This window comes from Glutamicibacter protophormiae, assembly GCF_014647495.1.
GTDB classification, from domain to species: Bacteria; Actinomycetota; Actinomycetes; order Actinomycetales; family Micrococcaceae; genus Glutamicibacter; species Glutamicibacter protophormiae.
The window spans coordinates 1-56904 of record NZ_BMPH01000010.1 but is presented as its reverse complement, the minus strand read 5'-3'; the positions used below and the strand labels follow the sequence as shown (position 1 = coordinate 56904).

The following is a 56904-nucleotide window of genomic DNA, read 5'->3' as shown; positions in this document are numbered from 1 at the left end:
CGCCTCGGTTTGGGTTTTCAGTTGCACACCCGTGGGCGCGCACGCCGTCAGAACCAGGCATGCCCCTGCCATGAGGCCTGCAGCCATTTGTCGGTGACTGAACATTTCACTTTCCTCGTCTAACGCGGATGCTCGACAAGAAATCTACTGGTCAGCATCGTTGCGGAGAATCTTACGTGACCGCTTGCCAAGCGCTCTAACCGTGAACAGCCGAATGAGTCCTGTGGTGGCAGCTATTGCATCGCATCGTCAATATCCAATCTGAACCTGCGCTCGGCGTTGTGCACCGTGAGGGGCGCCACGTGGCTGTGGCAGGACTTCCAGATTCGAAGGACTAGTAATAGGTTGTGCCAGCTCGGTGGGTTGCTTAATGTCACATTTGCGTCATATTCGAACTTTCCGAGATTTCTTTGAGCGTTCTTGGTGAGGCCTTCAGTCGAGCGCGGGCAACGATTCATTGGGCTCACTCAATCGATCAGGCAATTTTGGAAATCCCGTGAGGCTTAGGTTTCCTGATTCAACGCGACCTGAGGAGTGATAAAGACTAATCCTTCTCTGCGCTTAGAAATCATTCCACGGAATATCCGCCTTTGAGGTTTAGTGTGCTGGAGCCACGCTCCCATTTTGGTGGGCAGGCGTTCGTTGGGAACCCCGGCCACGAGTTTTACTGTCAGTAAATTGGCGAGTGTTCCACATCGCATCCGAGGGGTTTCGTAGTGTTGTATGTCACCTGTGATGAAACTAAGGCAGACAACTACACGCCAGCCGACGGCGCAACGAGGCCCCGTCCCTGCTGCGGAATCAACGCCAAGCGATGCAACGGTACACAAGCTCAAGCGACAGCTCAGCAGCCGGCATCTGCAGATGATCGCCATTGGCGGTTCCATCGGCACTGGGTTGTTCGTGGCCTCCGGCGGCACTATCGCCCAAGCGGGACCGGGTGGAGCGCTCGTTGCCTATGCTGCAGTGGGACTCATGGTGTACCTGCTCATGCAGTCGCTGGGGGAGATGACCGCAAAGATCCCGGTGGCCGGTTCCTTCCAGACCTATGCCACTCGTTTTGTCTCGCCCTCCTTCGGGTTCGCCATCGGCTGGAACTACTGGTTCAACTGGGCCATCACCGTGGCGGCCGAGTTGGTGGCCGCCGGTATCGTCATGAGCTTTTGGCTCCCTGATGTTCCTGGCTGGGTCTGGGCCGGCGGTTTCCTCTTCGTGCTGACCGCACTGAACGCCCTGTCCGCCAAGGCTTTCGGTGAAGGCGAGTTCTGGCTCGCGCTGATCAAGGTCGTCACTGTCATCGCTTTTCTCGTGGCTGGCGTCTTGATGATCTTCGGCATCCTGGGCGACCACACCGATCCGCTGGCCAACTGGCGGGAAGGCCAGGATGTCTTCCATGGGGGATGGATCTCGATCATGGCCGTCTTTATGATCGCCGGGTTCTCCTTCCAAGGCACCGAACTGGTCGGAGTGGCCGCTGGAGAAGCCAAGGATCCGCGCCGTGAAATCCCCAAAGCCATCCGCAACGTCTTCTGGCGCATCATGCTTTTCTACATTGGCGCCATCTTCATCATCGGCTGCCTGATCCCGTTCGCGGACCCCAGCCTGCTCTCCAGCGGCGAAGCCGACGTGGCATCCTCGCCGTTCACCATGGTCTTCGAGCGCGCCGGCATCGCCTTCGCCGCGGCCGCGATGAACGCCGTCATCCTCACCGCAATCCTCTCCGCTGGCAACTCCGGCCTCTACGCCTCGACCCGCATGCTTTATGCCATGGCCCATGACGGCAAGGCCCCGAAGATCTTCGGCCGCACCAACTCCCGCGGTGTGCCCATGGCTGCATTGTTCGCCACCGCAGGCGTGGGGCTCTTCGGATTCCTTACCGCGCTGGTCGGTCAGGGCGCAGCCTATGCCTGGCTGCTCAACGTCTCGGGTCTGTGCGGATTCATTGTCTGGGTGGGCATCGCGGTATCCCATTACCGTTTCCGCCGCGGCTATCTGGCGCAGGGGTACGCCGTGTCGGACCTGCCGTACCGTGCCCCGTTCTTCCCGCTGGGTCCGTTGCTTGCCTTCGTCATGCTGATTGCGGTCATTGCGGGGCAGAACTATGAAGCAGTGCTCGCCGGCCGCGGGCTTGAAGTGCTCTCCGCCTACATCGGCTTGCCGCTCTTCCTGGGGCTTTGGCTCATCCACAGGCTCGTGACCAAATCACGGGTCGTCCCATTGATGGAGATGGATCTGTCCGCTCCGGAAGACATCGAGGAATCAGCCAAGGTGCGCTCTGCGCGAACCAGGGCGGGGAACTCGGCGATTCGTTAGCACTCGCCTTGACCGAGTGCTAATAATCGTCCTAAAGTCATGTGTGGGTGGCATGCCAGCGGCACGCCACACCGCCTGACTGGATACCACCAACTGGCACCGCGACGACGGTTGGTCCAATGCCAGTAGGGCGCACCCCTACACCATTGGTTCATACACGAAAAGGAGAGACCATGTCTGTCTCCATCAAGCCGCTCGAAGACCGCATTGTCATCAAGCAGGTCGAAGCCGTCACCACCACCGCTTCGGGCCTGGTAATTCCGGACTCCGCCAAGGAAAAGCCGCAGGAAGGCACCGTTGTCGCAGTAGGCCCAGGCCGCATCGACGACAACGGCAACCGCATCCCGCTGGACGTAGCCGAAGGCGACGTAGTCCTGTACTCGAAGTACGGCGGAACCGAGGTCAAGGTCGGCAACGAGGAGTACCTGGTGCTCTCGGCTCGCGACGTTCTGGCAGTCGTCGTAAAGTAACGCCAACCTCGCGGCATCCGCTAGCTTTCCACCGCCCACGGCGCTCGCCGGACGCGGGGGAGAGGTCTGTGGATGCAGCCGAACTTTCAGGAGTCAATGCATGGCTAAGCAGCTAGCATTCAACGAGGAAGCACGCCGTGCCCTCGAAGCGGGCATCGATAAGCTCGCAAACACCGTGAAGGTCACCCTCGGCCCCCTCGGCCGCAACGTGGTGCTCGCCAAGACCTGGGGCGCCCCGACCATCACCAACGACGGTGTCACCATTGCCCGTGACATCGATCTGGAAGATCCGTACGAGAACCTCGGCGCACAGCTGGCCAAGGAAGTCGCCACCAAGACCAACGACGTGGCCGGCGATGGCACCACCACCGCCACCGTCCTGGCCCAGGCACTGGTCAAGGAAGGCCTGAAGAACGTGGCCGCCGGCGCCGCCCCTGGCGATATCCGCAAGGGCATCGAGCTGGCCACCGAGATCGTCTCCGAGCGCCTGGCCGCCAACGCCGTGGCCGTGGAGGACAAGGTTGCCAACGTGGCCGCCATCTCCGCGCAGTCGGACGAGATCGGCGACCTGCTGGCCGAGGCCTTCAAGACCGTGGGCACCGACGGTGTCATCACGATCGAGGAATCCTCCACCACCGCCACCGAGCTGGTCCTCACCGAGGGCATGCAGTTCGACAAGGGCTACCTGTCCCCGCAGTTCATCACCGATGCAGAGCGCCAGGAAGTTGTCCTGGAAGACGCCCTGATCCTGATCAACCCGGGCAAGATCTCCACCGTGGCGGAGTTCCTGCCGCTGCTGGAAAAGGTCCTGGAGGCCAAGAAACCGCTGCTGATCATCGCCGAGGACGTCGAGGGCGAAGCCCTGTCCACGCTGGTGGTCAACAAGCTGCGCGGCCTGCTGAACGTGGTAGCCGTCAAGGCTCCGGGCTTCGGCGACCGCCGCAAGGCCATGATGCAGGATCTGGCGATCCTCACCGGCGCCCAGGTGGTTTCCCCTGAGCTGGGTCTGTCGCTGGACCAGGTCGGCACCGAGGTGCTCGGCTCGGCCCGCCGCGTGACCATCACCAAGGATTCGACCACCATCGTGGATGGCGCCGGAACCGAGGAAGACGTGCAGGACCGTGTGGCCCAGTTGAAGGCCGAGCTGTCCCGCACCGATTCGGAGTGGGACCGCGAGAAGCTTTCCGAGCGCCTGGCCAAGCTGGCCGGTGGCATCGGCGTCATCAAGGTCGGCGCGTCGACCGAGGTGGAGCTGAAGGAACGCAAGCACCGCATCGAGGACGCCGTGTCCTCCACCCGTGCAGCGCTGGAAGAGGGCATCGTGGCCGGCGGCGGTACCGCCCTGGTCGATGCCCTGTCCGCACTGGATGAGGATGCCCGCGCCACCTCCGCAGAGGGCGACATCGCCGCAGGCGTGGCCATCGTCCGCCGCGCACTGGTGCAGCCGCTGTTCTGGATCGCGACCAACGCCGGCTACGACGGCTCCGTGGTGGCTTCCAAGGTGGCAGAATCCGGCGCCAACGAGGGCTTCAACGCCAAGACCGGCGTCTACGAGAACCTGCTGTCCGCAGGCGTCATCGACCCGGTCAAGGTCACCCGCTCGGCGCTGCGCAACGCGGCCTCGATCGCGGCCCTGGTGCTGACCACCGAAACTCTCGTGGCTGACAAGCCAGCCGAGGATCCGGAAGCAGCACACAGCCACTAGGCCTTAGCCTGGCAGCAAACGACGCCGCCGGATCGAGCTTGCGCTCGATTCGGCGGCGTCGTGCTTTAACCTTGTGTACATTTCAACGACCCTTGACTTGGCGTGTTAATGAGGGGGTTCATCGACGGTGGACCGGGAAAGAACGGACAATGAACAGAGCTTGGAACGGTGCGCGCCCGGCACCGCGCCGCAAGGTTCCGTGGTGGAATCTGCGGCGCTACCCACGCCGGGGCACACGAATCATCATGGTCCTTGTCATGGTGCTTTCCACCTTTGCCATCTCAATGGGAATCATCTGGGCGGCCGAAGACGAATCGGAACGCATCGCTGTCTTCACCGCCGTGGAGCGGCCATTTACGGCCACAGTCCTGTCGCAGGACTTCGAGATCTGTTCGGTGACGGTCCAACCCACTGGCTCTCGCAGTGCGGAAGGGCCTATTGAAGCGCAAACGGTGTGCACCCCTAGCTTTGTGCTGCCATCTGGTAGTTCCGTCAACATCGTGGAAGATCCCGACGAATGGTCCGCAGGTTTCTACTATGTTGTCGGAGGGGACCAGGACTGGCAGGCCGACGCCGAGGCCCAGATAAAGGCCGGGGGACTTGAGAGCGTGCTGCTGTCCCTGGTGTTCACCCTGCTCGCGTGGCTCCTTGGTTATCAGCTGCTGCTCAAGCACGACCGTCCATCCCACGTTCTTCGCGAACGCGGTGTCAAACCCGAGGCCGGTCGCTTTGAACAGTTGGTGCTTTCGGCCCAGCACGCCTCGCCTGCCGTGCGCTACACGGTGATCTGCTTCAGTCTGGTGATATCCGTCGGATTCGGCTGGACGATCATCGCAGACGACAAGGCGTCGTTTGCCCACGACAGCATGCTGGTTCAAACCTATCCGCATCAGGAAGCGACCTTGGCGGCGCACGAAATCACTGGCCGCTCGGGCGAGCCTGCCAAGGTTGACGTCGATGGCCGACGTCTCAGCCTGTGGCGCGACATCCCAAGGCTGAAGTCCATGAATCTGGGTGACACAATCAGCGTGGTCGTCGATCCTCTGGCCCCGGAGATTGCTGTGCCCGTGGATTTTGCCAACGGCCCCAATAACTCTTCGGCATCCCACATCGGGACTTATCTGTTGGCTGCGGTGCCGGGCACGGTGTTGATGGGACTGGTGTTCCGCGTATTCGCCTCCCGACTCCCGCTGTCCATGTTCGAACCCAAGAGCCGCGAAGAGTAGGAATCCCGATCCAGCAAACTGCCGATGGTCCAGGCGCGGGCGCTGGCCCGGGAGCGCAAAGCTCTCCGGCCTCACCGCCTTGTACGGGCACTTGGGCAGCCGCTGCTTCCGCAAAGGTCCGTAGGCCGGCAATCAGTTCAAATGGAATACAAATTCCTGCTTGCTAGGATCGGATGATGTCTGGAATGGGCTAAGGCCCCGGACGTGTTCTGTCCCCGAGGAAAGCACCTGTTCGTGTCGTTGACGATCACCCCCGCCAGGAAAGCCGAATCCAAACCCGGATTCAGGACCGACCTGCAGGGACTGCGCGCCCTGGCGGTGCTGCTGGTGATGGTCTACCACATCTGGTTCTCCCGGGTCTCCGGGGGAGTGGACATCTTCCTGATGCTCTCCGCCTTCTTCCTCACCGCCTCCGTGGCCAAGCGCGTCAGCCGCGGCGAACGCCCCCGGGTTCTGGGCCAATGGGCGCACCGCTTCTCCCGGCTGGTGCCGCAGGCCGCAGTGGTGGTCCTCGCGGTGGTGATCGGTTCATGGGTGCTGCTGCCCAGCAATCGCTGGCCGCAGCTGATCGACCAGTCCTTCGCTTCCCTGTTCTACAAGCAGAACTGGTACCTGGCCGAGAACCAGGTCGACTACTACGCCTTCGACACCGCTGCCTCCTCGCCGCTGCAGCACTTCTGGTCGCTATCCGTCCAGGGGCAGATTTTCATCCTGTGGCCGCTGATCCTCGCGGCGTGCGCGCTTCTCTGGAAGCTGTTTTTCTCCCGGCACAGCTTCGCCTGGGTGGCCGGCACCGCCTTCGGGCTCATTTTCGCCGGATCACTGGCCTTCTCCATCCAGCTGACCGCCGCCAACCAGCAGGTCGCCTACTTCCACACCGGCGCCCGGCTGTGGGAATTCGCGCTGGGCTCCCTGCTGGCGCTCGCGCTGCCCTGGTTGTCCACGCTGCCCGAGCGGCTGCGCCGGATCGGCGGCTGGGCGGGCCTTGCAACGATCATCTCCTGCGGCGCGCTGCTGGACGTGCAGGGCCAATTCCCCGGCTACATCGCGCTGGTCCCGACCCTGGGTGCCGCGCTGGTCATCATGGCGCCGTCCGCCCGCAGCTGGGCCAACCCTTCCGGCCTGCTGTCGCTGGCGCCGCTGCGCAGGCTGGGGGACCTGTCCTACGGCATGTACCTGTGGCACTGGCCGCTGCTGGTGTTCTACCTGACCTTGAGCGGCTCCAGCCGCGCCGGGATCCTTCCCGGGGCGCTGCTGATCCTGGTATCCATCACCCTGTCCTGGTGCACCACTCGCTGGGTGGAGAAGCCACTGGCCTCCTGGCAGGCCACCGTGGACTTCGGCGCAATGCTCCAAGGACGCCAGGCTCAGCTGGCTTCCGGAGTGCTGGTCGCGGTGATCGGGGTGGGAATCGTCAGCGTCCCGGTGCTCGCTTGGGAGGGCAACGTCGAATACCGCCGCACGGTGGCCGCGGCGCAGGCCCCCGAGGAGACACCCGGGGCCACCGCGAGCGTGGACTGGGACCCCTCGCCGGCCGCGCTGACCCTGCCGCTGGCTACGGACCTGGACGGCGAATGGCAGAACCCGGGGCAGGATTGTTCCGGGGCGCAGGATCCCGATGACCCGCGCATCACCTTCTGCCGGCAGGGCGGGGACTTCACCGCCGGGGAACCGGTGCTGGTGATGCTGGGCGACTCGCACATGCAGCACTGGTCCGAGGCAGGGGCGCGGATGATGGAGGATTCCGGCGGCAGCTGGATCCTGCTGCACCACCCGGGCTGCCGCTACGGCTCCGACGCGGCGCGCTCCGAACCGGCCTGCGCCGACTTCCAGGACGCCGCGCAGGAGTACGTGACCGCGCTGGCCCCCACCTGGGTGATGGCCAACGCCAGCATGACCGTGCAGGGCTACGATGCGGAGCTGCGCACCCCGGGGGAGCAGGAAGCACTGGTCGACGGGTTCGACCAGGCGATCTTCCCGTTCCTGGCCGCCGGCAGCAAGGTCGTTGCGGTGCGCGACACCCCGCGCTACGAATACCTCATTCCCGAATGCGTGGACTCCGCCAAGTCCGACCCCTCGCGCTGCGACGGGCTGGCCTCCGAGCTGCTCAACGAAACCAACCCGGTGGACACCTGGCTGGAATCCGCCGATTACGGCGCCACGGTGATCTCCCTGGACCTGACCCCGGTGCTCTGCCCTCAGGGGGTGTGCAAGGCGGTCATCGGCAACGTGCTGACCTATCTGGACAACTCGCACCTGTCCAAGATGTTCGTGGACAGCGCCGCGGACGAGTTCGCCGCCGCCTTCCGCGCGGCCACCGGCTTCACGAACTAGCCCGGTTGCGGCGTCCTTGCCGTATTCGCCGTTGATCTGCGCGTATGACGGCACCGGGACATGAAGTTGGACACAGTGGCCCGACTGGGAATCACGGATCAGCCAAAAGGGCTCTAACATATAAGCAACCTCCGCTTTCGCCCCGAAAGGTTCCTACGTGACTGAGTTCAACCCCTTTGCCTTTGAAGGACTCACCTACGACGACGTGCTGCTGCTGCCCGGCCCAACGGATGTGATCCCGTCCAACGCCGACACCACCACCCGCTTCACCAAGCGCATCAACATCCAGGTGCCGATCAGCTCGGCCGCCATGGACACCGTCACCGAGGCTCCGATGGCAATCGCGTTGGCCCGCCAGGGCGGCATCGGCGTGATCCACCGCAACCTGTCCATCTCGGACCAGGCCAAGCAGGTCGACCAGGTCAAGCGCTCCGAGTCGGGCATGATCACCGACCCGGTCACCGTGCACCCGGGCGCCACCCTGGCCGATTGGGATGACCTGTGCGCGCAGTACCGCGTCTCCGGCCTGCCGGTGGTTGACGAGAACAACAAGCTGCTGGGCATCATCACCAACCGCGACACCCGCTTCGTGCCGCGCGAGCAGTACCTGACCACCAAGGTCTACGAGGTGATGACCGGCATGCCGCTGATCACCGCCAAGGACGGCGTCTCCCGCGAGACCGTCATCGAGCTGCTCTCCAAGAACCGCATCGAGAAGCTCCCGCTGGTCGACGACGAGGGCAAGCTGACCGGCCTGATCACCGTCAAGGACTTCGACAAGGCCGAGCAGTACCCGCTGGCCACCAAGGACGAGGACGGCCGCCTGCGCGTGGCCGCCGCCGTGGGCTTCTTCGGCGAAGGCTACGAGCGCGCCATGACCCTGATCGACGCCGGCGTCGACGCGCTGGTCGTGGACACCGCCAACGGCCACTCCAAGGGCGTGCTGGAAATGATCGCCCGCCTGAAGAAGGACCCCGCCGCGGCCCACGTTGACGTCATCGGCGGCCAGGCCGCCACCTTCGAGGGCGCCAAGGCCCTGATCGACGCCGGCGCCGACGCCATCAAGGTCGGCGTGGGCCCGGGTTCCATCTGCACCACCCGCATCGTCGCAGGCGTGGGCGTCCCGCAGGTCACCGCCATCTACGAGGCAGCCAAAGCGGCCATCCCGGCCGGCGTGCCGCTGATCGCCGACGGCGGCCTGCAGCACTCGGGCGACATCGGCAAGGCCCTGGTGGCCGGCGCCGACTCGGTCATGCTCGGCTCCCTGCTGGCAGGCACCGCCGAGTCCCCGGGCGACCTGGTCTTCATGGGCGGCAAGCAGTTCAAGGCCTACCGCGGCATGGGCTCCCTGGGCGCCATGGAAACCCGCGGCAAGAACACCTCCTACTCCAAGGACCGCTACTTCCAGTCGGACGTGCCGTCCAACGAGAAGCTGATCCCGGAAGGCATCGAAGGCCAGGTCCCGTACCGCGGCCCGCTGTCCGCCGTGGTGCACCAGCTGGTCGGCGGCCTGCGCCAGACCATGTTCTACGTGGGCGGCCCGACCATCGAAGAGCTGAAGGCGCGCGGCAAGTTCGTCCGCATCACCGCCGCCGGCCTGAAGGAATCGCACCCGCACGACATCATGATGACGGTCGAAGCCCCGAACTACCGTTCGCGCTAAAGACTCCAGGCCAAACCCCGTCCCAGCCCGCCCATCCGGCGCGCAGGGGCGGGGTTTTCCCGTGCCCGGGCGCTGCCGGAGGATTCGCTGCACATGCATGGGTCCGCGCGCCGCTCACGGACTTATCATGGGATGCACGACGCCCTGGCCTACTGCCGGTTTCGCCCCGAAACCCCGACCCCGGCCCGCAGAACATGGAGGGTGCGCCATGAGCGACACCGAGGAAACCATCGTCCACTACGCCTCCGGCAACGTGCGCGAGTCCCTGTTCGCCGCGCTGCGCGCCGCCGGACACGACCCGGCCCGGCTGCGGGCCGAGGATACCAATGAAGCCGACCACCTGCACCTGGGCGGGAAGCACACCACCGTCTGGATCGCCGACACCCTGGCGCTCGACGACGGCGCCCGCCTGCTGGATGTCGGCAGCGGCATGGGCGGGCCGGCCCGCTACTTCGCCGGCCGCGGCGCGAAAGTCACCGGGGTGGACGTCACCGCGGAGTTCGTCGACCTGGCCACCGAATTGAACCGCGCCTGCGGGCTCGACGGCGCCGTCACCATGCTCAACCGGCCCGGCCAGGACACCGGGCTGCCTGAGGGCTCCTTCGACGCGGCGCTGATGCTGCACGTGGGCATGAACATCGCCGACAAGGCCGCGGTGTTCGCCGAGGTCTTCCGGCTGCTGCGCCCCGGCGGCGTCTTCGGCGTCTACGACCTGATGGGCACCAACGAGCTGACCTTCCCGATGCCCTGGTCCATCACCAGGGAATCCTCCCATGTGGAATCCGAAGCCGCCTACCGCGGCTACCTGGAAGGCGCAGGGTTCGACGTGCAGCGCAGCCTGGAGCACCGCGACGAGGTGCTCGCCCGGGCAGCGCTGATGCTGCAGCAGGGCGGCGCCCCGCTGTCCGGAGCCTTGATCCTGGGCGAGGACGTGGTGCTGCGCCGGCAGCACTCCATCGAGGCGGTCCGCGACCGGCAGGTCACCCCGACGCTGCTCATCTCACGCAAGCCCGAATAGCGCGCTCAGTGCGGCCGCCCGTCCCGGGGGAGCGGCGCTGCGTCCCCGGTGCGGACGCGCCCGCGGCTCAGCGTGCGGCGCCCTGCCTCGCGCGATGGCGCAGCCAGCCGCGGCACAGCACGAAAACCAGCACACCCAGCACCGTGCCGAGGGTATTGGCCACCAGGTCCCTGGCCGAGGGCACCCGGTCCGGGAGCAGGAGCAGCTGCCCGGTTTCGATCATCACGGAAACCGCCAGCCCGCACAGCACGGCCAGCCACGGCCTGCGCAGCCACCACGAAGCCAGCAGGCCCAGCGGCATGAAGTACACGATGTTCGCGCCGAATTCGATCTCGCCGTAGCCGAACCACTGCGGCACGCCGATCCGGTGCAGCTGGTCGATGAACGCGAACAGCCACGGCCCCGCCTCGGCGTCCACGGGTATCGGCCAGAACGCCACCAGCACCAGCGCGATGGCATACAACGCCGCCGCAACCAACGCCCACCGGGCTGATCCGTTCTTCACTCCAACTACCCCCAAGAAGTTGCGCAAACACATACATCCACAATTTTAGTCTGGTTCAAGATCGCAAGACCCGCAGGACCGGCACGCGTGTATCGCCAGTGACTACCTGTGTTTCACGGCGACCAACGCCCCCTGAACCATGGTGCCGCGTGGCATCCCAGGCACCCGCAATAAATCTTTTCAGGTACTTCTCCACAATCCGCACCCCACCCACTACCACACCAAGCTCCCCGGCGTTCACTGGAGCCATGAACACCACCGCACTGGCCCAAGGCCTCACCAGCCTGCACCACGTACTCACCCAGGTACGTCCCACGCCCGGTGCCGCCCTGCACGAACTCACCGGCACCCAGCTGCGGGACCTGTGCACCAGCCTGCTGGACACCTTCGCCGCGCTGCGCGAAACCCTCGCCGACACCACCGACTCGCGCCTGGCGTTGGAGCTAGCAGCCACCGCCCAGCAACTCGGGTTCGAGGCGACCCGCATGGATTTGGTCGCCGCCGAACGCGCCACCGCCGCCCACACCCTGGCCCAAAGCGAGCTGGACGCCCTGCGCGAGCACCCTGCCGACGCCACCAGCACCCCGGCCCGGGCCTCCGGCCGGGCCTGTTACCGCAACCCCGACGAACTGTTGGCTTCGTGGACCCGCACCCCCTACTGGCACACCCACCCCCTACTGGCACCCCCACCGCCTAGTGCTGGATCCATGGACTTGGTGGGGCAAGGACTTCACCGGGGCCCGGGTTGCCCCGCGCTTCGAGCACCTGGCCGCCCTGCTCTTCGAGTTCGGGGTGGATCCGACGGTGGTGCGACAGGCCAGCCGGAAACTGGCCAAGGTCGAACCGGAGGACCGCACCTTCTAAGGCACCGCCACCAGCCCGAGCCTGAAGCATGCCGACGGGCGCACCGTGGAGGAACACACAGCCCAAGTCCTGGCCGAGGAATTCATTCCGTTCGCGGCGGTGAAGAAGATCGCGTCCCTGATTTGGAGGCGATCAACCGGTCCGGGCCGGTCCCGCCGGCGTCCTTGCGCCGTGGGGTGTTTCCGTTGCCGATCCGCAGTCCGCACTTCCGCGAGTTTTTGGTGCGGACCTCCACGGCGGAGGGTTCGTGGGTGGATGCGTTGATCGCGGCGGCGAACAAGGCCAGCACGCAGGCCGGGCAAGCCGCGCGGATGAACCCTGCCGCGGCGAACCCGAACCAAGGACCGGGGTCGGGGCCGGTGGCTGGGGCGTCGTTTTTCAAGGACCCCGCTGACAACCCCAATCAGCCTTCGGGGCAGTCCCAAGAACCGCAGACAGGCCCCGGGACCGAAGCCGGCACCGGAGCAACCGTCAGTACTGGTGCCTCGCACTCCTCTGATACCGACTCCACCACCGGCAGCACCAGCGCCGCAACCGCCGGCAGCGAGGATGCTGCGGACGCCAGCGCCGCACCGGCCGGGGCCGAAGCTACCTGCACCGGTCCCGACGGGGAAGGCGGATGGTCCACATCCAGGACCTGCTGCCCGAAGGCTCCGAGAAGCTACGCTGGGACGATGACGAGCTGTTCATGCCCGCAGCGACCCCGCCCGAACGTGCGTTGAACGCCTTGCTGGAGATCCTGCTGGACTCCACCGGCGACGACCCGCCCGGAACCACCGGGGACGGGGATCAGGGCCGAGGGTCCCCCTTCGATGCCGACAACGCCGAAGTCGGCGGTTGGCCCGAGGACGGAGAGGCACGTTCCGGTAGCGAGCCTGACGAGTCCCCGCCGCGGCGCGGGCGCAAGCGGTTGCGCCCGGTGGTTATCGCCCACCTGCAGCTGAACGACCTGCAACATCTGGCGTCCTCGACGCCGCAGACCGCGCACGGGGTGGACCTGCCGCCGGCCGCGCTGCGGCAGCTGCTGTGCCAGGCGGATCTGATTCCGGCGGTGTTCAACAGCGACGGGGTGCTACTGGACTTCGGATCACACACAGCTTCGTTCCCGGTCCAACTGGGTGGATTGCAGAAGGCTTCGTTGATTGTGGCGTCAAAAATACTCAATGTTTCGGAATGTGTATTCAGCGGGCGTAATACATGCAGCATCTTGAGAAATCAGCAGTTAGACTCTAGCGTTATGACATGTAGTGAATTCGTATCTCAAATGAAGTAAGGCTGGTTGGTATGACCTTAGATCGTCGCAATGTACTTTTTAACCTAGCGCCAGTGGTCCTTGTTGGATTGCTTGCTCCTAGCACCCTAAATGACGTGACTAAGTCTGAGGTAGCGCAAAATCCAAAATCGGGGACCAACTGTAACTCGTGTGAATCGAACAATAAAGACCTGCAAGATGTTGAAGATATTGAACTTGCATTTGAGAAGTTTGGGCAGCTGACGGATGCCGAAGTCGCCCAAATAGCAAAAACCCAGAAGAAAATTAGGGACATGGGCATGGCTGTTCCTGCTGGGCTTCCTCTTCCTGGGCCAGCAGCTATTGTGAGCTGTGCGTTAACGGCGATATGGGTGTTCCGGAAAGGTATCTCCAAAAATCAAGTAATTATGCAAGTGACAGAGGTTATTGTCGGTTGCGTTGGTATTCCTGCCACATCATGGGTCCTCATTCGAGTAGCCCGTCTAGTGTGGAAGTACCGAAAAAAGATTGCCGCGGCACTTGCTGCTGCAGGCCTGACCGCATCGCAACTTGCGCCACTTCGGAACGCTCCCTACCCCGGGTAGGCATGGTCTTTGTTAGGAACGATCAAAGTTGAAATGGCTACAAAAAACTGTCGCGCGACGGGTAATGACTTATCTCGCGGTTTCCATCTTGGGACTAGCAGTACTGACTGTCGTCTACTGTGCAGTTTCTGGACGGTCGATACTTGCAGTATTTGAGAATCTTTGGATTGCGTTTGTCTTTGCGCTGGTTACTGCAGTTGTAGCCGCGGTTCGGGATCAGAGAGCTGAAGAGGATTAAGCAACTTATCCAGGGCCTAGTGTGTAGCAATTCTCTGAGGTGGAAGGCGGTGGCTTAGCTGCAACCGTAGGTAATTTTCTTCCATAACAAGTGCTGGCCTCTCGTAGAGATCCTAGAAAAGGTTAAGTAAGCATTCCCGCGATTTCACGGATTTCGCGATTGAAGAATGCCCCGAACATTTCGAAGGAAGAGTTCGGGGCCTTTCAGCGTTGATCTACAAGTCCAGCGATACGACACTGAATTGCGGAATCGGTTCAGAAATTACGCCGAGAAGGGCTTGTTCCGTCGCCGGCCTTCAGCGACTGTCGCCTTACACGAGCATGTGAGCACTTAGTATTCCGTTTTAATTATTCGTTCGGGCTTCAATAAGCGGATCGCCGCTCTTCGCCTTGCGCATCATCCCGCCCAGCGGGTAAGTAGCGGTCTTCGACCACTTGAATTGTTTTGCATCTTGCTTATACCTTTCGAAATGCCGAACCAAGGTAGCCTCCAACTCGGCTAGTAAAGTGAAACTCGACCGCTTCAAACACAGGCAGGTAATGATGCCAGAGGAGAACGCCAACTTGTTCAACAGGGAACTGCTGGTCGGGGCGAAGTGCATGTCCACCCACGGATTCACTACTTGCCAGTTCTTCAAATACTCATGATTATGGGTGCTGTAGTTATCGCATATGACACGCAACTCCACGTCTGAATGGGCATCGGCGACCTGCTGGACGAGCGCCACGAACTCCACATCCGAGTACTTCGGGTGGAACTTGCTGGCACTGACCCCTCCCGTCACAACATCCAAGGCGCGAACAGCTTAGTGGTGCCAATGCGCTTGTATTCATGGGTTTGCTGCATTGGTTGGGTCGGCACCAACGGCTTCAATGGTTGCGTGCGCGACAAGGCCGGGATCTGCGTATTCTCATCAATTCTGCTAATGACCCGTTCTCCGGCGGAGACAGATGGAGCTCAATCAAGTAGCGCAGCTAGGGATCCAGTTGGGAATCGGTGGAGAACTTGAATCTGGGTGGGGAAACGAATTTGGACAAGATCGCTCCGGGGTGCAAGAACCACCACATCGAGTTCGACCATGAGATGATCAAGATCGTGTGGGTGAAGGGCCTGCCATGGGTGTTGCTGCCCAAGGATCGTGATCCGGGGCAGCGGTTTCGCAGGAATTACAGTCCTGCGGGCGTCCCGACCAGCATCCCGATACCAGAATGACGAGCATTCGGGTTCCTTTCCGCGCGCAGTTGCCAATCCCACGTGCCCCGACCGGCCGCCAAACCCAATCTGACACGTAGAATTGGTCGATGGCGGCGCGAGGTGCGCGTGCGGGGTCCCTCCCGCCACGGCGCCGCAGGACGGAAGGAACCCGATTCACGTGGCTCAGCCAGCGAACCTGAAGAAACTTGCCCGCGAGCGCATGGAGCGCACCGGCGAAAGCTATACGACCGCCCGCAAGAACATTCTCACCAACAAGCCCGAGAGCCCGCGGGCCGCCAGGGCTGCCGAGGCGCGCAACTACTCCTCGCAGGGCAAAACCGGCAAGCAGAATTCCGGCAAGGCCAAGTCCGCCAAGCCGAAGAACACCGGGCAGTCGGCCAACGCGCCGGCCGACCTGGACGAACTGCCTGAGTACCCGGCGCCGGAGAACGTGGTGCAGTACGACGCCGCACTGTGGCATCGCGTGCTCACCCAGGCCGGCGTGACCAACCCCGTGACCGGGCAGCCGTACTCCGAAGCCATGCTCGCGGGCCTGGCCGGCGGTATCGGCTTCATGCAGCACAGCTTCCAGGACGAGGACGCCGTCAGCATCGCCCTGGTGACTCGCGCTCACCCGGAGCCCTACACTCAGAACCTACTCACCCGCTGCGGTGCCAAGATCAACGAGCGTACCACCGGCTCGTCCGTGCGCGCCGCCGAATACCTCGACACGGGGCTGGACGCCGGACGCGCCGTCGTGGTCCGCGTGGCAGTCAACGCCCTGCCCTGGATCGAGGAGGGCGAGGTCGACGAGTCGGACACCATCGACTTGGCCGTGGTCGGCGAGCTCGAGGACGACCTGCTGGTGGACGACGGCTCCGGCGCGCTGAACCCCATCAGCCCCGAAGACCTTGCCGCAGCCCGCGCCCGCCGCAAGCGCGAAAAGTTCTGGCAAGCCTGGATCACTTCCCGTCGCTCGCCCAAGCCCCAGGTTCTCGCCGCCAACGTGCTGGACGCGGTCCAGGAGACCACCGCCCGGCTGCTGGGCACCAGCGAGCTACGCGGCATCCCGGTGCACTTCGCCAAGAACTTCGGCATCACCGGCATGCGCACCTTCGCCGCCCGTCTACGCGACACCGAAGGCAAAACCGGCTGGAACCAGATGTTCGCCGATGCCGAGCAGCTGGAAACCGGGCTGTCGCAGCTGGCAGGATTCCTGTCCGACACCCGCTTCGGCGGCATCGGCGGCCTGCGCGGGCTGTACGCGGACTTCCTGGACGAGGCCGCGGACCTTCCGGGCCTGGCCGAGCTGGGGGAGCACTCCGCTGCCTACGCCCAGCTGGCGGCCTCCTGGATCGACTTCGCCCAGCTGCTCGAAGAGCCGGTGGAGACCGACCAGCGCCAGCCGCTGTTCGACAAGATGGCACAGGTCATGGACCAGATTGCCGATGCCGAGCAGGACGCCGCACAGTCTCTCGCCGACACCGCCGCCGCACTGCGCACCGCGGAAGGTGTGGCGCACTAGACGCGACCCACGGCGCAATCTGGCGGTGGCCGAGAGCGGGAATCGGCCGCACTCTTGATAACCTAGGGTCGTGAGTAATGAGATTGAGATCGGCCGCGGCAAGCGGGCCACCAAGGCATATTCCCTGGACGACGTAGCGATCGTACCGAATCGCCGCACCCGTGACCCGAAGGACGTGTCGGTCTCCTGGCAGATCGATGCCTTCCAGTTCGAGACCCCGTTCATCGGCGCACCCATGGACTCGGTGACCTCCCCGGCCACCGCCATCGCGCTGGGCAAGCTGGGCGGCCTGGGCGTGCTGAACCTCGAAGGCCTGTGGACACGGTACGAGGATTCGGAGAAGGTGCTGGAAGAAATCGCCGGCCTGAACTCCGAAGCGGCCACCCGCAACGACCCGAAGATCACCGCCAAGCTGCAGGAGATCTACTCGGCCCCGATCCAGGCCGAACTGATCACCTCCCGGCTGGCGGAAATCCGCGAATCCGGCGTGGTGGTTGCCGGCTCGCTGACCCCGCAGCGCACCCAGGAGTTCTACCGCACCGTGGTGGCCGCCGGCGTTGACATCTTCGTCATCCGCGGCACCACCGTGTCCGCTGAGCACGTTTCCAAGACCACCGAGCCGCTGAACCTGAAGCAGTTCATCTACGAGCTCGACGTGCCGGTCATCGTTGGCGGCGCCGCGGGCTACACCCCGGCCATGCACCTGATGCGCACCGGCGCGGCCGGCGTGCTCGTCGGCTTCGGCGGCGGCGCGTCCTCCACCACCCGCCGCACCCTGGGCATCCACGCCCCGATGGCCACCGCCATCGCCGACGTCGCCGCGGCCCGCCGCGACTACATCGAGGAATCCGGCGGACGCTATGTGCACGTGATCGCCGACGGCGGCCTGGGCAACTCCGGCGACATCGTCAAGGCCATCGCCATGGGCGCCGACGCCGTCATGCTCGGCACCGCCTTGGCTCGCGCCGAGGAGGCGCCGGGTGCCGGCTACCACTGGGGCATGGAAGCTGTCCACGAGGTCAGCCCCCGCGGCGACCGCGCCCGCGTGGGCACCGTCGGCTCGCTGGAGAACGTGCTCTACGGTCCGTCGCGCGAAACCAACGGCACCTCCAACCTGGTGGGCGCACTGCGCCGCTCGATGGCCACCACCGGCTACTCGAAGCTCAAGGAATTCCAGCGCGTGGACGTCGTGCTCTCCCCGTACGAGTCCGACCGCTTCTAGCCGTCCGGGCGCCTCGCGCCCGCAGGCTTCCACGGCCCGCCCCCTGCGCCCTTGCCGGCCAGGCGGCGGGCCGCCGCTTTTCCGCCCGCCGCCGGCGCCTCAACGAACCAGCCGCGCAGAAGGTTCCGGCCAGGGCTCCCATGGTGTCCAAGGTCAATCTCACGCCCCGCGCATTTCTACTTCTACAGCCAATCGAAGTACGGTGGTAGGGTGCTGAAAACCGCCCTCAAACCCCAATGGCTCCTCGCGCTGCTGGCCGCCCTGGCGCTGGCCACCGGCTTCGTCGCCCTGTCCGGCTGGCAATTCGGTTCCTCCGAATCCGAGCCGCTGGTCAAAGCGGACAAGACCGAGGTGGCCGTCCCGCTGACCGAACACCACCAGGTCGGCACCGAACTGCTGGGTACCGTGGCAGACCAGATTGTCACCTTCAGCGGCGAATTTGTCGCGGGCAGCGATGAGCTGATCGCCCCGCGCCTGCACGACGACGCCAAGGGCGTCTGGGTCGTCACCGAGTTCACCGTCGACGGCGCTCCGCAGGACGCCGCCATCGCGGTGGTCCGCGGTTGGCAGCCCGACGCCTCGGCACCTGCCCCCGCACCCGAGGGCGAGCTGGAAATCACCGGCCGCCTGCTGCCGTCCGAAGGCCCGGAACTGGGCCACGACGTGCGCAACCCGGTCCTTGAGACCCTGGCCTCCTCGCAGCTGTCCAATCTGTGGGACGCCACCTTGTACGAAGGTTTCGTGACCGCCCACGAGATGAAGACCGCCGACGGCGCAGCGGTAGAGCAGCCGGGCCTGACCCGCGTCTTCGTCGGCCCGCAGCCTCAGGAAGCCCAGGTCAACTGGCTCAACGTCTTCTACGGCATCGAATGGGTGGTGTTCGCCGGATTCGCGCTGTTCCTCTGGTACCGGATGGTGCGCGACGACTACCAGCGCGGCATGGAAGAAATCGCCGAGCGCGCGGCCCAAGCCCACCAGAACGACCCCCGCGACGACGACGGGGAAGCGCGCAGCTGACGCGCCCTCGCATACTTGAATGACTGACCTCCCACGGAAGGACCGCCCGACCATGTCCAGCACCACCCCCGCACCCCGCCCCCGCAAGTTCGGCGGCACCCCGGCGCAGATCCGCTCCGCAGCGGCCTTCTTCCGGGTGTTCGCCTACGTGACCGGCGTGATGCTGCTGCTGCTCGTGCTGGAAATGGTTTTCAAGTACTTCTGGCAGCTGGAGCTGTTCATCGGCGGCCAGCTGCTGGACGGCACCGCCAACACCATCGGCATGCACAACCGGGCTGAGGTCGCCGGCGGCTTCAACGCCTCCCTGGGCATCCTGATCGCCCACGGCTGGCTCTACGTGGTCTACCTGTTCGCGGACTTCCGCCTCTGGTCCCTGATGCGCTGGCCGTTCTCCCGCTTCATCACCATCGCCCTGGGCGGCGTGGTGCCGTTCCTGTCCTTCATCACCGAGCACAAGGTGCACAAGGAAGTCATGGCGGAAATGGAAAACCATCCGAAGGCGGCCAAGCGCTACTAGCCTTCGCCAGCACACCAAGCACGCCCGGCGGGCCGCTTCCCCTCACGGGGAGGCGGCCCGCCGCACTTGTCTGCGCAGCCCGGCCGCCGGGCGGCGCGGTGCCTGACCGCACGGCGAATCCGCCCGGAAGCGGTCCGGGACGGCCTGCGGACGCCGAAACCGCCCCGAATGTGACCCGGTGGTGACGTTGATGACAGTGGCCGCGCTGTTTCGCGCCCGGCGAACCCAGTAGACTAGGGGAGTGACTACTGCTCCCCTCAATCCAGAACATAAGCCGGTTCTGGTCGTCGACTACGGGGCCCAATACGCGCAGCTGATTGCTCGCCGCGTACGTGAGGCTCGTGTGTACTCGGAGATCGTTCCGCACACCCTGTCCACCGAAGCCATCCTGGCCAAGAACCCTACAGCGATCATCCTTTCCGGTGGTCCCTCCAGCGTCTACGCCGATGGCGCCCCGTCCGTCGGGGCCGACCTGTTCGACGCCGGCGTGCCGGTGCTCGGCATCTGCTACGGGTTCCAGGCCATGGCCAGCGCCCTGGGCGGCACCGTCTCCGAGACCGGGCTGCGCGAATACGGCCGCACCGCGACCGAATTCGCCGGCGAGCCCCGCTCCATCCTGGCCGGAGCGGCCAACGCCCCGACCGTGTGGATGAGCCACGGCGACGCCGTCTCGGTAGCCCCTGAGGGCTTCGAGGTCCTGGCCACCACCGCTGGCGCCCCCGTGGCAGCCTTCGCCAACGAGGCCAAGCGCCTCTACGGCGTGCAGTGGCACCCGGAGGTCAAGCACTGCGAGTTCGGCCAGGATGTGCTGGAGAACTTCCTGTACAACGGCGCCGGCCTCAAGGGCGACTGGACCGCCGACAACATCGCCGACGAGCAGATCGAGCGCATCCGCGCCCAGGTCGGCAACGGCAAGGCCATCTGCGGCCTGTCCGGCGGCGTTGACTCCGCCGTGGCCGCCGCACTCGTGCAGCGCGCCATCGGCGACCAGCTGACTTGTGTGTTCGTGAACCACGGCCTGCTGCGCGAAGGCGAAGCCGAGCAGGTGGAGAAGGACTTCGTCGCTTCCACCGGCGCCAAGCTGTACATCGCCGACGAGCGCGAGCGCTTCCTGACCGCGCTGGACGGCGTCACCGACCCGGAGACCAAGCGCAAGATCATCGGCCGCGAGTTCATCCGCGCGTTCGAGGCCGCCGAGGCAGCGATCATCGCCAAGGAAGCTTCCGAGGGCGAGCCGGTGAAGTTCCTGGTCCAGGGCACCCTGTACCCGGACATCGTCGAATCCGGCGGCGGCGAGGGCACCTCCAACATCAAGAGCCACCACAACGTGGGCGGCCTGCCGGAGGACTTGCAGTTCGAACTCGTCGAGCCGCTGCGCACCCTGTTCAAGGACGAAGTGCGCGCCGTGGGCCGCGAGCTGGGCCTGCCCGAGGAAATCGTGGGACGCCAGCCGTTCCCCGGCCCGGGCCTGGGCATCCGCATCATCGGCGCCGTCAACGAGGAACGCCTCTCGATCCTGCGCAAGGCCGACGCCATCGCCCGCGCCGAGCTGACCGCAGCCGGCCTGGACGACGAAGTCTGGCAGATGCCGGTGGTACTGCTCGCCGACGTGCGCTCCGTGGGCGTCCAGGGCGACCACCGCACCTACGGCCACCCGATCGTGCTGCGTCCGGTGTCCTCCGAGGACGCCATGACCGCCGACTGGTCGCGCCTGCCGTACGACCTGCTCTCCAAGATCTCCAACCGCATCACCAACGAGGTGGACGGGGTCAACCGCGTGGTGCTGGACGTCACCAGCAAGCCGCCGGGAACCATCGAATGGGAGTAACCGGCAACTAGCTGTGCCGGACCCGGACGCGCCGCCAGGCGCAGCCCGGGCACCCGAAGCGGAATCCATGCGAAGGGCCGCGGCGCGTCATGCGCCGCGGCTCACCGCCCGGGTTCCGCTTCACACGCTTAAAACGTGTTTCGCGCCGGTGTTCTGCCCCGCGCGTGCACTACGTTAGATAGAGGTGTAGCGCGTGAGCGCGCGCCGCTGCAAGGCCGGTTCAGTGAAGGGAATAACTGTCGTGACCAGTGCTCAGAATGCTGCTGCGGATCGGGTAGCCGACTGGGTGAAATCCCTGGGGCAAAGCGCCGGGGCCGACACCACTTTGAGGTTCGCCCCGTCGACGTCCAACAGCATCGACATCACGCACGCCAACCCCTCGGGACTGGCCCAGTTCCTGGCCGGTCGACGCACCCGCCTGTCCACCCTGCTGCACGACGCGGAGCAGTACGCAGCCGCCAAGCGCACCGCCCGCGCCCTGTCCTCCAAGATCAGCGAGCTGTGGGACGAGCGCGGCATCGACGTGGGCTACCTGGCCGCCGGCGTCGCCAACTGGCGCGCCGTGCACGAGGGCAAGAGCGAACCGGTCTCCGCCCCGATCATGCTCGGGCGCATCACCCTGTCCAAGCACGTGGACACCGACGACTACGACGTCCAGCTGGTCGGACGAGCCACCATCTCCCCGGCGTTCGTGCGCCAGTTCGAGGCCGATCACCACGCGAAGATCGACGTCGCCGCGGTGGACGCCGCCGCCTATTCCATTGCCCGCTTCGACCCGGTACGCGGCATGGACGCCCTGCGCCACCTGGTCTCCGAGGTGCCCGGCGTCGTTGTGGGCCACCGCCTGCTGCTGTCCACCTTCTCCGACCTCATCGACCCGGCCGACCCGGCCAAGCTCAACGGCCCGCACCCGGTGATCGAGGCCCTGATCCGGCAGGCCGACAACGAGAAGCTGGCCGAGCGCGCCGCCAGGGTCGCCGAAGCCACCAAGGGTTCCACCGCGCTGGCCAACCTGGTCGCCGCAAAGAACGCCGACGCCTCCGCTGCCGACGAAGCGGCAACGGATGCGGCCAAGGAGGATGCGAAGGCCGGCGCCAAGTCCGAGGAGCCGGGGGACACCGGATCGCGCCTGCGCCGGGTCAAGAACCTGATCAAGGATTCGGCCCGTCCACGCCGCCCGCACGAGCCCGTGGTGCGCGGCGGCCAGCCTGCGCCCGGCGCCAACCGCAAGGTCCACACCGGGGACTCCACCTTGGCCAAGTCCTCGGACGAGCGCGACCCCGAGGACGAGCTCTACCTGCTGGACGCCGACGAGTCGCAGTCCCGCATGCTCGAATACATCGCCGCCGGCGAATCCGTGGCGATCAACGCCGCCGCCGGCACCGGCGCCACGCAGACCGCGCTGAATGCCGCCGCGGTGCTGGCCGCCCAGGGCAAGCGCGTGCTGGTCATCGCCGAGCAGCGCACCGCCGCGGAGGAATTCGTCGAGCGCTTCAACGCGAAGCTTGACGCGGCCAGTCTGCTGCTGGAGCCGAACGAGGACCCGGACGCGGTCCGCAAGCAGCTGACCCGGGCCATCCTGCGCAACGAACGCGCCACCGAACCGCAGCTGGGCAACCTGTTCAAGCGCCTGCGCGAATCGCGCCACGCGCTGCACGAGCACGTGAAGTCGCTGCACTCGGTGCGCAGCCGCTGGGGCTGCTCGCCGTACCAGGCGATGCAAGAGCTGGCCCGGCTCTCCGCGCTGAACCCGGCGCCGTCCACCACGGTGCGCCTCAAGCGCTCGGTGCTGGACTCCATGGGCCAGCGCGGCCACGTCGCCGCGCAGCTCAAGCGCGCCGCCCAGCTCGGCGCGTTCTCCCGCGAACACACCACCAGCCCGTGGCACGGCGCGCCGCTGCGCAACCAGGAAGCCACCGCGCAGGCGCTGAGCCTGGCCAGCGGCCTGGGCCGAGACCTGCCGATCCTGCACGAGCACATGCTCAAGATCGCCGAACGCAGCCAGATCCGGCTGGACGACAGCTACGACAAGTGGGGAGACCAGCTGGCCCTGCTGGTCGCCGTGCGCGGCTCGCTGGACAAGTTCGAATCCGACATCTTCGAGGGCGACATCGACGATTTGATCGCCGCCACCGCCACCAGCGCGTGGCGTCGCGAGCACGGCGTGGAGATGGGCTCGCTGGTCCGCTCCCGCCTGCGCAAGATCGCCAAGGAGTACGTCCGCCCGGGCATGCACGTGCCGGATCTGCAGTCCGCGCTGCAGGCCGTCGCCGTGCAGCGCGACGCCTGGCGCGCCTACGCCACCTCCCAGCGCAACCCGCAGGTCCCCGGCGGGCTGCTGGACGTTGAAGCCGGCTACCACGACGCCGGGGCGCGCATCGACAAGCTCTCCTCGATGCTGCCGGCCCGCGCCGGCGGCAGCCTGCGCGAAATGCCGATCACGCAGCTGCTGGATCTGATCGCCGCGCTGGTGGACCGCAAGGAAGACCTCGCCGAGCTGCCCGAGCGCACGCTGATCGCCGAACAGCTCTCCGAAGCCGGGCTGGGCGACCTGCTGGAGGATTTCGCGCAGCGCCAGATCGACACCGACGCGGTGGACGCCGAGCTGGAGCTGTCCTGGTGGCAGTCAGTGCTGGACGCGATGATCTCCGGCGACGACTTCCTGGCCATGAACGACGGCGCGAAGCTGGAGAAGCTGGAAGCCGAGTACCGGCTGGCCGACGGCGCGCACATCGCCGCCGGGCCCGAACGCATCCGCTGGCGGCTGGCCCGCAACTGGAAGGCCGCCCTGGCCGACCACCGCGCCGCCTCCCGCGCCCTGCGCGAAATGCTCAAGGACAACACCGCCTCCATCGCCAAGGTGCTGAACCTGGGTGAATCGCTGGTCAACTCGCTGACCCCGGTGTTCGTCTCCGCGCCGCTGCTGCTGGGCACCGCGCTGCCCGACGACGCCGAATTCGACGCCGTCATCCTGCTGGAGGCCAACTACCTGACCCTGCGCGAGGTGCTCGACGCGGTGCGCCGCTCCCGCCAGGTCATCGCGATCGGCGACGAGATGCTCGGCGGCCCCAAGCCCTTCGAGGTCTCCGTGGACCCCACCGCCCGCATCGGCTCGCGCGACGCCGGCGTGTCCGCGCTGTCGGCGCTGAACAAGGTGCTGGTCACCGGCACCCTGTCCACCGTGTACCGCGGCATCGACGAGGGCCTGGTGCAGCAGCTGTCCACCACCTACTACGACTCGGCGATCTCCCGGCTGCCGCAGGCCATGGCCACCGCCGCGCATTCGGGCCAGCTCAGCGCCCAGTACGTGCCCGACGCCACCGGCGCCCTGGCCAGCAGCGACGACGGCGTGCAGACCACCGCGGCGGAGGTCGCGCGCATCGTGGACCTGGTCTTCGAGCACTTCTCCACCCGTCCCGGCGAGTCGCTGGCAGTCATCGCGACCAACCGCAGCCACGCCGCGGCCATCGCGGAGGCCATCCGCGTGCAGCTGCCGAACCACAAGTACGCGATGGAATACCTGCGCGCCAAGCACGAGCCGTTCGTGGTCACCACCGTGCACCGGCTGATCGGCCTGCGCCGCGACGCGGTGATCTTCGCCTGGGGCTACGGGCGCACCCCGCACGGCAAGACCCTGCACGAATTCGGCGAGCTCTCCCGCCCCGGCGGCGAGCAGCTGTTCGTCGCGGCGGTCACCCGCTCGCGCACCCGGCTGACCCTGGTCTCCAGCCTGCAGCCCGAGGAACTGGAAGCCTCCCGCCTGCACCACGGCGCCGGCGCGTTCTTCGACCTGTTCACCCGCGTGCAGGCCGGGGACTCGTCCATCACCACCTGGGCGCACCCGCGCTTCGACGCGCTGGTCTCCGATTTGGCCCGCCGCCTGCGCGAACGCGGCGCGATCGTCTCCGAGGACTACCGCGGCGTGCTGGACCTGGCCGCCCACGCCTTCGACGTCGACGGGCAGGAGATCCGCCCGCTGGCCGTGGTGTACGACGGCACCGAGCACTACGCCGGGCTGACCGTGCGCGAGCGCAGCCGCCTGCGCCCGGACTTCTTCGAGAACCACGGCTGGCGCTACGTGCCGCTGTGGACCATCGACGTGTTCACCGATCCCGGCGCGGTCACCGACCGGCTGGCCCGCTACCTGCAGCTCAAGCCAGCGTCCGCGCCGGCCGCCGCTGCCGGGCAGTCGCGCGCCTCGCTGGCCGCGGCCCCGCCGGTGCGCGCCAGCCAGGTCACCGCCGAGCCCGCCAAGGGGACCCTGCCGGAGGCCGCGGCCGAGGCGGCCGAGCAGCCGAAGGCCGACCGGGCTGTTGCCGATGCCGCAGCCGGGACGCCGCAGGCCCAAGCCCCGCGGGCCGAAGCCCCGGCGGCCGCGGACGCCGGGTCCGGTGATGCAGGCTCGAAGAACGCGCAGGCCAAGGACGCGGCTCCCGCAGCCAAGGCCGACGGCGCCACCCCGAAGCCGGTGCCGGCCAGCACCCAGCCGGCGGACACGGAGCGCTCGAAGTAGATGGCCGATCCAGAACCCGGCGCTGCACCGCAACCGGCACCCAGGAAAAAGCGCGCCCGGGTCATCGCCCCGCCGCAGCACCTGCAGGCCCGGGTGCAGCTGACCGGGCGCTACGCCCCGGTGCCGCACTCCGCCTCGGTGGATGAATCCGCCGCGAACTCGCGTCCGGCCGACGCGATAGCGGACGCGGCCCGCCCGGCGAAGCAGACCCGGGATCCGCTGGCCGGCCTGCGTGCCAAGGACGACGACCCCCTGTTGTGGGGCGACGCCGCCGAGGACCTGGCCGAAGCGATGAAACGCGAAAAACCCCCGCACTGGGGCTAGCCCAGCACCGCCCAGCACAGCGCAGCCCAGCGCAGAACAGCCCGTCGACCGCCTGCACCACGCAGGGGACCGGCGGGCTTTGCGCTGCCCGCGCGCGGCAGGCTAGTTGACCAGCACCGCGGAGACCTTGCCGCGGGAGACCGCGCCGGCCAGGTCGTCGGACAGGCTGGCCGCGGCGGCCACCACGATGATGCCCTCGCCGGGGGACGGCCCTCCGGAGAGCATGCCGAACTCGCCGCGCTCGGCCACCGGAACCCACAGCACCGCCACGCCCCGGGCGATGGTTTCCGAACGGATCTGCTGCTCGAACCCGTCGCCGGTGGTGAGCACGATGTCCACCAGCTGTCCCGGATTCAGCAGGCCGACGGCGGCCGGATCGCTCAGCCGGAGGGGGACCGCGACGGTGCCCGGGGCGCTGCCTGCCAGCAGCTGCGGGCCGACCAGCAGGTAGCTGCGCAGGGCGGTGCCCGCGGGGACCGCGATGGCCAGCCGCTGGCCCACCAGTTCCTGTGGGTCCGTCAGCAGCCGGTGGTCCTCCGGGTCCGCCGGGATCCGCTGCAGCTGCACGTCGGCGGGGGAGATGACGGCCCCGGCGGCCAGGTCGGTAGCCGCCACCACGACTTCGCGCTGGGCCAGCTGCCCGGAGGAGAGCACGTTCAGGGCGGCCGCGGCGGCCAGCAGCAGGAAGGCGACGGCCAGCGGGCGCCGGTAGCGGCGCAGCGCCTCGTTGCGGGTGCGCACCGGGCGGACCCGGGGCCGGGGGATCGCCGGGGCGCGGCGCGCGGATGGGTGCTTCATGCATCCAGTGCACACCCGGGGCGGCGCGTGGCGCCGCGCGGCCGGGCGGATTGGGGAAAAGCGCTCGGGGGAAGCGCTAGTCCAGGAAGTGGCGGGCCCCCCCGGGGGTGATCACCAGGTCCACGGGCATGTCGTGCGGTGCGACGGAGAAGGTCCCGGAGGCCACGAGCTCCTCGTCGTACACCAGCGCGGCCACCTGCACCGGGAACTGCTCCAGCCGCGGCAGGAAGCGGTCGTAGTAGCCGCCGCCCTGGCCCAGCCGCAGCCCGTCGGCGTCGATCGCCAGCGCCGGGATGAACAAGGTGGCGACCTCGTCGAACAATTCCAGGCCCCTGCTCGGGCCCACCGGCTCCATGACCGGGGCGCGCGGGCTGCGCACCAGCTCGACGCCCGGGACCCAGCGCACCCAGGACAGCTGGTATTCCGGTTCGCACACCGGCACGTAGACCTGGATTCCGTCGGCGGCCAGCGCGGCCAGCAGCGGTTCGGTGTCCGGCTCGTCCGGGGCGGAGCAGTAGGCGGCCACGGTGCGCACCACCGGGGCGAGGTCGGCAAGGTAGCGGCGCACCGCCTCGGAGATGGCCGCCGAGCGCTGCGCCCGGACCTCGTCCGGCAGTGCACGCCGCGCCGTGCGGATGGCGGTGCGCAGGGCCTTTTTCGACTCGGCAAAGGCGCCGGAGCGCGCGGCGGCGGAATCGGCCGGCACGGCGGACGGTGAGCTTTGTGCATCCATGGCACCCACTGTACTCACTGCGCCGCCCGCGCCGGGGCGTGTATGACGCGCAGCGGCCGCGTCCGGGGCCGCGCGGCGGATACCATTAAACCCATGAAAGGCTTTTGGCGCGGCAGGGTCGCGGTTCCGGATCTGGTCTCGCAGCGTTTGGTGCTGCGCCAGCTGAAACTGTCCGACGCCGCCGAGTGGTCCGCGCTGCGCTACGCGAATGCGAAGTGGCTCAAGCCCTGGGACCCCACCAACCCCGTGGGTCCGCCCGAGGTGCTGACCTACCGGGACATGGTCGGGCTGAAGCACGCCGCCGCGCGGGAAGGCACCGGCTACGCCTGGGTGCTCACGCTGCCGCAGCTGCACAGCGCGAACCCGCCGATCATCGGGCAGGTTTCGGTCAGCGGGGTGCAGTGGGGCGCGGCGCGCACCGCGTCCATCGGCTACTGGATCGACCAGTCCCATGCCGGGTACGGGCTGATGCCGGAGGCCTGCGCGCTGGTCGTCGACCACTGCTTCGGTGCGCTGGGCCTGCACCGGCTGGAAATCAACATCCGCCCGGAGAACACGGCGAGCCTGCGGGTGGTGGACAAGCTGAAGTTCCGCGACGAAGGGCTGCGCCGCGGCTACCTGCACATCGACGGGCAGTGGCGCGACCACCGCACCTTCGCGCTGAACCGCGAGGAGCTGGCGGCGCCGATGATCGAACGCATCTACGAATAAAGCCGCCAAATCCGGCCGGAAGCCGTCAATGCGCTTCTGAGGTGGCACATCGTGCACGAAAACTTTGCAACACGCCTGCGCAAGTGCGGGTGACCGGTTCATCGGTTGCATAGTGTTGAGTCGAGAAGCCGTATCCGGTTTCCCGCAGAATTTGACCGAACCTATCGGTGATGGAGGAACCACATGGCCGGCACGTCACAGAGCGCTTCGCAGGCGAAGGCTGTCTCTGAATTCAGGATTCGCGTGCGCTATGGCCGGTTGTCCCTCGCCCTGGTGGGTTTGCTGGCCGTCGTAGCCACCCTCGTCGGCCTGGTTCTCGCACCGTTCACCGCGCTGACCTTCGGCTGGGTCGGGATCTTCTTCCTGGCCGGGCTGGGCTCCTTCGCGTCGCTGCGCATGCTTGCAGTGCGCGACCGCAACCGCAAGCTGCTGGCCACCTTGGAGGCCACCCGCGAGCGCGCAATGCAGACCCCTGCGATCCAGGACGGCGCCGCCCCGGTGCTGGTCCGCAAGCAGGGCGACGACGAGGTCTTCGACGCCCGTCCGGGTTCCGCCCGCCGCGCCCCGGCGATCACCGCCGACGAGCTGCGCGCCGAGGCGCTGCGCGTGGCGCATGGCTTCGGCGGCGTGAAGCAGCCGGACACCTGGGAGCCGACCAACGTGCCGCGCCCCACCTACGTCCAGGTGCGCGAGGCCACCCACCGCGAAATAGCCGCCCGCGTGGCCCCGGAACCGCTGCCGGTCTCCGAGCCGCTGCGTCCGAGCAAGCAGATCAGCCTCAAGGCCTCCGAGGATGCCAAGCGCATCGCCTCGGAAGTCTCCGCCGAGGACCAGGCCGCCGTGGCCAGTGTTCCGGCCAAGCTGGCCCCTGCGGCGAAGGACGCCGCGATCCAGCCGCCGGCCTCCGCCGCACCATCTGCCGCCGAGTCCTCCGGCGCGGACACCGCCGCGCCGCGCACCGAGGCTCCGGCCCCGGACAAGACGGCTTCGGCCAAGGCCCGCCTGAACCTGGATGCGGTCATGCAGCGCCGCCGCGCCTAGCGCCGCCAGTCAACAGAAAAAACCTGCGTTCCCCTTCAGGGGGCGCAGGTTTTTTGCCGTGCGGGGGAGTTTGCGCCACGGCGGCGCCCCGGGAGCCTGAAGGCCCCCGGGCATCAGTGCCTAGAGGCTGCTTTCCCCGGAAGGCAGCGGGCCGCGGTGGCCCAGATGGTGCGCGAAGACCAGCGTGGTTTCGGTATGCCCCACGGACTCGTCGGTGGCCAGGTTGTCCAGCACCCAGTCGCGCAGCGCTTCGGTGGAGCTGACCGCGATATGCAGCAGGTAGTCCGTGCCGCCGGAGACGTGGAACATGGACAGCACCTCGGGCAGCTGCGGGATGCGGTCGACGAAGGTGTCGATCTTCTCGCGGTCGTGGACCCGAAGCTTCACGGAGATCAGCGCCTGCACGGTGCGTCCCACGCTGCGCAGCGACACCTCGGCGTGGTAGCCGGTCAGGATGCCGCGCTCCACCAGCGAGCGGGTGCGCAGCAGCGCCGTCGACGGGGCGATGCCCGCACGCTGGGCCAGCGTCGCATTGGAGATGCGCGCATTGGCGACCAGCTCGTCGATGATGATTCGATCAATTTCGTCGAGATCGGTACCGTAGGTCTGCTCTGATTGCGATGACATAAGAATATTTCACCATACTTGGGCTGAATCGAGCACTGCTTCGATGCGCAAGGCGCGTGCCGTGCTGCCGCCGGGGTGCGGCGCAGCTGCCCGGAACGGCCGGCGCCGACGGATATATTAGTCTCATGACACGAGCATCCGAGCAGACCGGAGAACTGTACGACACCCGCCTGGCCGCCTACGCGCTGGTGGAGAACGCGGGCAAGGTGCTGCTGGCCCTCTGGGACATGCGCCACCGCGATCCGCAGTTCATCCCGCGCTGGACGCTGCCCGGCGGCGGCATCGATCTGGGCGAGCAGACCTCGGACGGGGTGGTGCGCGAGGTCTTCGAGGAAACCGGCTACCACGTGGACCACCTGGCGCTGCTGGATGTCACCACCGGCATCATCCCCGGCGCCAAACGCTACTCGGGAGGCGGCCATCCCATGCAGACCGTCGCTGTCACCTATACCGCGCAGCTGGCCGGCGGGGAGCTGCGCGCCGAGCAGAACGGCTCCACCAGCCAGGCCGCCTGGTTCACCCGCGAGGAAATCCGCCAGCTGAACAGGATCGAAAGGGTGGATGTGATGCTGCGGATGACCGATCCCGGCGCGCGCAACCACTGATCCGCCCCGCGCTGGCCTAAAATCGGTAGGGACATGAAGTTCCCACACACCACCCCCGCCCGCACGCTGGCCCTGGCCGCCTGCGTACTGGCCCTGCCGCTGGCCGGCTGCACGAACCCGCCGCAGGACGCTGGAACCGAGCCCAGCCGGGACGTCGCGCTGCGCATCGCCCCTGCCGCGGATCCCACCGGGCAGGCGCTGTCGCACGTCTACGGCGACGCCCTGGAGAAGCTGGGCTACACCATCAGCTTCGCCAAGCCCTCGCAGGATCCCTACCGCCAGGTGGCCGACGGCGCCGCGGACATCGCGATCGACACCGCCCCGGCGGCCATCGGACTGCTGCCGGCGGACCTGGACCCGCGCGGCGAGGACCAGCGGCTGTCCGGCGACGAGGCCAAGGCGCTCGTGGGACTGGTCAACGACGCCGAGCTCGGGTTCACCGCGCTGCCGCTGTCCGAGGGCGATGCCGACGCCGTCATGGTGCTTTCCGGCGCCGAGGCGATCGAATACTCCATCGACTCGGTCGCCTCGCTGGCCACCGCCTGCAGCGAACTGGCCTTCGTCTCCGCCGCGTCGACCGCCGGGCTGGACAGCGCGCTGGCGGGTGCCGGTTGCGCCGACCCGGTGTTCCGCACCGTCGACGCCGCCAAGCTGCACGATGAGCTGCGCGCCTCGGTGGGCCGCGTGGTCGTGCTGGAGCGGCAGGACGCGGTGATCGGCGACGAGGGGTTCTCCATGGTCGACGGCAGCTCGGAGCTGTTCGACGCCGCCCCCTACCTGGCGCTGGCCGGCGACGCGGTGGACCGGGACGCTGCCGACGGCCTGAACCAGGTGACCCGCCAGATGAACCAGCAGGCGCTGATCGGCCTGAACAGGATGGTCTCCGGCCCCGATGCGATGGCGCCGGAAGACGCCGCGCAGCGCTGGCGCTGGATCATCGACAACTAGCAGCCCGTCACCCGGCCGACGACGTCGGCCGAGTGCAACGGTTGAGTAACAAGGCGCGCCGCGCGCGCCTGACGTGAGAAAGTGTACCCATGGCCGAATTCAAACAATCGACGAAACTGCACAACGTCCTCTACGACATCCGCGGGCCGCTGCTGGAGCACGCCACCCGCATGGAGGCCGAGGGCCACCGCATCCTGAAGCTGAACATCGGCAATCCCGCGCCGTTCGGCTTCGAGGCGCCCGACGCGGTGCTCGTCGACATGATTCGCAACCTGCCCAACGCCCAGGGCTACTCCGACTCGCGCGGCATCCTCTCCGCCCGCACCGCGGTCTCGCAGTACTACCAGACCCGCGGCATCCAGACCATCGGCGTGGACGACGTCTACCTGGGCAACGGCGTCTCCGAGCTGATCACCCTGAGCCTGAACGCGCTGCTGAACAACGGCGACGAGGTGCTGATCCCGGCTCCCGACTACCCGCTGTGGACCGCGTCGGTCTCGCTGGCCGGCGGCACCCCGGTGCACTACCTCAACGTGGAGGAAGAGGGCTGGCTTCCGGACCTGGAGGACATGGAAGCGAAGATCACCGACCGCACCAAGGGCATCGTGATCATCAACCCGAACAACCCCACCGGCGCGGTCTACCCCAAGGAGACCCTGGAGGGGATCCTGGAGCTGGCCCGCAAGCACGATCTGATCGTCTTCTCCGACGAGATCTACGAGAAGATCCTGTACGACGATGCCGAGCACATCAACACCGCCGGCCTGGCCGACGACGTGCTGGTCATCACCTTCTCCGGACTGTCCAAGGCCTACCGGGTCTGCGGCTTCCGCGCCGGCTGGATGGCCATCTCCGGCCCGCGCCACCTGGCCGCGGACTACATCGAGGGCATCAACCTGCTGACCAACATGCGCCTGTGCGCCAACGTGCCGGCGCAGCATGCGATCCAGACTGCGCTGGGGGGCTACCAGTCGATCAACGACCTGATCCTGCCCGGCGGTCGCCTGCTGGAGCAGCGCGACGCGGCCTACAACCTGCTCACCGCCATCCCGGGTGTGAGCGTGCAGAAGGCCAGGGGAGCGCTGTACATGTTCCCGAAGCTGGATCCCGAGGTCTACCCGATCCACGACGACGAGAAGTTCGCCCTGGAGCTGCTCAAGGCGCAGAAGATCCTGATCTCCCAGGGCACCGCGTTCAACTGGGTGCGCCCGGACCACTTCCGCCTGGTCACGCTGCCCAACGTGCGCGACCTGACCGACGCGGTCGGCCGCATCGGCACCTTCCTTGAGGACTGGCGCGCCCGCGCCTAGCTCCTGCAGTACCTTTGAGCACCACCCCGTCGAGTTGGAATCCAGCCCAGCGGGGTGGTGTTTCTCGTTGCACAGTCTTGAGCGCAGCAGGGCGGGGATTGAACATCATTACGCGACCGAATGTGTCCGCACGGACTACTGCGCCATGGCTCGAAGCCGGTAGGCTGGCACCAAATACGTGCGGGACAAGGGAGAAACGATGACCGCCTACCCGGAAAACCTGATCAGCGCGCTGCGCGCCGAGCCCGGCCTGGATCTGTCCCAGCGCGCGACGGGAGACCCGGACTGGTGGCCGGCGGATGCGCCGCAGGACAAGAAGGAAGCCGCTCTGCGGATGAAGGAGCTGGGCGAGGAGCTGTCCTCGCTGCAGGAACGGCTCTTCGCCTCCGCGCTGCAGCAGGAGGCCGAGGACTCGGTGCTGCTGATCCTGCAGGGCATGGACACCTCCGGCAAGGGCGGAATCGTGCGCCACGTGGTGGGCCTGCTGGACCCGCAGGGTGTTGACCACTACGCGTTCAAGGCTCCGACCCCGGAGGAACTGGCGCACGACTTCCTGTGGCGTGTCGAAAAGCGGCTGCCGCGGCGCGGCATCATCGGCGTCTTCGACCGTTCGCACTACGAGGACGTGCTGATCCACCGGGTGCAGCGGCTGAGCACCGCCGAGCAGGTGGAGAAGCGCTACGCGAAGATCACCGCATTCGAGAAGCGGCTGGGGGAGCTGCACATCCACCCGATCAAGGTGATGCTGCACATCAGCCGCGACGAACAGTATCAGCGCCTCTCCGAGCGGCTCGAACGTCCGGACAAGTTCTGGAAGTACGCGGCCAGCGACGTGGAGGACCGGCTGCGCTGGGACGACTACCAGCAGGCCTACCAGGTCGCGATCAACCGCACCGACAGCGCCGCGGCCCCGTGGTTCGTCATCCCGGCGGACCAGAAGTGGCGCGCCCGGCTGTGCGTCGCCGAGCTGCTGCTGCAGGCGTTGCGGCACATCGATCCGCAGTGGCCGCCGGCGAAGTTCGACGTTGCCGCGGAAAAGGCCCGGCTTGACGCGACACGCTAGTCGAGCTTCTTATGGTGTCCCCGGAGTCCGCTTCCTCCGCGTTGCGCAGCCAAGGGGAGATTTCCTGTCTGGCGCGGACGGATGGATGTCCAGTTTTGAACCGATGTGGGCGATGGCCTGACTAGGGACCGCGGAGGAAGGAAGCGATGCGGACAGTCGGGTTCGTCGGCAACTACGGTTCTGCTTGGGGATCGCTGAAGCCCTGAGCCGGTCAGCTGGGTCGGCCAATTCAGAATTCTTCGAATGCGGGTGATTGAGCCCGTTGTGCGGCTGTTGCCTGGGTATTCAAGTCCTTGCACCAGCTGGGGTAGACCCGGAACCCGCGTTTGCCGGGCCTTCTGCCGGAGGTGATTCCCAGCTCGGCCAGATGCGCGCCGGCAAAACGAAAGACACCACGTCGGCCCTGCTGCTCCACGAAGACGAGCAGGCCTGCGGCGGTATCCTCATCGCTGAACGGTATGGTCGTTCCGTCGATTCCCCGGCGCCAGAATGCCACGAAAGCGCCAGGCTTCGTCGGGGTATTGCGTGCCGTACGAATATGCCATGTTTCGCCGTCGATCTGGGCGAGGCCGGACTCGTAGTCGCTGTTCTGCGCTTCGGGGGTCACGGCAACGGGCTCCGCCAAAGAGGCTGCATAGGCCTCAAACATTTTGAACTGCACCCACCCAAGGTACCCCAGTGCAAGGCCGGCGCTGCTGATCGGTAACGGAGACGCGCCCCCGGAAGCCGGCATCGCCAGGCAGCCGGAGTGCTCCATGTCGTGCAGCACCAGGAATCCCTTGGTTCCGACCTGGCTGCAGGATTAGTCCTCGGAGTTCTCCAGGTGGCGGGCACGGGCTGCTTCAAGGCGCTGCGAGACGCCGTTGAGCCAGTTCTCGCAGTGGGCGGCCAGCGCTTCGCCGCGCTCCCACAGGGCCAGCGAAGCTTCCAGCGGCGCGCCGCCGGTCTCCAGCTGGTTGACGACGGCAACCAGCTCGTCGCGGGCCTGCTCGTAGGACAGCGCGGCGATCTCGGCCGGAATCTGTTCATTCATGGGTCGGTGCTCCAAACTAGTTGGCTGCCGGGGCAGCGGGGAAGATGTCCTGGACGGTGGCGGTGAGCTGGCCTGCGGCGACCCTGATGCGCAGCAGGTCCTGCGGGTTGGCGGTGGCGGCGTCGCGCAGCACGCTGCCGTCGGCCCGTTGGGTGACCGAGTAGCCCCGGTCAAGGGTCTGCTGGGGCGACAGCGCGCGCACCTGGGCGCGCAGGTGGGTGACTTCGTCCTGGGCGCGCTGCACGCGGTGGCCCATCAGCGCGGTGGAACGCTGCACCCAGCGCTGCAGATCCTCGGTCCGGGAATCCACCATGACCTGCGGGTTGGCCAGCACCGGGCGGGCACGCAGCGAGGAGACCAGCAGCTTCTCGCGCTGCAGCATGGTGTCGATGGACCGTTGCAGGCGTTGGCGGGCGGCATCCAGCCCGGCGAACTCCTCATTCAGGTCCGGCACGATGCGCTTGGCCGCGTCGGTGGGGGTGGAGGCGCGCAGGTCGGCGACGTCGTCGAGGATCGGGCGGTCGGCCTCGTGGCCGATGGCGGAGACCACTGGCGTGGTCGCCGCGGCCACGGCGCGAACCAGGTCCTCGTTGGAGAACGGCAGCAGGTCCTCCAGTGCGCCGCCGCCGCGGGCGATCACGATGACCTCGACCTGAGGGTCCGCATCCAGCTTCTGCAACGCGGCGATGACCTGCGGGACCGCGTCCACCCCCTGCACGGCGGTGTTGATGATGGAGAACTGCACGGCGGGCCAGCGCAGCGTCGCGTTGCGCACCACGTCCTTCTCCGCGTCCGAGTCGCGCCCGGTGATCAGCCCGATGCGTCCGGGCAGCACCGGCAGCCGGCGCTTGCGCGAGGGGTCGAACAGGCCTTCGGCGCCAAGCGCCTGGCGCAGCCGTTCCAGGCGCAGCAGCAGTTCGCCCAGGCCCACGGGGCGCAGGTTGGTGGCGTTCAGCGACAGCCGGCCCGTCTTGGCGTAGAAGCTGGGCTTGACCCGGGCGACCACGCGCGAGCCCACGGTGGGGGTGGTTTCCAGCTGGCGCATGACCGAGGACCAGATGGTTACGGAGAACGAGTTGTCCACGTCGACGTCGCGCAGCGTCAGGTAGGCGTGGCCGTTGCGCACGTTCGCCTCCAGCAGCTGTCCCTCCACCCAGGTGTAGGGGGAGTTCTCGATGTGGATCTTCAGCTTTTCCGACAGCACCCGCAGCGGCCAGGGGTTCTCCGGGCTCGTCTGCGCAGCGGTGGCGGGCACGCCGGTCGGCGCGCCGGCTGACGGCGGTGACTGCATCTGCTCACGGCTCCTTTGGCTGTTCTTGCGCACCTGTGGCGCGCAATCGACGCTACACCACCGGTGCGACATCTGCGCGGATTTGCCCCGGCCGACGGCCGCGCACGGACCGCCAAATCACCGGCAGAGGCGGAACTCACAGGCCAGTCGGGGTGGTTCGGCTCATATGAGCATGCGCTAACTTGCGCCCACTTCGTAGACTAGGGGTATGGCTACTTCCACTTCTGTCCCGGTATCCCTGCCGGTTCCCCGTATTCCGCGCACCCGCCGCCCTGTGCAGGAGATCCTGGCGGCTTCCCCGCTGGTGACCGAACGCAAGGTGCTGCTGGCCGCTCCGCGCGGCTACTGCGCCGGCGTGGACCGCGCGGTGGTGGCGGTGGAGAAGGCGCTGGAGCACTACGGCCCGCCGGTCTACGTGCGCAAGCAGATCGTGCACAACATCCACGTGGTCTCCGAGCTGGAGTCCCGCGGGGCGATCTTCGTGGAGGAAAACGAGGAAGTGCCCGAGGGCGCCCTGGTGGTGTTCTCCGCCCACGGCGTCTCCCCGGCCGTGGTGCAGTCCGCCGCGGACCGCGGCCTGCAGACCATCGACGCGACCTGCCCGCTGGTGACCAAGGTGCACCGCGAGGCCGTGCGCTTCGCCAAGAACGACTACGAGATCCTGCTCATCGGCCACGAAGGCCATGAGGAGGTCGAAGGCACCTACGGCGAGGCCCCCGAGGTCACCACCATCGTGAACAACCCGGAAGAGGCTGACACCGTCCAGGTGAAGAACCCGGACAAGCTGATCTGGCTCTCGCAGACCACGCTGAGCGTGGACGAGACCATGGAGATCGTGCGACGTCTGCGCAAGCGCTTCCCGAACCTGCAGGATCCGCCCAGCGACGACATCTGCTATGCGACCACCAACCGCCAGGCGGCCATCAAGAACATCGCCCCGCAGGCGGACCTGGTGATCGTCGTGGGGTCGGCGAACTCCTCGAACTCGGTGCGCCTGGTCGAGGTCGCGCTGGACCACGGCGCCAAGGCAGCCTACCGCGTGGACTTCGCCAACGAGGTCGACGAGACCTGGTTCGAAGGCGTCTCCACCGTGGGCGTGACCTCCGGCGCCTCGGTGCCCGAGGTGCTGGTGCGCGAGGTCGTCGCGCTGCTGGCCGAGTACGGCTTCAACGACGTCGCCGAGGTCACCACCGCGGAAGAGGACATCATCTTCTCGCTGCCCAAGGAGATCCGCAGCAAGCTGAAGGAATCCGGCGATGAGGAGCGCGCCCTGGGCGGACGCGGCCCGCGCCCCGCATCCCGCTAGGCCCAACATATTTCACGCGTCCGCACAGAACTGGGCGCACAATACTAGTAAAAGGTAGAATTTCCTCCCGTGGCTCTTACTATCGGAATCGTCGGACTGCCCAACGTCGGCAAGTCCACCATGTTCAACGCGCTGACCCGTGCCCAGGTGCTGGCAGCCAACTACCCGTTCGCGACCATCGAACCCAACGTAGGTGTCGTGCCGCTGCCGGACTCGCGCCTGAAGGTCCTCTCCGGGATCTTCAACTCCGAGCGCATCCTGCCGGCCACGGTGTCCTTCGTGGACATCGCCGGCATCGTGAAGGGCGCTTCGGAGGGTGAAGGCCTGGGCAACAAGTTCCTCGCCACCATCCGCGAGGCCGACGCGATCTGCCAGGTCACCCGCGCGTTCGTCAACGACGACGTGATCCACGTGAACGGCAAGGTCGACCCGGCCTCGGACATCGAGACCATCGCCACCGAGCTGATCCTGGCCGACCTGCAGACCATCGAGAACCAGCTGCCGCGCCTGGAGAAGGAGCTGCGCACCAAGAAGATCGAGAAGTCCTTCCTGGACGCCGTGCTGGCCGCGCAGAAGATCCTCGAAGACGGCCGCACCCTCTACTCGGCAAGCAAGACCGACGGCGTGGACCTCGTTGAGCTCGCGCCGATGCAGCTGATGACCACCAAGCCGTTCATCTACGTGTTCAACACCGATGAGGCAGGCTTGGCCGACACCGAGATGCAGGAGAAGCTCTCCGCGCTCGTGGCTCCGGCCGAGGCGATCTTCCTGGACGCCCAGTTCGAGGCCGAGCTGGCCGAACTGGAAGAGGACGAAGCCGAAGAGATGATGGAAGACGCAGGCATCGTCGAGTCCGGCCTGGGCAAGTTGGCCCGCGTCGGCTTCGACACCCTTGGCCTGCAGACCTACCTGACCGCCGGTCCGAAGGAAACCCGCGCGTGGACCGTCCGCAAGGGTGCCACCGCTCCTGAGGCGGCCGGCGTGATCCACACCGACTTCCAGCGCGGCTTCATCAAGGCCGAGGTCATCGGATTCGACGACCTGGTCACCGCCGGTTCGGTAGCCAATGCGAAGTCCGCCGGCAAGGCGCGCATCGAAGGCAAGGACTACATCATGCAGGACGGCGACGTCGTGGAGTTCCGCTTCAACGTTTAATCCTGAGGTGCTTTTGCGCCCCCGGTTTCTTTTGAAACCGGGGGCGTTTTTGCATCTTGAACATGATTCATCGCCACATAGCTCCGGAAGGAAAAGAAAGCTTCTCCAAAATAGCGATACCGTTCAAGGCACATGGGCCATTTTCGTTCAAGTACAACGCCGCAGGCAGGCGGCGTTACCCGGCCCCGTGTTGCGGCGAGCGAACGGACGGTCGCAAAGGCCGATCCGCGCGGCAATCCGGTCGAACTCTACTTTCGCTCTAGAGCCCGTACTTGAGCAGAGCCCAGAAGCGCGCTTCGGGACCTTTCGAGTTCGCGCGCCCTTCAAGCATCAGCCTTAGCGCGGTTGAGACCCATTGAGACATACGCGGAGAATCCAGCTCGCTTCGCGAACTTGATGCGTCGTCGCTGCGTCTCGGTGAATCCGAGCTTAGCGTACAGTCCGAGGGCGGGCGTGTTGGTGTCCTTGATATCACGCAGCACGAATTCGTCGGAGGGTAGCTCCAGGAGCTGACGCATCAGTGCAGTGGCTACGCCTTTGCCCTGATGCTGCGGCGTTGTCGTGACGAATGCAATCTCCGTCAGACTGTCGCGGGCACCGTCACAGGCCCCCATGAATTGACTTCGGATGATCCGATAGCTGATGATCCCGTGTATTGGACCGAGCACGCGCTGGAGCTCGTGCCGATCCGGCTCGAAGCATTCCTGCTCGCCTTCGGTGACGACCGCGACCGCGGCGGGCTCGCCGTCGACGAGCGCGATGTGGAAGCGCTCCAGGATGAGCATCGGGGCGAACGCGTCGGCAAGCACACCGGGGTCTTTGGAAAAGAAAGCGAAATCCTCGGCGAACCCTTGCGTGAGAACTTCCGCGATCTGGTGTCGGTATTCCTCTCCGAGTTCGTCTGCGCGCGCGACTTCGATCTTCATCGGGGTCCTCCTGTGAACATTCGTAGTATCAGGTCGACATCGGGCTCCGCAGATTCGTCCCCCTGAGCAACATGCAACGTGGTGATGCCGGCAAGCATGGCGAAGTAGTGGGCGGTCAGTCGGGCGGAGTCTCCCTTGGCGATCTGGCCCTTAGCCTGGCCTCGCGCGATAAGCGATGCGAAGGCCCGCCCGATGGCTCTCTGCGATGCGGCCAGCCGAGATGAGGTTCCCTCCGGGGTGTTTGACGTGACGCCCTGATTTATCATCATGTAGAACTCGGCCGCGCCGTTGTTCGCTGCGAGGTCCGCCACGTAGACCTCGGTGAAGGATCGGATCATGGAGATCGGATCGCCTTCGGTCGAGAGCTGCGCGGCGGCAGCCCCGAGCCCCCGCGAGGCCTGTTCGATCAGTTCATCGAACAGCTCTTCCTTGCTCGCGTAGTGCCGGTAGATCGACCCGGTGCTGATCCCCGCTTCGGCGGCGATCTGACGCATGTTCGTGGCCGCGAAACCGCGGTGTGCGAACACCCGCGCGGCAGCCGTCTCCACAGCAGAGCGCGTGGCTGAGCGCAACGCTTCGTTCTGCTCCGTCGTCCGCGGCACGATGATCCTTTCAATGAACTTGTGTTCATTTTATGCAGCGATCGCACCGGGCGCAACTGGGTGCCCGACTAGGGTTGCTACGAGGTGCCTGGTGGGCAGTGGAATGATGCGCGGCCACGGGTCGACACTCAAAGGTTGGTATGTGTGGCGACGTGGTGGAGTTCCGCTTCAACGTCTAATTCCTGAACACTGTGAATGCCCCGGTTTCCTTTTGGAATCCGGGGCATTCGCACATCTGGAGCTGTTTCTTCACATCTGGCCGATTATCGATCGCGACTTCGGTTTTGTTCCACAAGTACGATGCTCATTCCAGCTGTACGTATGCTTCCGTGAGCTCGTTGACACGACGGGTCGGCGTTGATCGAAGGCCCCAGTAGCGGCCAATTCGCGGAACACGTCGTCGGAGAGCCGATAGATGATGCAAGTTGGCCTGCGTCAGCTGCGACATTCAGGGTCTGCTGATTTTCACGAATGCAGGCCCGGAGGAATCGTGTGGCTGCCCGTCCACAAGGAGGCTACCGCCCTCGAGGCGGTCGGCGTGACCCACACCGGCAACCAGCGTGGTTTCGTCAAGGCAGAGGTCATCGGATTCGAGGATCTGGCTGGCGCCGGTTCGAGGGCCAGCACCAAGTCGGCTGGCAAGGCCTGTATTCAAGGCAAGGACTGCATCATGCGAGACGTCGACGTCGTGGAGTCCTGCTTCAACACATGAGGCTGTTGCCTCCCTGGAGATTGTTCGGCTCTTTCGCAGGATGGTACTTGCGGGCAATGCTGTGAGCGGGCCGTTGAGGTCTAGCCGCGCCCCGATGCATCTTCAGTCGTGCGCAAAACCAGCGCTGATCGAACTGGCTTGCACCTGTTTCGAGTGCTTTGGCGCCTGGTAGGCCAGGGCTTCTTCGACTGGTTCCGTCTACTCCGGGACATCCAAGGTTGGTCTTCATTCTTCTCAGGCGGTGCTCATGGACGGGGGCGTCAAGACCTACGGGTCGTAGGCCGAGCAGGTCGGCCTTTGGGAGAGCCGTGGCATGGACATAGCGGACCCGGAGATTGCAATGAGCCTTGCTTCGAGATTCGGGTCCTGCCCTTGTCAACCTGTAATGCTCATGCCTACTCTTGTGGCTATGTTGAGCGTGGGATCGATCGTGATTCGTGTCGATGACATCGATGCGCTGTCCCGGTTTTGGACGGAAGCTCTGGGCTACACGGTGAGAGAGCCTGCTTCGCCGGATTTCGTGGTCCTCACTCCTCGCGAAGGTACGGGGCCGAACGTCTCCTTGGATGCCGTTCATTCGCAGCGTGTCCTTCCGCCTCGGCTGCACCTAGACCTGTATTCCGACAACCAGCTTGCCGATGTGGCTCGGCTGACGGCGCTCGGAGCCCGTGAAGTGCACTGGGATGGTCGACCAGCGGATGCCGACTACATCATCATGGAAGATCCCGAAGGCAACCGATTCTGCGTTGTCGACTCCACGCCGTGAAATGTTGCCCATGACGATGGGCGGTGTTGGAACTCGGTCGAGTTCCGTTTCGACATGTAGAGGTTAGTCAGCCGGCCGGCCCATTACCCTTAGACCTTGTAAGTTCTACTAGGGGGATATGTGGAGCATCGATGCGGCGCTGATCGAGGATTGGATTGCGTCGCTGGATGCCGGATCGAGAGCGCAGGTATTCGCGGCACTTCTATTGCCTGAGGAGAGTAGTCCGGAACTCGGCCGACCGATTGTTGATACGGTGACAGCATCACGGCATCGGAACCTCAAAGAGCTGCAGCCCGGCTCGACCGGGCGAAGCGAGCTACGTTCGCTTTCGATCCGTAATGACCGGCGATCATGCTCGTAGCCGGTGATAAGACAGGAAACTGGGGACGCCGGTACCGCAGGAATATTCCGATCGCAGATGGATTGCTCGACTGTCACATCGTTTCGTTGAAATGCAAGTGATCACGATGGCACTGAGTCTTGAAGAACTCATGCAGAAGTATCCCGCTGATGGTGCGGAAATAGAATCGTACAAGGCACGCATGCTCGCGGAAGTTCGAGCCTACCGACTCCGGGAGCTGCGCGAACAAACAGGGCTGACTCAAGCGCAGCTCGCCGAGCGCATCGGCGTCGGGCAGCGCCAGGTATCGAAGATCGAGCATGGCGACATTGAGAGCGCGAAAGTCAGCACGATCCGTGGTTATCTCGAAGCTGTCGGTGGCGAGCTATCGCTCGAGTATGTGCTGGGCGATGAACGCGTGCAGGTTGCCTGACGGCTGAAACCGTGCAGGCCCCACACCGGTGCTCGGGACGCAGCCGGACTTCTGCATTCGGACGACGACACAGCGCGCTTCAGCCAAGGGAAATGGCGCAACGCTCGTCAGCGATCCGCATCCGACGCTCAACGTCGAGCGATACGGCCAGCGCTTTACCGACGAACAACTTGTCGCGCAGGCAAACGTGTATATTGCAGCCCTTCGACCCGCCGGACAGAGTTTCTGTGGTGAACCGCCGCAAAATCTCTGTGTGAGCTGCGGGGCAGCTCAACTGTTGTTGTGCTGTGGCGGCGGGGCGAAGCGGCGGGCCCAGGCAGGAGCCTTTTCCGGGCGTGGCCCGATGCCGATGACCAGTGCCGGAAGGGCACTGAGGAACGGCATCTTGGCGAACATGGTTCCAAACCACTTCGGCGGTCTGTTGAATTCGCCGCGGAGTGCAGGCACGATGGCGGCCGCATGCATGATTCGCTGCACTGCCTGGATGATTGCCGCCGGGCTGTTGCGCCGCCGTTGCACCTTCGCCAGGAACCGGTCGGCGCTGCCGTCCCGGAAGCTTCCGGCGCCCAGGGGCCGGGCCAAGATCCGGGCGGCGGCCACCGCGTCTTGGATGGCCAGGTTGATGCCTACACCGCCCACCGGCGACATGGCGTGCGCCGCGTCGCCCAGGCAGAGGGCACCGGGAGAGTGCCATGTGCGCAGCCGATCCACCCTGACATCCAGGTGCTTGACCGCGTCCATTGAGTCGAGCCGCCCGACATCCTCGGCCAGCTCCGGGAAAATGCGGGCCGCCGCGTCCCTGAAGGCTTCAATGCCGCGGGCGCGGAGCAATGCATCCTCGCCCTTGCGACCCAGCTGCGCCACCTGCAGATAACCGCGGCGGGGGATTCCGATGGCTACTTGTCCCTCGTGGATTCTTGGCAGCAGCGACTCACCGACCCGTTTGTCGGTAGGCAACCGGTACCACCACACATCGAATCCGACCGGGAATTCTTTGGCCTCCAGCCCCAGATCCCGGCGCACCGTCGACCAGCGCCCGTCGCAAGCCACCGTCAAGTCTGCGGCCACCTCGCCCACGCCATCCGGGCAACGGTAGGACAGCCCGACGACCCGGCCGTTCTCGCGCAGTACGCCGGTGACCTCGTGCTCGGTCAGCAGCGTGAAACAGGATTCGGCCAGTGCCGTGTCGGCCAGCAACGTGAGCAGGTCCCATTGCGGCACCATAGCCACATACCGGTGGCGAAGCGGAAGGCGTCCGAAATCGGCCACCGTGATCTCTTTCCCATCGGCACCGGGGAACTGGACGCGTCGGACCTTGGACTGCGGAAGCTGTTCGAACCGTCCGAAAATCCCCAGATCGTCAAGCAGCCCCAACGTCGTGGGGTGCACTGTGTCCCCACGGAAGTCGCGCAGGAAATCGGCGTGCTTTTCCAGTACCGTGACCTCTATACCGGCTCGGGCAAGCAGCAGCCCCAGCACGATGCCGGACGGTCCGCCGCCGGCGATGACGCAGGTGGTGTTTCGTCGGGGAAGTTGCCGCATTTTTTGCTCCCTGGTCACCGGGTGAGGCCTTGCTGGCCACGCTAGTCTTTTGCGCGGGTGGTGGGCAAGGGCGCTGCACCGATGGCGCCCAGTGAATTGCGGGTGCTTGTGCTCGACGCAGGGGCAGGCCAATGTTGAGCCATGATGAATAGGCGCGGGAGCTGGGCTTCTTGGCGCTGCACGAAGAAGCGGGAGGCGGATACATGGCACAGTGGGAACCGGGCCGGGGAATCGTCGAATTCCCCGATGGACGGCAGATCAGGGGACGCGGGCTGCGCTCGTTGCGGCGACCGGCGCCTGCCGCGGACTTCGGCGTATACCTCACCGGTCGTCGACCCCCGGCGGGAGCAATCGAGCACCGCTGGGTGCGCTGGCGGGATTTCCGGCTGCCCGATTCCACCGATGAGGTGGTGGCGGCCCTGCACGAGGCCCGCGAACGCTCTGCAACACAGCGGGTGGAGATTGCCTGCGGCGCAGGCTTCGGCCGTACCGGGGCGGCCCTGTCGGTATTGGCAGTGATGAGCGGGATCCCGGCGGAGGATGCCGTGGCTTGGGTGCGGGAGCATTACCACCGCCGGGCTGTTGAAACATCTGCACAGGAGCGCTGGGTTTTGGAAGTGGCTGCGTCACTGCGAGGGTGACCGGCAATCCACTGCGGCGATCGCCGGAGAACTTTCGGGCTTGGTAAGTTGGGACCCAGACCATGTCACCTGTGCAGGGGAGGAACTTGATGAGCCGGTCGCCGGAGAACATCTTGTTGCGCCTGCCCGAGGCACAAGAGCAGTCGATCCGGGAAATCTTTGCGCAGCTGGAACAGCGGGGTTTTCCCCGGCAGCAGCAGACACCCCACATCACCATCACCTTCGCCCCCGCCATGGCGCCGGAGGTGGTCGCCAGCGCAGCGGAGCTCCTGCCAGCGGTCATTCCATCCACGCTCACCAGGGTGGGCGCCGTGGTGTTCGGGACGAAACGCAAGCAGACCGTGGCGTGGCTGCTGGAGGCCAGCGACGAGTTGGAGATCGCAGCCCGGAGCATCAGCGCACTGAATCCTGCGGGCAGGGGGCCGCGCTGGACACCGCACCTGACGATGGGTTTGCGGCTGCCACGGGACATCGTGCCGGACTACCTGCGTGCCATGGATGAGCTGGTTTCCCCGCACCTGAAAGAGTTCACGGCATTCCGTGCAGAGTACTACCGGCCGCAGAGCCAGGAAAGCTTGCTGCTCGCCGAATCAGGCATGGACGTACGACGCAGCCAGGCCTGATGACGCGCCGCAGAGCGTCGAACGCACGGACAGCCTCGTCTCGACCCTCGCGGACAGGGCCGCCGATGCCGCGGATCGACGTGGCCGATGACCGGTAGATTCCACTAGACGACTGCTAGTCTGTGAAAAAGTCCGCTGAGGTGAAGTTATTTGCCTCATCAGGAGCTGGAACCGGGGGCTGTGCTTGCCGGTCCGGTGAGGCAGTGGGGACGGCGACTCGTCCGCACCAGCTGTTGATGGGGATGGCCTTGCCGCGAACCGCAGGGAGCCAAAGTGCACGATACCCGAACAATCGCAGACTATTTCTCGCGAGTGCTCAGGCGCGGCCAGCTGGAATCGGTGGTCTTCGAGAAATCCTCCACCTTCATCGCCGTGCCTCGCGCCGAGCTGCTCACCGGCGTCATCGCACCTGAGGAAGCGCTCAGGCTCTTCGAAGCCCACGACAGGAATTCGGGACGGCACGGGTCAGACGACCAGGACAAGCCTCTGCCAGTGGCCATCTCCCTGCTCTCCACCGAGTACAAGGAATCCGGGCACAGCGGACTGCTGCTGCTTGCAGCCCAGCTGTATCGGGATGGCCGCTTGCTGCCGCAATTCGACCAGGGCACCTCGCCGTGGATCCCTGCGGATCGGCTGGCATCGGATACCAGCGACGGGCTGGAAGTCATGGCGGGCCCGCAAGAGAAGTTCTGGCACTACCTGCGCACCGAGGCCAACGCCGCCATTTCCCAGGCCGAGTCGTTCGCCGATGCGGTGGGCATGGCCGACACGCTGTTCACCAAGGTTTCGGGCTCCGCTCCGGAAGATTTCGCCCTCAAGGGGCAAGCCGATGGACTCGACGTCGCCACCGAGTACTGCTATATCCAGGAACACGAACGCTTCATCGCCGTGAAGCCCCTGCTGGACCTCTACGATTTCCTGTCAGCACAGGAGTCCCTTCCGCCGCTTCTGAACAGCACGGCCACCGGGTGGGTGGGCGAACGCCGTTCAGAGCTCTCGATCCATGATGCCGGCGGGCTCTACCGCAGCGCCAAGGAATCCTGCGGATCGATGGACAACGGCGATCCGTTGACCGATTCGCAGCGCCGCGCGGTCCACGCGTTCCTTGCCTCGGGTCGCGGCGACGTCACCGCCGTCAGCGGCCCGCCCGGGACCGGCAAGACCACGATGCTGCAGGCCATCGTCGCCAACATGATCACCCGCCGCGCGCTGGAGAAGGCCGCGCCGCCGGTGATCGTGGGGGCCTCGACGAACAATCAGGCAGTCACCAACATCATCAATTCCTTTGCCTCGGTGGCCAAGGTCAAACCGGGAATCCTGGACTACCGCTGGCTGCCGCAGGAACAGGACGGTTTGGCGCTCGCCGGGAGCACGCTGGGTTCGCTGGCCGTGTACTGCCCGGCCGCGGGAAAACTCAAGGAAGCAAAAGGGCAATATCTGGTCGAGCAGCTCAACAAGGGCGAGACCTATGCCGCCTACAGCGGCGAGGTCTACCGGGCCGGCGCGCGGGACCACTTCGTCTACAGCGCGCAAAGGTACTTCGGCGCACCGAACGACATCGCAGGTCTGTGCGACTGGATCCACGACGCGCTCTCGGAATTGGACTACGAACGGATCCGTTTGCTGCAGGTCATGGCGTCCCAAGGCCCCTCGGAAGAATTCCAGCGGGTGTGCGCGGGTGTGGAATCCTCCCGCTTCGGCCGCCTCATCGAGGGCGTCGACGAGGTGAAGGAATCGCAGAACCTGAAGGAACTGGACGAGAAACTGGACCTCACCCTGCGCTACGCCCAGTTCTGGTTGGCGGTCCACTACTACGAAGCGCAGTGGCTGCTGGCCGAGGATCTGCTGGATGCCGAGGACCGCAAGAAGAACACGCGGCGCGTCATGGACCGCTACTGGCGCCAGGCCGCGGCCTTGACCCCGTGCTTCGTGATGACGCTCTACCAGATGCCGAAGTACTTCAAGCTCTACATCAAGCCCGGTGAACCGTATCAATTCGACCTGGAACGCGCCGACTTGTTGATCATCGACGAGGCGGGGCAGGTCGACACGCCGCTGGGGCTGCCGGCCCTGGCCTTGGCCCAGCGCGCGGTCATCGTGGGGGATACCAAGCAGATCTCTCCGGTGTGGAACATCGATGAGCTCAGCGACGAGGAGGTCGCCGCATCGGCAGGCATCGACACCGCCGGCTGGTGGGGCGATCTGCGGGAGCGCGGGCTGACGTGCTCCGCCCCGTCCAGCCTGATGAAGGCCGCCAGCTACGCCTCCAAGTGGCAGTACGGGGACGGGCATCCGGGACTGTTCCTCAGCGAGCACTTCCGCTGCCACCCGCAGATCATCGGGTTCTGCAACGAGCTGCTCTACGAGGGCCTGCTGGTACCCCGCCGGCCAGCGGATAATTCCCCGCTCAACGGTGCGGAGGCGGCGTTCGCCTGGCACGACGTGCCTGGATCCTTCGACTCTCCGTCCGGTTCCAGCCGCCGGAACGAGGCCGAGGCGAAGGCCATTGCCCGGTGGATCGTGGAGAACTATGCCCGCTATTTCGAGATCTACAACCCGCGGCATTCCTCACTGAACAAGAAAGCGGCCGGCGGCGAGCTCATCGGCGTCGTGACCCCCTTCAGCGCCCAAGCGCGGCTCATCGAACGGGAGATCGCGAAAGCAGTTAGCCAAGCCGATGCTTCCCGGGGCATTCCGGCGGATCTTGCCTCGAAAGTTGCCGTCGGCACCGCGCATCGGCTGCAGGGCGCGGAGCGGCCCATCGTCTTGTTCTCCGCAACCTATGGGCAGAACAGCGGCCAAGCCGGGTTCATCGAGGCCAACCACGAACTGCTCAACGTGGCGGTCTCCCGGGCCAAGGACCTGTTTGTGGTGTTCGCGGCGGCCAACCGCTGGAACAACGGGCAGGCCTTCGAAACCATGGGCCGCCACGCGACCAGGATCCCGCTGGATCCTCCCGAGGCTGCGGCCGGCCCGGCGGCCGAAGGAGCGGAACCGGTGCTTGTGCAGCCCGCCCCGGCGCCGCGGATGCCGGTGGCCGACGCGGAACCGGCGCCCGTCCGGACGCTGACTGCCAGCGCATTGCTGAACCGCTGGCGCAGTGCTGGGCAGCTGAGGGACGAAGACGCGCAGCTCAAGGCCCAGCGGATGAACGAGCGTCTGCGTGATGCCGGGGTGCTGGCCGGCAGGCCCGGTGAGTGGCAACCGACGGTGCTGGCTAAGCTGCTGGGAGCAGAAATCGTCCAGCGTCAGGACACCCGCACCGGCAGCGCCTTCGAGTCCCTGGAGTACGCGCCGCGAATGCAGGAAGTGCTTCTGGAGCTCTACCTCGACGGGAAACTCTGAGACGGCGCAGGCATTCGGAGAGGCGGACGGACACGCTGCGCGCTGATCCGCGTCGGCGCCGGGAGAGCAAGCCACCGAGATTGCCGGCTTTACCCCGCGGAAGCGGGAAACCACGCGGGGCCGGAGTCCCTAGAACAGCGGCCAGGGGACAGCCGGCATCTGGCCGCTAGGTCCGGGGAATGTCCCGGTGGCCTGCAACCGCTGGCAGCGTGCGGCCACGGCGTCGACTTCTTCGCCGGTCAGCAGCTGCGCCAGGCTGCGCCCCAGTTCGCCGGACAGCCCCGCGGCGACCTTGCCTAGGCCTTCGAGCTCGTCGTCGTTCAGCGCTTGGCCCAGCCATCCCCACAGCACCGTGCGCAGCTTGTGCTCGCGGTGGAAGGCCAGTCCGTGGTCCACGCCGTAGCGGTGGCCATCGGGCATGGCGAGGATGTGGTTGCCCTTGCGGTCGGCATTGTTGACGATCACGTCGAACACGGCCATGCGCCGCAGCGCCTGGGTGTCCTCGTGGATGAGCTCGACGACGCGTCCGCTCTCATCCTGGCCCTTGAGCACGTGTTTCCAGCCGGTGTCCGGCGTCTGGTCCGCTGGGACCAGGTCCACGGGACTCTGCCCGGCATCCGGTTCCTTCCACAGCTGCACCATGCCCTCGCCGAGCGGTCCCTCGCGCAGCCAGGTCTGCGGCACGATATCCCAGCCGAAGGCCCGGGAGACCAGGTATGCGGCGACCTCCCGGTGGGCCAGAAGCCCGTCGGGAAAATCCCAGAGCGGGCTTTCGCCGGCGATCGGCTTGTAGACGACCTCCGTGGCTCCGATGCTGCCCAGAAAGGTGGCATTGGACGCCGTGGTGATGCGGCCGGTGAGGGTCAGCTCGGCGGCCATGAGATCCGGCGCCGGCATCAGTCCTCCGGAGGGGTGCAGACATGCCCCTCGGGATCCATCGGGTTCCCGCACAGCGGGCACATGGGCCGCCCGGCCGCCACGATCTCGCGGGTGCGCTTGGCGAAGGCCCGCGCGGTGCCCACCGGCACCCGCACGAGCAGCATCTCGTCGGCATCGGCCGGGACTTCATCGTCGTCTTCGCCCAGCGGATAGAGCTCGATGACGATCTGCGAGGTGGTGGCATCCCAGCCCAGGCTGATCGCGCCGATGCGGAACTGCACCTCGACCGGTTCGAGCGGGTCGTTGTCGACCAGTTCAAGGGGCGTGCCGGCAGGGACGCTGAAGGGGTTGCCCTCGACCGCGCCGAGCTGGTCGAGCACCTCGTCGATTTTCTCGGCGAGCGCCGCCGATTGCTGTTTCTCCAGGGCGAGCGTCACCAGCTGCTTGGCGGCGCGCACCTGCAGGTAGAACGCCCGCGATCCCGGATCGCCGATGACGCCGACGACGACACGATCTGGCCAGGAAAACTCGTGAACACGTGTAGACATGTCAATATTCTAGGCCGAAGACGTTCACGGCGCCTGGTGTCCAGGGCCTCCGCCGACCGGGGCGTCGCCCGCAGGGGCGGCTTTGGCCAGCCAGGACAAATCGCCGGCCTCGGTGTTGATCGCATAAACGCTGGGACGGTGCGGCCCGTAATGCACGATCGACACCGACGCGGGGCCGACGTTCAGGCGCTGGAACATGTCCAGGTGGGTGCCCAGCGCGTCGGCGAGAATCGATTTGATGATGTCGCCGTGGCTGACGGCCGCCCATACTGCGCCGGGGCCGTGCTCGGATTCAAAGGCAGCATCGCGGCGGCGGATGGCGGCCACCGCGCGCGCCTGCATGGCCGCCAGCGATTCGCCGCCCGGGAACGCGGCCGCGGAAGGCTGGGACTGGACCACCTTCCACAGCTCTTCGGTGGCCAGCTCCTTGAGCGTCCTGCCCTGCCACTGGCCGTAGTCGCATTCGACCAGGCCGGAGTCCATGGGCGCGAAGGGCGCTTGGTGCTGGCGGTCGATGATGAATTGGGCGGTCTGCAGGCAGCGCTCCAGCGGGCTGGAGACCACCCCGACCAGGGGGACGGCGGCCAGCCGCTCTCCGGCCAGTGACGCCTGCTCCCGGCCCACCTCGTCCAGGCTGACGCCGTCGGCGCGGCCCGCCAGCACGCCGGCGGTATTTGCGGTGGAGCGGCCGTGCCGCACGAGAATAACGGTTGCCATGCTCTCAGCCTAGTATCCCGGCGTCGCCACGCCAGATTTCGATGGAATTTCGGTGCAGCGCGTCGGCGCGAGGCTTCCGGCCGGACTGCCGCAGTCTGCCTTTTCTGCTGGCATCCAGTTTGGGCGGCGCCGGATCGCGGAGACGATAGCCTAGGCTCCATGAACACGGTGCCACAGGATATGGACTATGAAAGCACGGGTCGCCAGGCCGGAACGGCGGGGCGGCCCACGGTCTCGATAGTCATTCCGGTGAAAGACGACGGCCCCCTGCTGGCCCGGTGCCTTGCTGCACTCAAGGCCCAGACCCGCGCCGCCGATGAGATCGTTGTCGTGGACAACGCGTCGACCGACGATTCCGCGCAGGTGGCGCGCGACGCCGGTGCGGCAGTGGTGGCGTGTCCAGAGCCCGGCATCCCCGCGGCCAGCGCAGCGGGTTATGACCATGCCCGCGGCGAGATTATCCTGCGTCTGGACGCCGACTGCGTCCCTCCGGCGACCTGGGTGGAGGACATGGTGGATGCATTTGCCCGGAACCCGGGCACCGCGGCCTTGACCGGACCCGCGCGTTTCACCGACGGCCCCCGGGCGCTGCGCGCTCCCTTGGCCGCGGTCTACCTGGGGGTGTACGTGCTGGCCACGGCACCTGCCTTGGGCCATCGTCCGCTGTTCGGATCCAATATGGGGCTGCGTCGGGAAGCCTGGGCGCAGATTCGCACTGCGGCCCATCGCCGGGATCCCGAGCTTCATGACGATCTGGATCTTGCCTTCCATCTAGGAGCGAACCACAAAGTCGGCTATGTGAAGTCGTCGATGATGGGGATGTCGATGCGCCCGTTCTTCGACGCCCGCGCCTTCGCAAAACGCCTGCGCCGCGGCTTCCGAACCGTTCTAGTGCATTGGCCCGATGAATTCCCGCCCCGACGCTGGAAAAGGCTGCTCGGCGTCGACCGTGGAAATCACCCTCGGGACACGAGGAACGCCAGTGGTTCCCGCGTCGCCTGAGCGCGGAGGCGGCTCCGGGCCCCGCCCTGCCAGCAGGCCATTCGCCGGGGAGATCGGTGTGGCGGATATCCATGTCATGAGTTGGAACATCAGGCGCCGTACCCGTTATGCACTGGGCCGGACAGCGGATCGATGGGATGTGAGGGCTCCTAGGATCAAGTCCCTGCTGCAGTCCGAGCGCCCGAGCCTGCTCGGCCTGCAGGAAGCCCTTCCTGCCCAGGTGGACTTCGTCCTGTCGGCGCTCGGCTCCGCCTACCGGTCGGTGGGCTATGGACGGGGCCGCCGGGGGCGCGGAGAACGCTGCCCGATCATCTTCGATGCGCAGCGCCTGGAACTGCTGTGCTGGGAGCAACGTGCCCTGTCGGCGCGCCCCGACAGTCCCGGCTCGATCTCCTGGGGAAACCTCCTGCCGCGGATACTCGTTCGGGCGAGCTTCCGGGATCGGCGCACTGGACATTGCGTCCAGATGGTCAACACCCACCTGGACCACTTGTCGTCGGGCTCGCGACGACGCTCCGTGCACTGCATCGGCCAGCTGGTCGCGCAGAGCCCGGTTCCGGTCCTGGTGACCGGTGATTTCAATGCGGGGCTGGATGCCGCGGAAATGCAAGAGCTGTCGCGTACCTACGCTCTGCTCGAGGCATCAGGCAGGGCACGGCGCTCCCTGGGCGCGGCGTGGGGGACGCTGGGGTCGTATCGTGTTCCGCGGACCGAGGGCCGCAAGCTGGATTGGATTCTTGTCTCGCCCGGGATCCTGGTCAACGCGGCAGGTGCCAACGGCCTGCGCTACCACGGGGGATGGGGGTCGGACCACCTGCCCGTGCAGGCGGTGCTCCGGCTGCCGGAACAGGAGCGGTGGAATGATTGAGAACTTCCTGCGCCGGCTCCACGGCCCGGCGGCCATGGGTGCGGATGTCCTCAGGTGCCTTGCTGCACTGGGCGTCGTGGTCGCGGCAGTGGTGTACGGACCCACCGACGCGGCGATCCTGGCCTTCGCGCTGCCCGGATGCGTGGCACCGAGGTTCCTTGGAATGCGGCCGATCGCCGACGCCGCGATTGTGGTGATCCTGCAGGCCGCCGCGTGGAGCAACGTGCTCGACCTGTATGTCCGGATAGCGTGGTGGGATCTGGCCGTGCATTTTCTGGGCAACGGATCGATTGCCGTCATGCTCTATCTGGCGTTGACCCATGCCAAGGTGTTGCCCGATCCTCGTTCGCCGGCGTTTTCCCCGCGCATGGGCGTCACGCTGGTGACCGCTCTAGGGCTTTCAGCCGGCGCCCTCTGGGAAATGATCGAATGGATAGGTCGCGAACTCGCCAGCAAGGAGATCTATACCGCGTATGAAGACACTCTCTCGGACATGGCCGTAGGCGGCTTGGGCTCCGTGGTCGGGGGAGCACTGCTGGCTTGCTGTCCGCTGCTGCATCCCGAGGCCACCAGAGCATGAATCCCGTGGCCGTTATCCCTCCGAGCGCGATGGCCACCGCAGGCGGCGCGGTACGGCGGAAGCGGTGAACTTCACCGCAACGGCGAGCCCCAATGGTGCGTCATGGGAGGGACGCAGTGGTCCTGCGGTCATCGGTGTGGATGGGCCTGGCCACACACGGGGAACTGTCGCCGGGGCTTCGGGGTGGCGCACCAGCTTCAGCGGACCCAGCGCGGCCTTCGAGAACCAGAGGATTCTGATGTCCGTAGTTGAACGCGGTACCATGAAATTTGGCCTTTTCGAGCCTTGCTGCATGGCCGCAACTGCTCGGATTCCGCCAGCGAATGACCCGCCGATAACGGCACCGCCGAGCCCCGAGCACCAACGGGACCAGCATATGGAGTGATTGTTTGCCTGGGACAGCTTTGCAGCCCCAACTCATGACACCGCGCGGACCAAGGAACCAGACGATCGTCGTGGACAGCGAGCACGCTGGCCGACGATTGGAGAAGTACCTCCGCTCCCAGTTCAAGCACGTGCCCGCGGGCCAGCTGTTCAAGCTGCTGCGTACCGGCAAGTTGCGTATCAACGGACGCAAGATCGACCAGACGTACCGCTTGGCCCAAGGAGACACCATCCAGATGCCGGTTCTGGACGCGGCGCCGGCAGAAGCCCGGGCACCGCAGGTTCCTGCCTCATTGCTCAAGAGCCTGGGCAATGCGGTGCTGTTCGAGGACAGGGACCTGCTGGTAGTCGACAAGCCAGCCGGCGTAGCGGTGCACAAGGGCACCGACGTCGCGGCCGGGGTGATCGAGGCCTTCCGCCAGCTGCGCCCCGAGCTGCCGCAGCTTGAACTGAGCCACCGGCTGGATCGGGATACCTCGGGGGTGCTGGTCCTGGCCAAGACCCCGAGCATGCTGCGTTACCTCCATGATTTGTTGCGCGACAGGGAAGCGGAGATTGAGCGGCACTACCTGGCCGTCGTCGCCGGCAGCTGGGACAGCAAGACCACCGTGATCCATGCGCCGCTGCAACGCCGGGAGGACAAGGTGGTTGTGGCGCCGACCGGCCAGCGGGCCGAGACCCGGGTGAAGGTGCAACGCCGTATCGGCAGGAACGCCAGCTTGCTCCAGGTCCAGTTGCTGACGGGTCGGAAGCACCAGATCAGGGTGCACCTGCAGCATTCGGGACACCCGATCGCGGGGGATGACCGTTACGGGAGCAAGGCCTTCAACCGCAAGGTCGCAGCAGCGGGCGGCAACGGGCTCTACCTGCATGCGGCCACAATGACCATTCCCAAGCCCGACGGGTCCACGCTGTCCATCGACGCGCCCATGCCGCAGCGATGGCGGCAGTTGCTGGCCTCGGGACTGTAGCCGGCGCACGGCCGAGGCAGCCGCCGCCCGGGCCGCTGAGATTGTTAAGGCGCGCTGTGGCGCCGAAGCGGAAATAGCGGATGCGGCCCATAGGATGGTGGATTCGAGGACCAACCGGGTCCGTCTGTCCCAGCAAAGGAGCCGTCGGCCATGAGTTTCACTGTTTATCTGTCGGGAGAGATCCACACCGATTGGCGTGATGAGATCCAGCGCGGCGCCGAGGCCGCAGGCCTGGACATCGTTTTCACCGCCCCGGTCACGGACCACCCGGCCAGCGACGCCGCCGGCGACCACCTGGGGGAGACCTCCAGCCAGTTCTGGCGCGACCACCAGTCATCCAAGATCAACGCCATCCGTACCCGCACCCTGATCGAGAAGAGCGACTTCGTGGTGGTGCGCTTCGGAGACAAGTACAAGCAGTGGAACGCGGCCTTCGACGCCGGGTATTGCGCCGCGCTGGGCAAGCCCTACGCGACCTTGCACGATGAAGACATCGTGCACCCGCTCAAGGAGGTCGACGCCGGCGCCCAGGGATGGTGCAAGACCACCAACCAGGTCGTGGAGACCCTGCGCTACGTGCTGCAGGGGTAAACATCCACGCACCATGAGCCAGGGTCCCGGTTTCGCGGGGAAGCTGGGCACCTGGCTCATGGCATGCTGTTCCAGGGTCCCGTCGCAGTTGCGGCTGGCAATCTCAGACCCTGCGCAGCACCGATTTCAAGTGGTGTGTCATCTGGACTCCCACCGCAGCCATCGCGAAATGGGTAGTCAGGATATCCCCGGCCAATTCGAGGCGGCGTTGCGTGGAGTCCACGTGCTTGGCGCTCGCCGAGTTCAAGATTCGTGATGCGAGAAAACAGGTGAATCCCTCGGCGGTGGCTTCCAGTGCGCCCTCCGCCAATTCGGTCTGGCCCGTAGGCTGGGCCAGCACGAACTCCGCTGTGGAACCGTCGACGACCCGCAGATACCCGGTTTCCGTGTGCATCGGCGCGCCGGCAGGAGACCACGTGCGCTGCAGGTAGTGGAGGAACGGCTTGCCGACATCCGTGAACGCGATCTCTTCGGAGTACCGGAAAGAATCGATCGTCGGATATTCGCCGTCGCCCTCACCCCGCCACGTGCCGATGAGGCCGGCCACTGAAGCCAGACCAGGGTGCAATGTCATGGGTATTCCTTTTCTGTCTGAACCACACCAATGCCCTGCCAACGTCTTGTCGAAGCTCATGCCGTGCACGAGAGGCGGTTGACCGGTACTTGAGCCCGTTGGCGACGTGCCGGCAATAATGCGGCACCTGGATGCGTATCCAGTCTACGAGTTGTTCCGATGATCCAGTGCGAGGCGGCGCAAGATGCCCACTGCAAGGCCCAAGATATCGCCAGTCGCCACCTTGCCGGAACCCTGCTTCATCGCTGCGTGCTTCCGGCATGGTGCAGGATCAGGGGTATTCGATGAGGGTCAGCTCGAATTCGGCAGCAGTGGGCAACTCGACATGATTCTCTCCGAAGGGCATGTAGGTCACTGAGTGCAGGAGCCCGTCGAGGACCCAAAGCTCCAGCATGCCGAAAGACTCCGAATCCGCGGAGACTTCGAGCATCGTGAACGGCCCGCCGTCGTGGTTGATGAGCGGTGCCGTGGAGCTGGCGGGGATCTGGATCAGGAAACACTTGCAGCCCTCGTATTCGTACCCTCCCCAGCGCGCCGTTTGAAGCTGTCGGCGGGCGCTGAAAGATTCCGGGCCGAGGCCGGAGCACAACCGGTTGAGAAGCTGCTTCTCGGTGGGGGTGAATTCGTCGCCTGCTAGGCGGCCCTCAAATGCTGGCATGCCAACAGCCTATCGGGTGTTCCTTTGTGGCAGGTCTGCCGGCTGAACCAGGCCGGGCGGGACGGCGGTCAGCGGGGCCGGTATTGTGCTTTCAGCGACCTTGCGGGGCAAGCGCCGGTGGATGCTGACATGCCGGCGAGAAGTTTTGCCACGCATCGCCAGCGTGCGGCTCCACCGGCACGGTGCGGCCACTGCAGGGAAACTGTTTTCTATCGGGACATCGGTGACAGTTCTGTATCAGGACATCGGTGACACTTCCACGATTAAAG

The 56904-nt window shown here is 66.0% G+C and carries 57 protein-coding genes (1 of these 57 only partly in view); 38 read left to right on the top strand and 19 right to left on the bottom strand.

Annotated features, from left to right (window positions below; genetic code table 11):
- A protein-coding gene (locus tag IEY43_RS12260) for a hypothetical protein (RefSeq protein WP_188948886.1) crosses the window boundary here: on the bottom strand, nt 1–105 show its beginning. Its footprint begins 426 nt before the window's first position; the window shows 105 of its 531 coding nt (coding positions 1–105); it begins with the start codon at nt 103–105; its stop codon lies beyond the left edge, outside the window.
- Between the two features lie 759 nt (nt 106–864).
- Between IEY43_RS12260 and IEY43_RS12255 the strand changes: the two genes are divergently transcribed.
- From IEY43_RS12255 to IEY43_RS12225, 7 genes are all read left to right on the top strand, one after another.
- On the top strand, nt 865–2313 hold the full coding sequence (locus IEY43_RS12255) for an amino acid permease (protein ID WP_188948885.1): 1449 nt from the start codon (nt 865–867) through the stop codon (nt 2311–2313).
- A gap of 173 nt (nt 2314–2486) precedes the next feature.
- Nucleotides 2487–2783: a co-chaperone GroES gene (groES, locus tag IEY43_RS12250; protein WP_013349608.1), complete on the top strand. Its 297-nt coding sequence runs from the start codon at nt 2487–2489 to the stop codon at nt 2781–2783.
- 100 nt (nt 2784–2883) lie between these two features.
- The gene (gene groL / locus IEY43_RS12245; RefSeq protein ID WP_188948884.1) at nt 2884–4488 is read left to right on the top strand and encodes a chaperonin GroEL; all 1605 of its coding nucleotides are present in this window, start codon (nt 2884–2886) and stop codon (nt 4486–4488) included.
- Nucleotides 4489–4745: 257 nt separating this feature from the next.
- Complete coding sequence (locus tag IEY43_RS12240) at nt 4746–5714, top strand: hypothetical protein (protein WP_188948883.1); 969 nt, start codon at nt 4746–4748, stop codon at nt 5712–5714.
- A 234-nt stretch (nt 5715–5948) separates the two neighbouring features.
- Nucleotides 5949–8048 (top strand): acyltransferase family protein, encoded by a 2100-nt coding sequence (locus IEY43_RS12235; protein ID WP_188948882.1) that lies wholly within the window; start codon nt 5949–5951, stop codon nt 8046–8048.
- Between the two features lie 157 nt (nt 8049–8205).
- On the top strand, nt 8206–9711 hold the full coding sequence (gene guaB, locus IEY43_RS12230; RefSeq protein WP_188948881.1) for an IMP dehydrogenase: 1506 nt from the start codon (nt 8206–8208) through the stop codon (nt 9709–9711).
- A 208-nt stretch (nt 9712–9919) separates the two neighbouring features.
- Nucleotides 9920–10729 carry a class I SAM-dependent methyltransferase gene (locus IEY43_RS12225; RefSeq protein ID WP_188948880.1) on the top strand — a complete coding sequence of 270 codons (810 nt, stop codon included), beginning with the start codon at nt 9920–9922 and terminating at the stop codon, nt 10727–10729.
- A gap of 67 nt (nt 10730–10796) precedes the next feature.
- Here IEY43_RS12225 and IEY43_RS12220 read toward each other — a convergent pair whose 3' ends face one another.
- Complete coding sequence (locus tag IEY43_RS12220; protein WP_188948879.1) at nt 10797–11234, bottom strand: VanZ family protein; 438 nt, start codon at nt 11232–11234, stop codon at nt 10797–10799.
- Nucleotides 11235–11930: 696 nt separating this feature from the next.
- Here IEY43_RS12220 and IEY43_RS12215 point away from each other — a divergent pair.
- On the top strand, nt 11931–12098 hold the full coding sequence (locus IEY43_RS12215; RefSeq protein WP_188948878.1) for a hypothetical protein: 168 nt from the start codon (nt 11931–11933) through the stop codon (nt 12096–12098).
- Nucleotides 12099–12180: 82 nt separating this feature from the next.
- On the opposite strand, the gene IEY43_RS12210 is transcribed toward IEY43_RS12215, so the two are convergent.
- Both IEY43_RS12210 and IEY43_RS12205 read right to left on the bottom strand, forming a co-directional pair.
- On the bottom strand, nt 12181–12480 hold the full coding sequence (locus IEY43_RS12210) for a hypothetical protein (RefSeq protein WP_188948877.1): 300 nt from the start codon (nt 12478–12480) through the stop codon (nt 12181–12183).
- Between the two features lie 21 nt (nt 12481–12501).
- Nucleotides 12502–12726 (bottom strand): hypothetical protein, encoded by a 225-nt coding sequence (locus IEY43_RS12205; RefSeq protein ID WP_188948876.1) that lies wholly within the window; start codon nt 12724–12726, stop codon nt 12502–12504.
- Here IEY43_RS12205 and IEY43_RS12200 point away from each other — a divergent pair.
- Nucleotides 12718–13371 carry a hypothetical protein gene (locus IEY43_RS12200; RefSeq protein ID WP_188948875.1) on the top strand — a complete coding sequence of 218 codons (654 nt, stop codon included), beginning with the start codon at nt 12718–12720 and terminating at the stop codon, nt 13369–13371. The genes IEY43_RS12205 and IEY43_RS12200 overlap by 9 nt on opposite strands.
- 95 nt (nt 13372–13466) lie before the next feature.
- Nucleotides 13467–13934, top strand: a complete 468-nt coding sequence (locus tag IEY43_RS12195) for a hypothetical protein (RefSeq protein WP_188948874.1) — start codon at nt 13467–13469, stop codon at nt 13932–13934.
- A 581-nt stretch (nt 13935–14515) separates the two neighbouring features.
- Here IEY43_RS12195 and IEY43_RS12190 read toward each other — a convergent pair.
- Complete coding sequence (locus IEY43_RS12190; RefSeq protein WP_188948873.1) at nt 14516–14965, bottom strand: hypothetical protein; 450 nt, start codon at nt 14963–14965, stop codon at nt 14516–14518.
- A 203-nt stretch (nt 14966–15168) separates the two neighbouring features.
- On the opposite strand from IEY43_RS12190, the gene IEY43_RS12185 reads away from it, so the two are divergent.
- From IEY43_RS12185 to IEY43_RS12150, 8 genes are all read left to right on the top strand, one after another.
- Entirely contained in the window at nt 15169–15384 is a 216-nt protein-coding gene (locus IEY43_RS12185; protein WP_188948872.1) for a hypothetical protein, read from the top strand.
- A gap of 160 nt (nt 15385–15544) precedes the next feature.
- Nucleotides 15545–16891 carry a DUF4872 domain-containing protein gene (locus IEY43_RS12180; RefSeq protein WP_188948871.1) on the top strand — a complete coding sequence of 449 codons (1347 nt, stop codon included), beginning with the start codon at nt 15545–15547 and terminating at the stop codon, nt 16889–16891.
- A gap of 70 nt (nt 16892–16961) precedes the next feature.
- Nucleotides 16962–18113, top strand: a complete 1152-nt coding sequence (locus tag IEY43_RS12175; protein WP_188948870.1) for a GuaB3 family IMP dehydrogenase-related protein — start codon at nt 16962–16964, stop codon at nt 18111–18113.
- 210 nt (nt 18114–18323) lie between these two features.
- A complete protein-coding gene (locus tag IEY43_RS12170) occupies nt 18324–19130 on the top strand; it encodes an SURF1 family cytochrome oxidase biogenesis protein (protein WP_188948869.1) in 807 nt (268 codons plus the stop codon).
- Nucleotides 19131–19149: 19 nt separating this feature from the next.
- Nucleotides 19150–19647 carry a DUF3817 domain-containing protein gene (locus IEY43_RS12165; protein WP_374189866.1) on the top strand — a complete coding sequence of 166 codons (498 nt, stop codon included), beginning with the start codon at nt 19150–19152 and terminating at the stop codon, nt 19645–19647.
- Nucleotides 19648–19888: 241 nt separating this feature from the next.
- A complete protein-coding gene (gene guaA, locus IEY43_RS12160) occupies nt 19889–21475 on the top strand; it encodes a glutamine-hydrolyzing GMP synthase (protein ID WP_188948868.1) in 1587 nt (528 codons plus the stop codon).
- A gap of 241 nt (nt 21476–21716) precedes the next feature.
- On the top strand, nt 21717–25988 hold the full coding sequence (locus IEY43_RS12155; RefSeq protein ID WP_188948867.1) for a DNA helicase: 4272 nt from the start codon (nt 21717–21719) through the stop codon (nt 25986–25988).
- Nucleotides 25989–26312 carry a hypothetical protein gene (locus tag IEY43_RS12150; RefSeq protein ID WP_188948866.1) on the top strand — a complete coding sequence of 108 codons (324 nt, stop codon included), beginning with the start codon at nt 25989–25991 and terminating at the stop codon, nt 26310–26312.
- Between the two features lie 102 nt (nt 26313–26414).
- On the opposite strand, the gene IEY43_RS12145 is transcribed toward IEY43_RS12150, so the two are convergent.
- Nucleotides 26415–27110 carry an RcpC/CpaB family pilus assembly protein gene (locus IEY43_RS12145; RefSeq protein WP_188948865.1) on the bottom strand — a complete coding sequence of 232 codons (696 nt, stop codon included), beginning with the start codon at nt 27108–27110 and terminating at the stop codon, nt 26415–26417.
- Between the two features lie 76 nt (nt 27111–27186).
- On the bottom strand, nt 27187–27843 hold the full coding sequence (locus IEY43_RS12140) for a 5-formyltetrahydrofolate cyclo-ligase (RefSeq protein WP_188948864.1): 657 nt from the start codon (nt 27841–27843) through the stop codon (nt 27187–27189).
- 93 nt (nt 27844–27936) lie between these two features.
- Here IEY43_RS12140 and IEY43_RS12135 point away from each other — a divergent pair, with 93 nt between their 5' ends.
- The gene (locus IEY43_RS12135) at nt 27937–28554 is read left to right on the top strand and encodes a GNAT family N-acetyltransferase (RefSeq protein ID WP_188948863.1); all 618 of its coding nucleotides are present in this window, start codon (nt 27937–27939) and stop codon (nt 28552–28554) included.
- Between the two features lie 183 nt (nt 28555–28737).
- Nucleotides 28738–29595 carry a hypothetical protein gene (locus IEY43_RS12130; protein ID WP_188948862.1) on the top strand — a complete coding sequence of 286 codons (858 nt, stop codon included), beginning with the start codon at nt 28738–28740 and terminating at the stop codon, nt 29593–29595.
- 120 nt (nt 29596–29715) lie between these two features.
- On the opposite strand, the gene IEY43_RS12125 is transcribed toward IEY43_RS12130, so the two are convergent.
- Nucleotides 29716–30222 (bottom strand): Lrp/AsnC family transcriptional regulator, encoded by a 507-nt coding sequence (locus tag IEY43_RS12125; RefSeq protein WP_188948861.1) that lies wholly within the window; start codon nt 30220–30222, stop codon nt 29716–29718.
- Nucleotides 30223–30347: 125 nt separating this feature from the next.
- On the opposite strand from IEY43_RS12125, the gene IEY43_RS12120 reads away from it, so the two are divergent.
- From IEY43_RS12120 to IEY43_RS12105, 4 genes are all read left to right on the top strand, one after another.
- The gene (locus tag IEY43_RS12120) at nt 30348–30827 is read left to right on the top strand and encodes an NUDIX hydrolase (protein ID WP_188948860.1); all 480 of its coding nucleotides are present in this window, start codon (nt 30348–30350) and stop codon (nt 30825–30827) included.
- Between the two features lie 33 nt (nt 30828–30860).
- Nucleotides 30861–31775, top strand: a complete 915-nt coding sequence (locus tag IEY43_RS12115) for a hypothetical protein (protein ID WP_188948859.1) — start codon at nt 30861–30863, stop codon at nt 31773–31775.
- Between the two features lie 89 nt (nt 31776–31864).
- Entirely contained in the window at nt 31865–33085 is a 1221-nt protein-coding gene (locus IEY43_RS12110; protein ID WP_188948858.1) for a pyridoxal phosphate-dependent aminotransferase, read from the top strand.
- Nucleotides 33086–33284: 199 nt separating this feature from the next.
- Complete coding sequence (locus tag IEY43_RS12105; protein ID WP_188948857.1) at nt 33285–34148, top strand: PPK2 family polyphosphate kinase; 864 nt, start codon at nt 33285–33287, stop codon at nt 34146–34148.
- A 229-nt stretch (nt 34149–34377) separates the two neighbouring features.
- Here IEY43_RS12105 and IEY43_RS12100 read toward each other — a convergent pair whose 3' ends face one another.
- The 3 genes from IEY43_RS12100 to xseA are packed head-to-tail and all read right to left on the bottom strand — an operon-like array spanning nt 34378 to nt 36472.
- Nucleotides 34378–34917 carry a MepB family protein gene (locus IEY43_RS12100; RefSeq protein ID WP_308425062.1) on the bottom strand — a complete coding sequence of 180 codons (540 nt, stop codon included), beginning with the start codon at nt 34915–34917 and terminating at the stop codon, nt 34378–34380.
- A gap of 33 nt (nt 34918–34950) precedes the next feature.
- Nucleotides 34951–35181 (bottom strand): exodeoxyribonuclease VII small subunit, encoded by a 231-nt coding sequence (locus IEY43_RS12095; protein WP_188948856.1) that lies wholly within the window; start codon nt 35179–35181, stop codon nt 34951–34953.
- A gap of 16 nt (nt 35182–35197) precedes the next feature.
- Nucleotides 35198–36472, bottom strand: coding sequence for an exodeoxyribonuclease VII large subunit (xseA, locus tag IEY43_RS12090; RefSeq protein WP_188948855.1), 1275 nt, complete (start codon nt 36470–36472; stop codon nt 35198–35200).
- A gap of 208 nt (nt 36473–36680) precedes the next feature.
- Between xseA and IEY43_RS12085 the strand changes: the two genes are divergently transcribed.
- Both IEY43_RS12085 and ychF read left to right on the top strand, forming a co-directional pair.
- On the top strand, nt 36681–37778 hold the full coding sequence (locus tag IEY43_RS12085) for a 4-hydroxy-3-methylbut-2-enyl diphosphate reductase (protein ID WP_188948854.1): 1098 nt from the start codon (nt 36681–36683) through the stop codon (nt 37776–37778).
- A 69-nt stretch (nt 37779–37847) separates the two neighbouring features.
- Complete coding sequence (gene ychF, locus IEY43_RS12080) at nt 37848–38933, top strand: redox-regulated ATPase YchF (protein WP_188948853.1); 1086 nt, start codon at nt 37848–37850, stop codon at nt 38931–38933.
- Between the two features lie 323 nt (nt 38934–39256).
- On the opposite strand, the gene IEY43_RS12075 is transcribed toward ychF, so the two are convergent.
- Both IEY43_RS12075 and IEY43_RS12070 read right to left on the bottom strand, forming a co-directional pair.
- A complete protein-coding gene (locus tag IEY43_RS12075) occupies nt 39257–39859 on the bottom strand; it encodes a GNAT family N-acetyltransferase (protein ID WP_188948852.1) in 603 nt (200 codons plus the stop codon).
- Nucleotides 39856–40461, bottom strand: coding sequence for a TetR/AcrR family transcriptional regulator (locus IEY43_RS12070; protein ID WP_188948851.1), 606 nt, complete (start codon nt 40459–40461; stop codon nt 39856–39858). Before IEY43_RS12070 ends, IEY43_RS12075 begins: the two co-directional genes overlap by 4 nt.
- Nucleotides 40462–40951: 490 nt before the next feature.
- On the opposite strand from IEY43_RS12070, the gene IEY43_RS12065 reads away from it, so the two are divergent.
- The 4 genes from IEY43_RS12065 (at nt 40952) to IEY43_RS12050 (ending at nt 42712) form a co-directional block, all read left to right on the top strand.
- Nucleotides 40952–41173 (top strand): DUF933 domain-containing protein, encoded by a 222-nt coding sequence (locus IEY43_RS12065; protein ID WP_229777384.1) that lies wholly within the window; start codon nt 40952–40954, stop codon nt 41171–41173.
- 430 nt (nt 41174–41603) lie between these two features.
- Nucleotides 41604–41939, top strand: coding sequence for a VOC family protein (locus IEY43_RS12060; RefSeq protein ID WP_308425061.1), 336 nt, complete (start codon nt 41604–41606; stop codon nt 41937–41939).
- A 118-nt stretch (nt 41940–42057) separates the two neighbouring features.
- A complete protein-coding gene (locus IEY43_RS12055; protein WP_229777383.1) occupies nt 42058–42300 on the top strand; it encodes a type II toxin-antitoxin system RelE/ParE family toxin in 243 nt (80 codons plus the stop codon).
- 91 nt (nt 42301–42391) lie between these two features.
- Nucleotides 42392–42712 (top strand): helix-turn-helix domain-containing protein, encoded by a 321-nt coding sequence (locus IEY43_RS12050; RefSeq protein ID WP_229777382.1) that lies wholly within the window; start codon nt 42392–42394, stop codon nt 42710–42712.
- A gap of 270 nt (nt 42713–42982) precedes the next feature.
- Here IEY43_RS12050 and IEY43_RS12045 read toward each other — a convergent pair whose 3' ends face one another.
- Nucleotides 42983–44254 carry an FAD-dependent oxidoreductase gene (locus IEY43_RS12045; protein ID WP_188948850.1) on the bottom strand — a complete coding sequence of 424 codons (1272 nt, stop codon included), beginning with the start codon at nt 44252–44254 and terminating at the stop codon, nt 42983–42985.
- Between the two features lie 203 nt (nt 44255–44457).
- Here IEY43_RS12045 and IEY43_RS12040 point away from each other — a divergent pair, with 203 nt between their 5' ends.
- The 3 genes from IEY43_RS12040 (at nt 44458) to IEY43_RS12030 (ending at nt 48863) form a co-directional block, all read left to right on the top strand.
- A complete protein-coding gene (locus IEY43_RS12040) occupies nt 44458–44895 on the top strand; it encodes a protein-tyrosine phosphatase family protein (protein WP_188948849.1) in 438 nt (145 codons plus the stop codon).
- Between the two features lie 89 nt (nt 44896–44984).
- The gene (locus IEY43_RS12035; RefSeq protein ID WP_188948848.1) at nt 44985–45518 is read left to right on the top strand and encodes a 2'-5' RNA ligase family protein; all 534 of its coding nucleotides are present in this window, start codon (nt 44985–44987) and stop codon (nt 45516–45518) included.
- Between the two features lie 273 nt (nt 45519–45791).
- Nucleotides 45792–48863: a DEAD/DEAH box helicase gene (locus tag IEY43_RS12030; RefSeq protein ID WP_188948847.1), complete on the top strand. Its 3072-nt coding sequence runs from the start codon at nt 45792–45794 to the stop codon at nt 48861–48863.
- Between the two features lie 129 nt (nt 48864–48992).
- Here the strand turns inward: IEY43_RS12030 and IEY43_RS12025 are convergent, their stop codons facing one another.
- The 3 genes from IEY43_RS12025 to IEY43_RS12015 are packed head-to-tail and all read right to left on the bottom strand — an operon-like array spanning nt 48993 to nt 51007.
- Nucleotides 48993–49760, bottom strand: a complete 768-nt coding sequence (locus IEY43_RS12025; protein WP_188948846.1) for an SCO1664 family protein — start codon at nt 49758–49760, stop codon at nt 48993–48995.
- Nucleotides 49760–50290, bottom strand: coding sequence for a DUF3090 domain-containing protein (locus IEY43_RS12020; protein ID WP_188948845.1), 531 nt, complete (start codon nt 50288–50290; stop codon nt 49760–49762). The genes IEY43_RS12025 and IEY43_RS12020 overlap by 1 nt, the downstream gene beginning before the upstream one ends.
- Nucleotides 50291–50314: 24 nt before the next feature.
- A complete protein-coding gene (locus IEY43_RS12015; protein ID WP_188948844.1) occupies nt 50315–51007 on the bottom strand; it encodes an MSMEG_4193 family putative phosphomutase in 693 nt (230 codons plus the stop codon).
- A 159-nt stretch (nt 51008–51166) separates the two neighbouring features.
- On the opposite strand from IEY43_RS12015, the gene IEY43_RS12010 reads away from it, so the two are divergent.
- The 5 genes from IEY43_RS12010 (at nt 51167) to IEY43_RS11990 (ending at nt 55403) form a co-directional block, all read left to right on the top strand.
- Nucleotides 51167–52009 (top strand): glycosyltransferase family 2 protein, encoded by an 843-nt coding sequence (locus tag IEY43_RS12010; RefSeq protein ID WP_308425060.1) that lies wholly within the window; start codon nt 51167–51169, stop codon nt 52007–52009.
- Between the two features lie 76 nt (nt 52010–52085).
- On the top strand, nt 52086–52877 hold the full coding sequence (locus IEY43_RS12005) for an endonuclease/exonuclease/phosphatase family protein (RefSeq protein ID WP_188948843.1): 792 nt from the start codon (nt 52086–52088) through the stop codon (nt 52875–52877).
- Nucleotides 52870–53457 (top strand): DUF2238 domain-containing protein, encoded by a 588-nt coding sequence (locus IEY43_RS12000; protein WP_188948842.1) that lies wholly within the window; start codon nt 52870–52872, stop codon nt 53455–53457. Before IEY43_RS12005 ends, IEY43_RS12000 begins: the two co-directional genes overlap by 8 nt.
- Before the next feature lie 455 nt (nt 53458–53912).
- Nucleotides 53913–54812, top strand: coding sequence for an RluA family pseudouridine synthase (locus IEY43_RS11995; RefSeq protein ID WP_229777381.1), 900 nt, complete (start codon nt 53913–53915; stop codon nt 54810–54812).
- A 150-nt stretch (nt 54813–54962) separates the two neighbouring features.
- Complete coding sequence (locus IEY43_RS11990) at nt 54963–55403, top strand: YtoQ family protein (RefSeq protein WP_188948840.1); 441 nt, start codon at nt 54963–54965, stop codon at nt 55401–55403.
- Between the two features lie 103 nt (nt 55404–55506).
- Here the strand turns inward: IEY43_RS11990 and IEY43_RS11985 are convergent, their stop codons facing one another.
- Nucleotides 55507–56037: a heme-binding beta-barrel domain-containing protein gene (locus IEY43_RS11985; protein WP_229777380.1), complete on the bottom strand. Its 531-nt coding sequence runs from the start codon at nt 56035–56037 to the stop codon at nt 55507–55509.
- Nucleotides 56038–56248: 211 nt separating this feature from the next.
- Nucleotides 56249–56635, bottom strand: a complete 387-nt coding sequence (locus IEY43_RS11980; RefSeq protein ID WP_188948839.1) for a hypothetical protein — start codon at nt 56633–56635, stop codon at nt 56249–56251.
- Nucleotides 56636–56904: the final 269 nt, after the last annotated feature.

What these genes read in the sequence shown, in the direction of transcription:
- IEY43_RS12255 (WP_188948885.1), top strand. Translation starts at nt 865, where the DNA reads ATGATCGCCATTGGCGGTTCCATCGGCACTGGGTTGTTCGTGGCCTCC.
- groES (WP_013349608.1), top strand. Translation starts at nt 2,487, where the DNA reads ATGTCTGTCTCCATCAAGCCGCTCGAAGACCGCATTGTCATCAAGCAG.
- groL (WP_188948884.1), top strand. Translation starts at nt 2,884, where the DNA reads ATGGCTAAGCAGCTAGCATTCAACGAGGAAGCACGCCGTGCCCTCGAA.
- IEY43_RS12240 (WP_188948883.1), top strand. Translation starts at nt 4,746, where the DNA reads ATGGTGCTTTCCACCTTTGCCATCTCAATGGGAATCATCTGGGCGGCC.
- IEY43_RS12225 (WP_188948880.1), top strand. Translation starts at nt 9,920, where the DNA reads ATGAGCGACACCGAGGAAACCATCGTCCACTACGCCTCCGGCAACGTG.
- IEY43_RS12200 (WP_188948875.1), top strand. Translation starts at nt 12,718, where the DNA reads ATGGTCCACATCCAGGACCTGCTGCCCGAAGGCTCCGAGAAGCTACGC.
- IEY43_RS12165 (WP_374189866.1), top strand. Translation starts at nt 19,150, where the DNA reads ATGACTGACCTCCCACGGAAGGACCGCCCGACCATGTCCAGCACCACC.
- IEY43_RS12150 (WP_188948866.1), top strand. Translation starts at nt 25,989, where the DNA reads ATGGCCGATCCAGAACCCGGCGCTGCACCGCAACCGGCACCCAGGAAA.
- IEY43_RS12145 (WP_188948865.1), bottom strand. Translation starts at nt 27,110, where the DNA reads ATGAAGCACCCATCCGCGCGCCGCGCCCCGGCGATCCCCCGGCCCCGG.
- IEY43_RS12140 (WP_188948864.1), bottom strand. Translation starts at nt 27,843, where the DNA reads ATGGATGCACAAAGCTCACCGTCCGCCGTGCCGGCCGATTCCGCCGCC.
- IEY43_RS12135 (WP_188948863.1), top strand. Translation starts at nt 27,937, where the DNA reads ATGAAAGGCTTTTGGCGCGGCAGGGTCGCGGTTCCGGATCTGGTCTCG.
- IEY43_RS12130 (WP_188948862.1), top strand. Translation starts at nt 28,738, where the DNA reads ATGGCCGGCACGTCACAGAGCGCTTCGCAGGCGAAGGCTGTCTCTGAA.
- IEY43_RS12125 (WP_188948861.1), bottom strand. Translation starts at nt 30,222, where the DNA reads ATGTCATCGCAATCAGAGCAGACCTACGGTACCGATCTCGACGAAATT.
- IEY43_RS12120 (WP_188948860.1), top strand. Translation starts at nt 30,348, where the DNA reads ATGACACGAGCATCCGAGCAGACCGGAGAACTGTACGACACCCGCCTG.
- IEY43_RS12115 (WP_188948859.1), top strand. Translation starts at nt 30,861, where the DNA reads ATGAAGTTCCCACACACCACCCCCGCCCGCACGCTGGCCCTGGCCGCC.
- IEY43_RS12110 (WP_188948858.1), top strand. Translation starts at nt 31,865, where the DNA reads ATGGCCGAATTCAAACAATCGACGAAACTGCACAACGTCCTCTACGAC.
- IEY43_RS12105 (WP_188948857.1), top strand. Translation starts at nt 33,285, where the DNA reads ATGACCGCCTACCCGGAAAACCTGATCAGCGCGCTGCGCGCCGAGCCC.
- IEY43_RS12095 (WP_188948856.1), bottom strand. Translation starts at nt 35,181, where the DNA reads ATGAATGAACAGATTCCGGCCGAGATCGCCGCGCTGTCCTACGAGCAG.
- xseA (WP_188948855.1), bottom strand. Translation starts at nt 36,472, where the DNA reads ATGCAGTCACCGCCGTCAGCCGGCGCGCCGACCGGCGTGCCCGCCACC.
- IEY43_RS12085 (WP_188948854.1), top strand. Translation starts at nt 36,681, where the DNA reads ATGGCTACTTCCACTTCTGTCCCGGTATCCCTGCCGGTTCCCCGTATT.
- IEY43_RS12075 (WP_188948852.1), bottom strand. Translation starts at nt 39,859, where the DNA reads ATGAAGATCGAAGTCGCGCGCGCAGACGAACTCGGAGAGGAATACCGA.
- IEY43_RS12055 (WP_229777383.1), top strand. Translation starts at nt 42,058, where the DNA reads ATGTGGAGCATCGATGCGGCGCTGATCGAGGATTGGATTGCGTCGCTG.
- IEY43_RS12050 (WP_229777382.1), top strand. Translation starts at nt 42,392, where the DNA reads ATGCAAGTGATCACGATGGCACTGAGTCTTGAAGAACTCATGCAGAAG.
- IEY43_RS12045 (WP_188948850.1), bottom strand. Translation starts at nt 44,254, where the DNA reads ATGCGGCAACTTCCCCGACGAAACACCACCTGCGTCATCGCCGGCGGC.
- IEY43_RS12040 (WP_188948849.1), top strand. Translation starts at nt 44,458, where the DNA reads ATGGCACAGTGGGAACCGGGCCGGGGAATCGTCGAATTCCCCGATGGA.
- IEY43_RS12035 (WP_188948848.1), top strand. Translation starts at nt 44,985, where the DNA reads ATGAGCCGGTCGCCGGAGAACATCTTGTTGCGCCTGCCCGAGGCACAA.
- IEY43_RS12025 (WP_188948846.1), bottom strand. Translation starts at nt 49,760, where the DNA reads ATGCCGGCGCCGGATCTCATGGCCGCCGAGCTGACCCTCACCGGCCGC.
- IEY43_RS12020 (WP_188948845.1), bottom strand. Translation starts at nt 50,290, where the DNA reads ATGTCTACACGTGTTCACGAGTTTTCCTGGCCAGATCGTGTCGTCGTC.
- IEY43_RS12015 (WP_188948844.1), bottom strand. Translation starts at nt 51,007, where the DNA reads ATGGCAACCGTTATTCTCGTGCGGCACGGCCGCTCCACCGCAAATACC.
- IEY43_RS12010 (WP_308425060.1), top strand. Translation starts at nt 51,167, where the DNA reads ATGAACACGGTGCCACAGGATATGGACTATGAAAGCACGGGTCGCCAG.
- IEY43_RS12005 (WP_188948843.1), top strand. Translation starts at nt 52,086, where the DNA reads ATGAGTTGGAACATCAGGCGCCGTACCCGTTATGCACTGGGCCGGACA.
- IEY43_RS12000 (WP_188948842.1), top strand. Translation starts at nt 52,870, where the DNA reads ATGATTGAGAACTTCCTGCGCCGGCTCCACGGCCCGGCGGCCATGGGT.
- IEY43_RS11990 (WP_188948840.1), top strand. Translation starts at nt 54,963, where the DNA reads ATGAGTTTCACTGTTTATCTGTCGGGAGAGATCCACACCGATTGGCGT.
- IEY43_RS11985 (WP_229777380.1), bottom strand. Translation starts at nt 56,037, where the DNA reads ATGAGCTTCGACAAGACGTTGGCAGGGCATTGGTGTGGTTCAGACAGA.
- IEY43_RS11980 (WP_188948839.1), bottom strand. Translation starts at nt 56,635, where the DNA reads ATGCCAGCATTTGAGGGCCGCCTAGCAGGCGACGAATTCACCCCCACC.